The sequence below is a fragment of the Pseudohongiella sp. SYSU M77423 genome (genome assembly GCF_029911965.1).
GTDB lineage: Bacteria > Pseudomonadota > Gammaproteobacteria > Pseudomonadales > Pseudohongiellaceae > Pseudohongiella.
Genome location: NZ_JARYTH010000002.1, coordinates 115,344 through 173,014, shown reverse-complemented (window position 1 = coordinate 173,014; position 57,671 = coordinate 115,344). Strand labels below are relative to the sequence as shown.

Annotated in this window: 55 protein-coding genes and 1 tRNA gene (2 of these 56 cut by a window edge); 20 read left to right on the top strand and 36 right to left on the bottom strand. The window is 54.6% G+C overall.

From position 1 onward, the window contains the following. Positions 1-647, top strand: the 3' portion of a protein-coding gene (aat, locus tag QGM61_RS04635; protein WP_281132160.1) for a leucyl/phenylalanyl-tRNA--protein transferase. It extends 64 nt beyond the left edge of the window; the window shows 647 of its 711 coding nt (coding positions 65-711); its start codon lies off the left edge, out of view; it ends in the stop codon at positions 645-647. 94 nt (positions 648-741) lie between these two features. Continuing rightward, complete coding sequence (gene infA, locus QGM61_RS04630) at positions 742-960, top strand: translation initiation factor IF-1 (protein WP_058021674.1); 219 nt, start codon at positions 742-744, stop codon at positions 958-960. Positions 961-987: 27 nt separating this feature from the next. Here the strand turns inward: infA and clpA are convergent, their stop codons facing one another. Continuing rightward, a complete protein-coding gene (clpA, locus tag QGM61_RS04625; protein WP_281132159.1) occupies positions 988-3,279 on the bottom strand; it encodes an ATP-dependent Clp protease ATP-binding subunit ClpA in 2,292 nt (763 codons plus the stop codon). 14 nt (positions 3,280-3,293) lie between these two features. Further along, positions 3,294-3,644, bottom strand: coding sequence for an ATP-dependent Clp protease adapter ClpS (gene clpS / locus QGM61_RS04620; protein ID WP_281132158.1), 351 nt, complete (start codon positions 3,642-3,644; stop codon positions 3,294-3,296). Positions 3,645-3,924: 280 nt separating this feature from the next. Here clpS and cspD point away from each other — a divergent pair, with 280 nt between their 5' ends. Both cspD and QGM61_RS04610 read left to right on the top strand, forming a co-directional pair. Next, positions 3,925-4,143, top strand: a complete 219-nt coding sequence (cspD, locus tag QGM61_RS04615) for a cold shock domain-containing protein CspD (protein ID WP_237134163.1) — start codon at positions 3,925-3,927, stop codon at positions 4,141-4,143. 123 nt (positions 4,144-4,266) lie between these two features. After that, entirely contained in the window at positions 4,267-4,824 is a 558-nt protein-coding gene (locus tag QGM61_RS04610; RefSeq protein ID WP_281132157.1) for a pseudouridine synthase, read from the top strand. A gap of 24 nt (positions 4,825-4,848) precedes the next feature. Here QGM61_RS04610 and moaE read toward each other — a convergent pair whose 3' ends face one another. The 3 genes from moaE to moaC are packed head-to-tail and all read right to left on the bottom strand — an operon-like array spanning position 4,849 to position 6,151. Then, entirely contained in the window at positions 4,849-5,361 is a 513-nt protein-coding gene (moaE, locus tag QGM61_RS04605) for a molybdopterin synthase catalytic subunit MoaE (RefSeq protein ID WP_281132156.1), read from the bottom strand. A 1-nt stretch (position 5,362) separates the two neighbouring features. After that, positions 5,363-5,614, bottom strand: coding sequence for a molybdopterin converting factor subunit 1 (moaD, locus tag QGM61_RS04600; RefSeq protein WP_281132155.1), 252 nt, complete (start codon positions 5,612-5,614; stop codon positions 5,363-5,365). A gap of 36 nt (positions 5,615-5,650) precedes the next feature. After that, complete coding sequence (moaC, locus tag QGM61_RS04595) at positions 5,651-6,151, bottom strand: cyclic pyranopterin monophosphate synthase MoaC (RefSeq protein WP_237134167.1); 501 nt, start codon at positions 6,149-6,151, stop codon at positions 5,651-5,653. Positions 6,152-6,297: 146 nt separating this feature from the next. Between moaC and QGM61_RS04590 the strand changes: the two genes are divergently transcribed. The 7 genes from QGM61_RS04590 (at position 6,298) to pabB (ending at position 13,338) form a co-directional block, all read left to right on the top strand. Continuing rightward, positions 6,298-6,771 carry an NUDIX hydrolase gene (locus QGM61_RS04590; protein WP_281132154.1) on the top strand — a complete coding sequence of 158 codons (474 nt, stop codon included), beginning with the start codon at positions 6,298-6,300 and terminating at the stop codon, positions 6,769-6,771. A 9-nt stretch (positions 6,772-6,780) separates the two neighbouring features. Then, entirely contained in the window at positions 6,781-7,884 is a 1,104-nt protein-coding gene (mnmA, locus tag QGM61_RS04585; RefSeq protein WP_281132153.1) for a tRNA 2-thiouridine(34) synthase MnmA, read from the top strand. After that, positions 7,865-8,557, top strand: coding sequence for a high frequency lysogenization protein HflD (hflD, locus tag QGM61_RS04580; RefSeq protein WP_237134169.1), 693 nt, complete (start codon positions 7,865-7,867; stop codon positions 8,555-8,557). Before mnmA ends, hflD begins: the two co-directional genes overlap by 20 nt. Positions 8,558-8,581: 24 nt before the next feature. Next, positions 8,582-9,949 carry an adenylosuccinate lyase gene (gene purB / locus QGM61_RS04575; RefSeq protein ID WP_237134170.1) on the top strand — a complete coding sequence of 456 codons (1,368 nt, stop codon included), beginning with the start codon at positions 8,582-8,584 and terminating at the stop codon, positions 9,947-9,949. After that, positions 9,946-11,154 (top strand): cupin domain-containing protein, encoded by a 1,209-nt coding sequence (locus QGM61_RS04570; protein ID WP_281132152.1) that lies wholly within the window; start codon positions 9,946-9,948, stop codon positions 11,152-11,154. The genes purB and QGM61_RS04570 overlap by 4 nt, the downstream gene beginning before the upstream one ends. Positions 11,155-11,242: 88 nt before the next feature. Then, positions 11,243-11,902 carry a hypothetical protein gene (locus QGM61_RS04565; protein ID WP_281132151.1) on the top strand — a complete coding sequence of 220 codons (660 nt, stop codon included), beginning with the start codon at positions 11,243-11,245 and terminating at the stop codon, positions 11,900-11,902. Beyond that, complete coding sequence (pabB, locus tag QGM61_RS04560) at positions 11,902-13,338, top strand: aminodeoxychorismate synthase component I (RefSeq protein ID WP_281132150.1); 1,437 nt, start codon at positions 11,902-11,904, stop codon at positions 13,336-13,338. Before QGM61_RS04565 ends, pabB begins: the two co-directional genes overlap by 1 nt. Before the next feature lie 34 nt (positions 13,339-13,372). On the opposite strand, the gene thrH is transcribed toward pabB, so the two are convergent. After that, positions 13,373-13,990: a bifunctional phosphoserine phosphatase/homoserine phosphotransferase ThrH gene (gene thrH / locus QGM61_RS04555; RefSeq protein ID WP_281132149.1), complete on the bottom strand. Its 618-nt coding sequence runs from the start codon at positions 13,988-13,990 to the stop codon at positions 13,373-13,375. A gap of 121 nt (positions 13,991-14,111) precedes the next feature. Here thrH and QGM61_RS04550 point away from each other — a divergent pair, with 121 nt between their 5' ends. After that, positions 14,112-14,843, top strand: coding sequence for a phosphoadenylyl-sulfate reductase (locus tag QGM61_RS04550; protein WP_237134175.1), 732 nt, complete (start codon positions 14,112-14,114; stop codon positions 14,841-14,843). On the opposite strand, the gene cysB is transcribed toward QGM61_RS04550, so the two are convergent. Both cysB and QGM61_RS04540 read right to left on the bottom strand, forming a co-directional pair. After that, positions 14,818-15,837 (bottom strand): HTH-type transcriptional regulator CysB, encoded by a 1,020-nt coding sequence (cysB, locus tag QGM61_RS04545; protein WP_281132148.1) that lies wholly within the window; start codon positions 15,835-15,837, stop codon positions 14,818-14,820. The genes QGM61_RS04550 and cysB overlap by 26 nt on opposite strands. A 5-nt stretch (positions 15,838-15,842) precedes the next feature. After that, complete coding sequence (locus QGM61_RS04540) at positions 15,843-16,784, bottom strand: 5'-nucleotidase (protein WP_281132147.1); 942 nt, start codon at positions 16,782-16,784, stop codon at positions 15,843-15,845. A gap of 68 nt (positions 16,785-16,852) precedes the next feature. Between QGM61_RS04540 and QGM61_RS04535 the strand changes: the two genes are divergently transcribed. Then, entirely contained in the window at positions 16,853-17,998 is a 1,146-nt protein-coding gene (locus QGM61_RS04535) for a patatin-like phospholipase family protein (RefSeq protein WP_237134178.1), read from the top strand. A 168-nt stretch (positions 17,999-18,166) separates the two neighbouring features. Here the strand turns inward: QGM61_RS04535 and QGM61_RS04530 are convergent, their stop codons facing one another. Further along, the gene (locus QGM61_RS04530; protein ID WP_237134179.1) at positions 18,167-18,862 is read right to left on the bottom strand and encodes a tellurite resistance TerB family protein; all 696 of its coding nucleotides are present in this window, start codon (positions 18,860-18,862) and stop codon (positions 18,167-18,169) included. A gap of 144 nt (positions 18,863-19,006) precedes the next feature. Between QGM61_RS04530 and map the strand changes: the two genes are divergently transcribed. From map to dapE, 5 genes are all read left to right on the top strand, one after another. Then, positions 19,007-19,780 carry a type I methionyl aminopeptidase gene (map, locus tag QGM61_RS04525; protein WP_237134180.1) on the top strand — a complete coding sequence of 258 codons (774 nt, stop codon included), beginning with the start codon at positions 19,007-19,009 and terminating at the stop codon, positions 19,778-19,780. A 73-nt stretch (positions 19,781-19,853) separates the two neighbouring features. Continuing rightward, on the top strand, positions 19,854-22,526 hold the full coding sequence (locus tag QGM61_RS04520) for a [protein-PII] uridylyltransferase (protein ID WP_411268754.1): 2,673 nt from the start codon (positions 19,854-19,856) through the stop codon (positions 22,524-22,526). Further along, positions 22,523-22,873: an ArsC family reductase gene (locus QGM61_RS04515; RefSeq protein ID WP_281132145.1), complete on the top strand. Its 351-nt coding sequence runs from the start codon at positions 22,523-22,525 to the stop codon at positions 22,871-22,873. The genes QGM61_RS04520 and QGM61_RS04515 overlap by 4 nt, the downstream gene beginning before the upstream one ends. Before the next feature lie 60 nt (positions 22,874-22,933). After that, a complete protein-coding gene (gene dapD, locus QGM61_RS04510; protein ID WP_281132144.1) occupies positions 22,934-23,965 on the top strand; it encodes a 2,3,4,5-tetrahydropyridine-2,6-dicarboxylate N-succinyltransferase in 1,032 nt (343 codons plus the stop codon). A gap of 12 nt (positions 23,966-23,977) precedes the next feature. Next, positions 23,978-25,156: a succinyl-diaminopimelate desuccinylase gene (gene dapE / locus QGM61_RS04505; protein ID WP_281132143.1), complete on the top strand. Its 1,179-nt coding sequence runs from the start codon at positions 23,978-23,980 to the stop codon at positions 25,154-25,156. 18 nt (positions 25,157-25,174) lie between these two features. On the opposite strand, the gene QGM61_RS04500 is transcribed toward dapE, so the two are convergent. The 16 genes from QGM61_RS04500 to rpoE form a co-directional block, all read right to left on the bottom strand. After that, the gene (locus QGM61_RS04500) at positions 25,175-25,942 is read right to left on the bottom strand and encodes a class I SAM-dependent methyltransferase (RefSeq protein WP_281132142.1); all 768 of its coding nucleotides are present in this window, start codon (positions 25,940-25,942) and stop codon (positions 25,175-25,177) included. Next, complete coding sequence (tsaB, locus tag QGM61_RS04495; protein ID WP_281132141.1) at positions 25,942-26,652, bottom strand: tRNA (adenosine(37)-N6)-threonylcarbamoyltransferase complex dimerization subunit type 1 TsaB; 711 nt, start codon at positions 26,650-26,652, stop codon at positions 25,942-25,944. Before tsaB ends, QGM61_RS04500 begins: the two co-directional genes overlap by 1 nt. 85 nt (positions 26,653-26,737) lie before the next feature. Beyond that, positions 26,738-27,730 carry a hypothetical protein gene (locus QGM61_RS04490; protein WP_237134187.1) on the bottom strand — a complete coding sequence of 331 codons (993 nt, stop codon included), beginning with the start codon at positions 27,728-27,730 and terminating at the stop codon, positions 26,738-26,740. A gap of 168 nt (positions 27,731-27,898) precedes the next feature. Beyond that, positions 27,899-28,549 (bottom strand): adenylate kinase, encoded by a 651-nt coding sequence (adk, locus tag QGM61_RS04485; RefSeq protein WP_237134188.1) that lies wholly within the window; start codon positions 28,547-28,549, stop codon positions 27,899-27,901. 29 nt (positions 28,550-28,578) lie between these two features. Continuing rightward, positions 28,579-29,406: a nucleoside triphosphate pyrophosphohydrolase gene (gene mazG, locus QGM61_RS04480; RefSeq protein WP_281132140.1), complete on the bottom strand. Its 828-nt coding sequence runs from the start codon at positions 29,404-29,406 to the stop codon at positions 28,579-28,581. Further along, positions 29,403-31,439, bottom strand: coding sequence for a RelA/SpoT family protein (locus QGM61_RS04475; RefSeq protein WP_281132139.1), 2,037 nt, complete (start codon positions 31,437-31,439; stop codon positions 29,403-29,405). Before QGM61_RS04475 ends, mazG begins: the two co-directional genes overlap by 4 nt. 3 nt (positions 31,440-31,442) lie before the next feature. After that, a complete protein-coding gene (gene rlmD, locus QGM61_RS04470) occupies positions 31,443-32,837 on the bottom strand; it encodes a 23S rRNA (uracil(1939)-C(5))-methyltransferase RlmD (protein WP_281132138.1) in 1,395 nt (464 codons plus the stop codon). Positions 32,838-32,845: 8 nt separating this feature from the next. Next, positions 32,846-33,817 carry a cysteine synthase CysM gene (gene cysM / locus QGM61_RS04465; RefSeq protein ID WP_272907275.1) on the bottom strand — a complete coding sequence of 324 codons (972 nt, stop codon included), beginning with the start codon at positions 33,815-33,817 and terminating at the stop codon, positions 32,846-32,848. Positions 33,818-33,917: 100 nt separating this feature from the next. After that, positions 33,918-34,688, bottom strand: coding sequence for a DNA repair protein RecO (recO, locus tag QGM61_RS04460; protein WP_281132137.1), 771 nt, complete (start codon positions 34,686-34,688; stop codon positions 33,918-33,920). 24 nt (positions 34,689-34,712) lie between these two features. After that, a complete protein-coding gene (gene era / locus QGM61_RS04455) occupies positions 34,713-35,612 on the bottom strand; it encodes a GTPase Era (protein ID WP_237134193.1) in 900 nt (299 codons plus the stop codon). Beyond that, positions 35,609-36,313: a ribonuclease III gene (gene rnc, locus QGM61_RS04450; protein ID WP_237134194.1), complete on the bottom strand. Its 705-nt coding sequence runs from the start codon at positions 36,311-36,313 to the stop codon at positions 35,609-35,611. The genes era and rnc overlap by 4 nt, the downstream gene beginning before the upstream one ends. A 16-nt stretch (positions 36,314-36,329) precedes the next feature. Next, positions 36,330-37,103 carry a signal peptidase I gene (lepB, locus tag QGM61_RS04445; RefSeq protein ID WP_237134195.1) on the bottom strand — a complete coding sequence of 258 codons (774 nt, stop codon included), beginning with the start codon at positions 37,101-37,103 and terminating at the stop codon, positions 36,330-36,332. Then, entirely contained in the window at positions 37,103-38,902 is a 1,800-nt protein-coding gene (gene lepA / locus QGM61_RS04440) for a translation elongation factor 4 (RefSeq protein WP_281132136.1), read from the bottom strand. Before lepA ends, lepB begins: the two co-directional genes overlap by 1 nt. Positions 38,903-39,008: 106 nt before the next feature. Further along, positions 39,009-40,499 (bottom strand): Do family serine endopeptidase, encoded by a 1,491-nt coding sequence (locus QGM61_RS04435; RefSeq protein WP_237134197.1) that lies wholly within the window; start codon positions 40,497-40,499, stop codon positions 39,009-39,011. A 235-nt stretch (positions 40,500-40,734) separates the two neighbouring features. Then, on the bottom strand, positions 40,735-41,421 hold the full coding sequence (locus QGM61_RS04430; protein ID WP_237134198.1) for a sigma-E factor negative regulatory protein: 687 nt from the start codon (positions 41,419-41,421) through the stop codon (positions 40,735-40,737). Positions 41,422-41,568: 147 nt separating this feature from the next. After that, positions 41,569-42,147: an RNA polymerase sigma factor RpoE gene (rpoE, locus tag QGM61_RS04425; protein ID WP_237134199.1), complete on the bottom strand. Its 579-nt coding sequence runs from the start codon at positions 42,145-42,147 to the stop codon at positions 41,569-41,571. Positions 42,148-42,277: 130 nt separating this feature from the next. Here rpoE and nadB point away from each other — a divergent pair, with 130 nt between their 5' ends. Next, entirely contained in the window at positions 42,278-43,912 is a 1,635-nt protein-coding gene (gene nadB / locus QGM61_RS04420; RefSeq protein ID WP_237134200.1) for an L-aspartate oxidase, read from the top strand. Here nadB and QGM61_RS04415 read toward each other — a convergent pair. After that, positions 43,900-44,340, bottom strand: a complete 441-nt coding sequence (locus QGM61_RS04415) for a hypothetical protein (RefSeq protein WP_237134201.1) — start codon at positions 44,338-44,340, stop codon at positions 43,900-43,902. The two genes, nadB and QGM61_RS04415, sit on opposite strands and share 13 nt — an antisense overlap. Before the next feature lie 5 nt (positions 44,341-44,345). Then, positions 44,346-44,615, bottom strand: a complete 270-nt coding sequence (locus tag QGM61_RS04410; protein ID WP_237134202.1) for a succinate dehydrogenase assembly factor 2 — start codon at positions 44,613-44,615, stop codon at positions 44,346-44,348. Positions 44,616-44,691: 76 nt separating this feature from the next. Here QGM61_RS04410 and QGM61_RS04405 point away from each other — a divergent pair, with 76 nt between their 5' ends. Then, positions 44,692-45,636 (top strand): YgfZ/GcvT domain-containing protein, encoded by a 945-nt coding sequence (locus tag QGM61_RS04405; protein WP_281132135.1) that lies wholly within the window; start codon positions 44,692-44,694, stop codon positions 45,634-45,636. A gap of 137 nt (positions 45,637-45,773) precedes the next feature. Here the strand turns inward: QGM61_RS04405 and QGM61_RS04400 are convergent, their stop codons facing one another. The 9 genes from QGM61_RS04400 to QGM61_RS04360 form a co-directional block, all read right to left on the bottom strand. Further along, complete coding sequence (locus QGM61_RS04400) at positions 45,774-48,980, bottom strand: efflux RND transporter permease subunit (RefSeq protein ID WP_237134204.1); 3,207 nt, start codon at positions 48,978-48,980, stop codon at positions 45,774-45,776. A gap of 34 nt (positions 48,981-49,014) precedes the next feature. Next, positions 49,015-50,184 (bottom strand): efflux RND transporter periplasmic adaptor subunit, encoded by a 1,170-nt coding sequence (locus tag QGM61_RS04395; protein WP_281132134.1) that lies wholly within the window; start codon positions 50,182-50,184, stop codon positions 49,015-49,017. A gap of 219 nt (positions 50,185-50,403) precedes the next feature. Then, positions 50,404-51,993, bottom strand: a complete 1,590-nt coding sequence (locus QGM61_RS04390) for a protein adenylyltransferase SelO (protein WP_281132133.1) — start codon at positions 51,991-51,993, stop codon at positions 50,404-50,406. Positions 51,994-52,005: 12 nt separating this feature from the next. After that, positions 52,006-53,193 (bottom strand): acetyl-CoA C-acyltransferase, encoded by a 1,188-nt coding sequence (locus tag QGM61_RS04385; RefSeq protein WP_237134207.1) that lies wholly within the window; start codon positions 53,191-53,193, stop codon positions 52,006-52,008. Positions 53,194-53,203: 10 nt separating this feature from the next. After that, entirely contained in the window at positions 53,204-53,644 is a 441-nt protein-coding gene (locus QGM61_RS04380; RefSeq protein WP_237134208.1) for a hypothetical protein, read from the bottom strand. Positions 53,645-53,646: 2 nt separating this feature from the next. Further along, entirely contained in the window at positions 53,647-54,159 is a 513-nt protein-coding gene (locus tag QGM61_RS04375; protein WP_237134209.1) for a DUF6644 family protein, read from the bottom strand. Further along, a complete protein-coding gene (locus QGM61_RS04370) occupies positions 54,144-55,418 on the bottom strand; it encodes an EAL domain-containing protein (RefSeq protein WP_237134210.1) in 1,275 nt (424 codons plus the stop codon). Before QGM61_RS04370 ends, QGM61_RS04375 begins: the two co-directional genes overlap by 16 nt. Positions 55,419-55,608: 190 nt before the next feature. Continuing rightward, positions 55,609-55,685 (bottom strand) — tRNA-Pro (locus tag QGM61_RS04365). 133 nt (positions 55,686-55,818) lie between these two features. Continuing rightward, positions 55,819-57,671, bottom strand: partial view of a TonB-dependent receptor plug domain-containing protein gene (locus tag QGM61_RS04360; RefSeq protein WP_281132132.1) — the 3' portion only. 1,066 nt of this gene lie beyond the right edge of the window; the window shows 1,853 of its 2,919 coding nt (coding positions 1,067-2,919); its start codon lies beyond the right edge, outside the window — the gene reads right to left on this strand; it ends in the stop codon at positions 55,819-55,821.

Sequence of the window (57,671 nt, the reverse complement as noted above, 5' to 3'; positions counted from 1 at the left end):
AGGATCCGCCAGGCCTGTTGGCGGTAGGTGGAGATCTGCGACCAGAGCGGCTGCTGGCGGCCTATCGACAGGGCATATTCCCGTGGTTTGATGACAGCAGCCCCATCCTGTGGTGGTCGCCCGACCCCCGAATGGTGCTCAACCCAGCTGATGTCCATTGCTCTCGCAGCCTCGGCAAACTGATTCGACGCGGCCTATACCGTGTCACCATGGACTGTGCGTTTGATCAGGTCATTCAACAGTGCGCAGCGCACCGGGATGGTCAGCCCGGCACCTGGATCACCGAAGACATGCAACATGCGTATATCAAGCTGTTCCACCTGGGTTATGCCCATTCGGTTGAGATCTGGCAAGAACAAACCCTGGTTGGCGGGCTTTACGGCATCAGCCTGGGACGGATGTTTTTTGGAGAATCCATGTTCAGTCGGCAGCCCAATACCTCCAAGCTGGCGTTTGTGGCGCTGTGTCGGCAGCTGCAACAATGGTCATTCACACTGATTGACTGCCAGTTGCCCACCAATCACCTGGCCAGCCTGGGGGCCGCCCCCATGAGCAGGCAGCGGTTTCTTGCGCTGTTGGCCGAAAATCGCGTTGAAAATGGTCTGTATGAGCACTGGCAATTTGATGACAATTGCCTTGTCGCTTGACTTATCTTTCAGTCGAACCCGGACGAAGCTTTGCCAACGACAAAAAATTCAGGCAAAATGCGCGCTTACTTCAAGCAGTGAGAATTTCTTTTAGATGGCTAAAGAAGACCAGATTGAAATGGAAGGCGAAGTGGTAGACACCCTTCCGAACACCATGTTCCGCGTCAAACTCGAAAACGGCCACATCGTGACCGCCCATATTTCGGGCAAAATGCGCAAGAATTACATCCGCATCCTGACCGGCGATATGGTCAAGGTAGAGTTGACACCCTACGACCTGACCAAGGGTCGCATCACCTACCGCGCTCGTTAATTAACGAGCGCTCAGGCCTGCCTGCGACTAACTGTCTGCCGAGCTTAACGCCCGGCTCTCCGACTTCTTGCCGCGCCGATTGATATCCAGCTCCACCCCATCATTAACGATGGACACGGTGACTTCGCCACCGTCAGCGAGCTTGCCAAACAGGATTTCCTCAGCCAGCGCTTTCTTCAGTTTTTCCTGAATCAGTCGCGCCATCGGTCTGGCACCCATTTGCGGGTTATACCCATTGACCGCAAACCAGTCGCGGGCGCTGTCGTCAACACTCAACGTGACCTTCTTGCTGTCCAGCTGTACCTGCAGCTCCACCAGGAACTTGTCGACCACAGTGCGGATAGTCTCAGGCTGCAATGGGCCAAACTGAACAACGGCATCCAGACGGTTGCGGAACTCTGGTGTAAAGCTGCGTTTGATGACTTCCATGCCATCACTGCTGTGATCCTGCGCCGTGAACCCGATGGATGGTCGTGACATTTCCTGGGCTCCCGCGTTGGTGGTCATGATCAGAATGACGTTGCGGAAGTCAGCCTTGCGCCCGTTATTGTCAGTCAAGGTACCGTGATCCATGACCTGCAGCAGGATGTTGAAGACATCCGGATGCGCTTTCTCAATCTCGTCCAGCAGCAGCACACAGTGCGGATGCTTGGTCACTGCCTCGGTCAGCAGACCACCCTGATCAAAGCCGACATAGCCGGGGGGCGCACCGATCAGGCGCGACACGGTGTGTCGCTCCATGTATTCGGACATATCAAAACGCAGCAACTCAATACCCATGATCCGGGCCAGCTGACGGCTCACCTCAGTTTTACCGACACCGGTGGGGCCCGCGAACAGATAGGAACCGATAGGCTTGTCCGGTGTGTTGAGGCCGGCGCGAGAGAGTTTGATGGCCGTTGACAGTGATTCGATGGCTTCATCCTGACCGAATACCACCATCTTCAGGTTGGCTTCCAGGCCACGCAGGGCTTCAACATCAGAGGATGTCACGTGCTGCGGCGGAATCCGCGCAATTGACGCAACAACACGCTCCATGTCCGGTGCCTGTATCAGTTTCTTGCGTTTACTGTCGGGCTGCAGACGCTGCCAGGCGCCCGCCTCGTCGATGACGTCGATAGCCTTGTCGGGCATGTAGCGGTCATTGATGTAGCGACCTGCCAGCTCTGAGGCGGCCCTCAGCGCATTGTCGCTGTAGCGAAGGTCATGGTGTGCCTCGAAGCGCGACTTGAGGCCCTTGAGGATCTTGTAGGTGGTTTCCACATCCGGTTCTTCGATATCGATTTTCTGAAAGCGCCGTGACAGCGCCCTGTCTTTGTCAAAGATGCCACGGTATTCCTGATAGGTAGTCGAACCCACGCAGCGCAGGTCGCCCGACGTCAGGATGGGCTTCAGCAGATTGGAGGCGTCCATGACACCGCCCGACGCCGCGCCGGCACCGATGATGGTATGAATTTCATCAATAAAAAGAACGGATTCCGGCTGTTTCTTCAACTCGGCCAGCAGTGTCTTGAAGCGTTTTTCAAAATCACCACGGTACTTGGTGCCAGCCAGCAATGCACCCATATCGAGCGAATAGATCACATGCCCCTTCAGTACTTCCGGCACCTGGTCCTCGACCACCATACGGGCCAGACCTTCAACTACTGCCGTTTTACCGACACCGGATTCGCCGACCAGCAGTGGATTGTTCTTGCGTCGTCGACACAATATCTGAATCAGGCGCAGAACTTCTTTGTCGCGGCCAATCAGCGGATCAATGCGGCCCTGCCGGGCCAGCTCGTTGAGGTTGGTGGCATAGTTTTCCAGTGCACTGGCGGAACCACTGCCCTCCTCTTCAGTGCCTTCCTGCTCTGATTTTTCAGGATCTGGCGAGTCACCCTGCTGTTTGCTGATACCGTGACTGATGTAGTTGACCACATCAAGGCGGGCGATTTCCTGCTGACTCAGCAGGTACACCGCCTGGCTCTCCTGTTCGCTGAAGATGGCAACCAGCACATTGCCGCCGCTGACTTCCTGACGGCCGGAGGACTGCACGTGGAAGACGGCGCGCTGCAGCACACGCTGGAATCCGAGTGTAGGCTGGGTGTCACGCTCCTCGTCATGCTCGGCAAGAACCGGCGTGGTAGCTTCAATGTAGTCCACCAGGCCAGCACGCAGGCGGGAAATATCCGCTCCGCAATGCAGCAGCACATCGATCGCCACATCATTGTCCAGCAATGACAACAGCAGGTGTTCCACGGTCATGTATTCGTGACGTTTGCTGCGCGCATTCGCAAATGCGGCATTCAAGGTCGCTTCCAGATCACGGCTGAGCATGATGTCTTCCTCCCCTACTGATCAACTTCAACGTGGCAAAGCAATGGCTGCTGGTTCTCGCGCGAAAACTCGTTGACCTGCTGAGCCTTGGTTTCGGCGACATCGCGACTGTAAACGCCACAGACGGCCTTCCCCTCGGTGTGGACCTTCAACATGATCTGGGTCGCCTTTTCCACCGGCATCTGAAAGAACTCTACCAGCACCCCGACCACAAATTCCATGGGTGTGTAATCGTCGTTCATAAGTAAAACTTTGTATAACGGTGGCTTGGCGAGTTTGGGCTTGTCAGCCGCCGTCGCCAGCCCACGATCCGCGTGCTGATCGGGTTTCTGGCCGTCTGGCGACTGAGCGAAAATACTGCGCATGTTGTGCTGTTTCTCTCTATCTGATTTCTGGCTGATCGCCTGTGATTGCCAACAAAGATGCTATTTGCAAAGATCGACGCAGGCGTATATTTATTTCAGAGCCACATTATCACACGCCACTTCAGTCTACTTCCATATTACAGACTGTTGCAATTAGACAAAAATGATGAATAATAAAGCCTTGCAGGGACGACTTACATACGTTATGGATTAACACTCAGGTCATACCTGGCGTGTAACACAATTAAAATTAGAACTATACGTGCAATGGAGTATTACGATGGCAATGGGGCAAGTTAAATGGTTCAACAACGCTAAAGGTTTTGGTTTTATTCTTCCAGACGACGGTGGCGGTGATCTGTTCGCTCACTACTCAGCGATCGGTATGGATGGATATAAAACCCTGAAAGCAGGTCAAACCGTAACCTTTGAAACCCTGGAAGGTCCAAAAGGCCTTCACGCGACCAACATCAAACCTGTCGCACAATCACAAGCCTGACGAGTTCGGCGGGAGCCGAACAGGCTCCCGCCTCAGCTCACACGCACGCCCCTCCTCCATATTCTGACCTTCCAGCTGAGATAAAAAACTTTTTACACACCAGTTTTGGCTATACTTGCGCGCATGCCAAATCTCATACTGTTCAACAAACCCTTCAACGTTCTGTCCCAGTTCACCGGCGATGTGCCTGAGCAGACTCTTGCCCACTATATCGATATGCCTGGATTCTATCCGGCCGGACGACTCGATAAGGACTCGGAAGGTCTGCTGTTGCTGACCGACGATGGTCAGACCCAGCATCGAATTGCTGAACCGCGCTATAAACTTGCCAAAACTTACTGGGCACAAGTAGAGGGCATTCCTGACGACAAGGCACTCATCCAGCTGCGCAACGGCATTGTGCTGAAGGACGGCCCCACTCGACCGGCGCAGGCCGGACTGATCGAACCCACAGATTTATGGCCGCGTGTGCCGCCGATACGGGTCCGCAAGCAGATACCCGACAGCTGGGTGCAGCTCACGATAACCGAAGGTCGGAACAGGCAGGTAAGACGCATGACGGCAGCGGTGGGATATCCAACACTGCGGCTGATTCGATATCAGATTGGTGACTGGACACTGGGCAGTCTGAGTCCCGGCGAATGGCGAATTATAGAACTGCCTGAGCGCTGGTGGCGCTGAGAATTGCTGCTTCGTTCAGACTGGCTACTCATCTCCCGGCTTATTTTCCCAGCGCGCCGCCCGCTGGTAATCCGACTGGCGTGATGCCACCCATTCGCTCTGCTCACCAAAACGCTGCTTCTTCCAGAAAGGAGCGGACGTTTTAAGATAGTCCATGATGAATTCCGCAGCCGCAAATGCGGCCTCGCGGTGCGCACTGGCTGTCAGCACCAGCACAATCTGATCGTGCGGCAGCAGTTTACCGACACGATGTACCACACGCACAGCCTGCAGTGGCCAACGCGACCTGGCCCGCTCGACAATATCCCGCAACGCCTTCTCGGTCATGCCCGGGTAATGCTCAAGTGTCAGCGACTGACCCGCTGCGGCCGAAGCCTGGCCATCAGTTCCTGAACCCGGTGCGACATCCCTGACCAGCCCGCTGAACATGACGACCGCACCCGGATTACCTGCATCCGCGATAATGCCCTGATATTCGTGTGCCACGTCGAAATCAGCCGTCTGCACACGCACATCGAATATTTCCTGCGCAGACATCCTAACCTCCCGTCATCGGCGGAAAGAAGGCTACCTCTTCCTGTCCGGTCAAGGTTCGCTCACGATCCACAACTTCCTGATCAACGGCAACCAGAACCTGCTGCGCATCAGTCAGCAATGCCCATGGCGCACCGCGCTCTGCCAGCCAGGCCGCCAGATCCGCAACGGTAGTTACATCTGCTGGCAAATCCAGCTGCTCAGACTCGCGGCCGAGCTGCTCCCTGACACTGGCAAAGTACTGTAAGTTCAACATTAAAATTCAATCCTGTTCTTCATCTGCTGGTTCAGATCAATCTGCAATCCGCTTGAAGTCGCCTGATTTGCCGCCAGTCTTGGAAATCAGCCTTATATCGCCTATGACCATGTTTTTATCGACTGCCTTGCACATATCGTAAAGAGTCAGCGCGGCGACAGATACTGCTGTCAACGCCTCCATCTCGACCCCTGTTTTGGCATCCAGTCCGCAACGTGCTTCGATCAGCACACGATTATTGTCTGTGTCCAGATCAAAACTCACATCAACGGAATTCAACAGCAGAGGATGGCAGAGCGGGATCAGATCGGGACACTTTTTGGCAGCCATGATGCCTGCCACCCGAGCGACCGCCAGCACATCGCCCTTGGCATGTCCGCCACTGGCTATCAGCGATAGTGTCTGCGATTGCATACTGACCTCTCCGGCGGCGACCGCAACACGGTTAGTAATCGCTTTTTCACTCACATCCACCATCCGGGCGTTACCCCCGGCATCCAGATGCGTCAGTACACCTTCAGGTGCAGTCTTGCTCATGGCTCTGTCCTTGAATGTAAAACCTAACGGCCGACCATTATCCATGCTTTGCCGCTGCAATGGGAGTGTCGGGACGTCGAGCGAGCAATTTGTGGGGAAATCCGGTAAACTTGCGCCCCTTAAATTCAGTCATCCAACACTAAAACATGAGTTTCCAACCCCACAAAACGGTGGCCGTTGTTGTTGAGCAGCCCGACTGGCTGCGCGACACCAGCGATTCCGCACCGCGGTTTCTATTTGTCGAGGAAAGCGCCGACGGCCGCGTCGTGCTCAATCAGCCAGCAGGCCATCTGGAGGCTGATGAAACGCTGCAACAGGCCGCTGTTCGTGAGGCGCTTGAGGAAACCGCGTGGCGGGTAGAGCTGACCGCCTTTATCGGACTCTATCAATACGTCGCTCCGGCCAATGGCGAATGTTATATCCGCAGCTGTTTTGCGGCCCGTGCCGTGCACCACCACAGTGAACGCGCGCTTGATGCAGACATCATCCGCACCCACTGGCTGACATTGCCGGAACTGACAGAGCGCGAATCACAGTTGCGCAGTCCACTTGTCGCCAGGGTTGTTGAAGACTATCTGGGCGGCGCACGTTATCCACTCACTCTGGTCAGTTCCTGGTAGGAGCAATTAGTGACGGTTTTCAATCCTGGCAATACACGTGTCATCGTTGGTATGTCCGGTGGTGTCGACTCTTCTGTGGCGGCGCTGCTGCTCATGCAGCAGGGTTATCAGGTCGAAGGCCTGTTCATGAAGAACTGGGAAGAGGATGACGATACCGAGTACTGCACCGCCAAGGCCGACCTGGCTGATGCGCAGGCAGTCAGTGACCGGCTTGGCATCCATCTGCACACAGCCAATTTCTCAGCGGAATACTGGGACGGCGTGTTTGAACATTTCCTTGCCGAGTATCAGGCAGGCCGCACGCCCAACCCGGATATCCTGTGCAATCGCGAAATCAAGTTCAAGGCGTTTCTGGACTATGCAACGGAACTTGGTGCCGACTGCATCGCCACCGGGCACTATGCACGTCGCCATGACAGCAACGGCCAGACACAACTGCTCAAGGGGCTCGATACCAACAAGGATCAGAGCTACTTTTTGTGCGCGGTCAGCGAAGCCAGTCTGGCACGCAGCCTGTTCCCGGTCGGTGAACTGGAGAAACCCAGGGTGCGTGAAATAGCAGCAGAACACGGCCTTGCCACCAGTGAGAAAAAAGACAGCACCGGTATCTGTTTTATCGGCGAACGCAAATTCAAGGATTTTCTGCAGCGCTACCTGCCAGCGCAGCCTGGACTTATCGAAACCGTGGATGGTGATGTCATCGGGGAACATCAGGGCCTGATGTACCACACTTACGGGCAGCGCCAGGGTCTGGGCATCGGTGGTCTGGCACAATACAGCGAGGCTCCGTGGTATGTGGTCGCCAAAGACCTGGACCGGAATGTCCTGGTCGTTGCGCAGGGCAGCAAGCATCCAGCGCTTTATTCCAGGGCCCTGGATGCTGCGCAAATTAACTGGATCAATGGCTTACCGGCACTATTTCCCCTGACTTGCCATGCAAAAATCCGCTATCGCCAGGCAGATCAGGAATGTACCATTACAGCTCTGGATGGCGACCGGGTTCGAGTCACATTCGCGCAGCCACAACGTGCGGTCACGCCTGGGCAAACCATCGTGTTCTATCAGGGAGATATCTGTCTGGGAGGAGGCATCATTGAGCAGTACATCAAATGATTTTTCCGAGTGGGAGTACCGCAACATCGCTCTGGCCGTCGTGACAGAATGTGCATTGCGCGTCAATCAGCTCGCTGTCGATGGCACCATACCTACTGACAAATTGATCGCCTGTCTGAACCCTGTTTACAAGCTAGAAGCCGGAAGCGTCGCTGAGCTGTATCCGGACATCAGCCAGTTCAGCCAGGGCATCCAGGCGCTTCAGGAAAGTTTTGACAGCGCCGGCCTGCGCAAACACGCCAACACCGTCCGCTACATGCTCGGCATGCTTGTGATTCAGCAGCATCTCAACAAGCAACCAGAAATGCAGCAGCTCCTTGGCCAGCGTATCGGCCAGCTTGCCGCGGCTGAAGGCGACGACAGCCAGCCAGCTCACGAGCAGGCATTGCAGGCAGACTGTGCCGCCCTGGCACGTCTGTATCAGGACACCATCAGCAAGCTCAGCTATCGCATCCATGTTGCCGGCAACCCGGAACACCTTCGCAATCCGGAGGTGGCCGACAGAATCCGGGCGCTGTTGCTGGCGGGAATACGTTCGGCAGTCCTCTGGCATCAACTGGGCGGACGCCGCTGGCACCTGTTCGTCTATAAAAAGCGCATACACCAGTGCCTGGCAGGTGTGCGCAGACAGCTCTTCAGCATTTCCAGACCTGATTCTGACAACGTTCACTGACGCACAAGAAGGAAACATTTGAACATGAGCATCACTACATTGACCGCCATTTCACCGGTGGACGGGCGCTATCGTGGCAAAACTGAAGCCCTGAGCAACTGTTTCAGTGAATACGCCCTCATCAAGTATCGCGTTCAGGTCGAAATTCGCTGGCTTCAGCAGCTCGCAGCCCACCCCGACATTCCTGAAGCACCAGCTCTCAGTGATGCCGCAAATGATCTGCTGAACGAAATCGTCAGCAACTTTTCGCTCAAAGACGCTGAACGTGTGAAGACCATAGAAAGCACCACCAACCATGACGTCAAGGCGGTCGAGTATTTCATCAAAGAGAAAATCGCTGATCACCCTGACCTGAAACAACAGGTCGAGTTTGTTCATTTCGCCTGTACCTCAGAAGATATCAACAACCTGTCGTACGCTTTGATGCTACGTGACGGTCGCGATCTGGTCATGCTGCCGGCGATGCAGCAACTGATCGATCGTCTGCGCGAGCTGGCTCACGACACGGCAGCTCAGCCGATGCTGTCGCGCACCCACGGCCAGACAGCTTCCCCGACCACTGTTGGCAAAGAGCTGGCCAATGTGGTGTACCGGCTGGAGCGACAACTGCAGCAATTCGCGGACAGTCCTGTGCTCGGCAAAATCAACGGCGCCGTTGGTAACTACAATGCCCATCTGGCGGCCTACCCGAATATCGACTGGCAGGACAACGCCCAGAAATTTGTCCGTAAACTGGGTATTGAATGGAACCCTTACACAACCCAGATCGAACCACATGACTACATCGCGGAAATGTTTGCTGCCTGCTGTCGATTCAATACAATCCTGATCGATCTGGATCGCGACATCTGGGGATACATATCACTGGGTTACTTCAAACAGAAAACTGTAGCCGGTGAGATTGGTTCTTCGACCATGCCACACAAGGTCAATCCAATCGATTTTGAGAATTCAGAGGGCAACCTGGGTATCGCCAATGCCATCATGCAGCATCTGGCTGAAAAACTGCCAATCTCACGATGGCAGCGCGACCTGACAGATTCCACGGTGCTGCGCAGTGTCGGCACCGGATTCGCACACAGCCTCATTGCCTATCAGGCCACACTCAAAGGCCTGAACAAATTAAGTCTTAATCCGGGCGCGCTGGATCAGGACCTGGATCGTGCCTGGGAAGTGCTGGCTGAACCCATCCAGACCGTCATGCGTCGATATGGTGTCGAACAGGCTTACGAGAAGCTTAAGGAACTGACCCGGGGTCAGACCATTGATCAGACAGCCATTCGCAAGTTTATCGACACCCTTGATATCCCGGAGTCTGCCCGCACGACACTGCGCGAACTGACCCCTGGCAGCTACACAGGTAACGCCACTGAGCAGGCCAAATCAATTTGAACAACGAGCAGACAGACAGCGAATCCATACTGCCGGAGAGTTTTGATCGCCGGCAGTTCCTGGCCGAGTACTGGCAGAAAAAGCCCCTGCTGATCCGCGCTGGCGCTCTGTCATTCCTGGACCCGGTCACGCCAGAAGAGCTTGCCGGACTGGCCTGCGAGCCTGGCGTCGAGTCGCGCCTGATACAGGTAAATGAATCACAGACAAAGTGGAGTATGCGCCAGGGTCCTTTTGACGATGAGGATTTTCTGTCGCTGCCGCAGTCGAACTACAGCCTGTTGGTGCAGGCAGTGGATCAATGGGTTGACGGCGTCAGTGCCATGCTCGGTGACTTTGACTTTGTCCCCGGCTGGCGGGTCGACGACATTATGGTCAGTTATGCCACTGATCAGGGTAATGTCGGGCCACATTTCGACTATTACGACGTCTTCCTGATTCAGGGCATGGGGCAGAAACGCTGGCAACTGGGGCAGCGCTGCGATGCACTGACACCGATTGACCAGTCAAGCGGCCTGCGCCTGCTGAAGGACTTCAAGGCAGTTGACGAGTACACGGTGAGTCCCGGGGACATTCTCTACATTCCCCCTGGCCTTGCGCACTATGGTGTCGCTGTTGGTCCATCGATCACCTACTCAGTTGGTTTCCGCGCCCCCTCCTGGAGCGAAATTCTCAGCGGTGTCGTTGACCAGGCACTGGACGACCTGAATGAGGACCAACGCTACACTGACCCCCAACCCAGCCTCCCCCGACACTATGGTGAGATCCCGGTAGAGGTCATCTCTGACCTGCAACAGAAACTAACCACATTACTGACTCAACCCGAGCGCATCCGCCAGTGGTTTGGACAGACCATGACAGCACCGCGCTACCCGCTGGAACCGGATGGCGACGATGATTCTGCCGCCATCACCATTGATGCCCTTCGCCACCAGCTTGAGCAGGGAATGGAGATCTACAAAGTACCTGGAGCCCGGTTCGCATACTACGCTGGCAAAGATGCCGGGAATGCCAGATCGATTGAGTTTTTTGCTGATGGTGTGAGTTATTCCTGCAATGAGAACTGCCTGCTGCTGTTACAGACACTCAGCGCACCTGGCTATCTTATGCCATTGCCCGAATCCATCAAAAACCATGCATTTAGTGATGACAGCACCCTCCAGTTGCTCGCAGATCTGTATAATCAGGGCAGCCTGACCCTTGATTAATTCAACGATGAAAAGCGAGTGGAAAATGCCGATAAGAGTCGCTACTGGTCTTTTGCGCTGGACAGGATTACTGGCAAGGCCAATAAGCATGCTGAGCGCGAGTCTGATACTGCTCGCCAGCCCCTCATGGGCGCAGGAAGGCAATTTGGCCACCATCGAAATTATTGATATTGAACACCGCAGCCCCAGCGAGATTCGCAACCAGCTGACGCCGCTGTTGCATGAGCGCGGCTATATGGGGCAAATCGACAATAAATTGATTATTGCCACTACCGCAGCGAATCTCGACATTCTGCAACAACGCATTGCGACGCTTGATGTGCCACCTCGGCGCCTGATTGTCAGCGTCGACTTTGATTATCGCGAGCCGGGCACTGCCGCTGTGACGGACAGCATTGATGAAAATACCGAAACAGCGGTAACGCCGGACCCGGCACCCGAACGTGTCCAGGCAGTTGAAGGTGAGGTTTTGACCTTCCGCTCCGCCAGCCCTGTCGATGACGCAGTTGAGGTCCAGGAAACGGATCCGGACGCTGAGCCCGGCGATGTGGGATCGAATATACAGCCACAACTCCTGATGACTGCGCAGATTGTGGAACAGCAGGCCCACATCAGTGTGGCACTTGAAAACATCGACGGTTTTAGCGGCCAGCACACACTGCAGATACCACTGGGCCAGTGGTTTGTCATGAACCCGGATGCTGAGGGCCAGCCCATACTGGCCTTGCAGGTGGATGTCCTGCCCTGATGAGAGAGCAACTGACTCGCCGGCTTCCGTATCGGAAGGACAGTGAGTATCTGATTACTGCCATCGGCGCACTGCCCGGGGCATTCTGTCTGGATAGTGGCCTCACCCGTTACCCGCAGGGTCGTTTTGACATTCTGACAGCCCTTCCCAGCGCTACTGTCAATGTCAACCGCAACACCTCTGACGGCACTACCCGCCTCTACAAACGCCATTATGGCGAAAGCGACTGGCAAGCCCTGACAGGCACAGATTGGCGGCAGGTTGTCGAGGAGCTATTGGCTGCTCACCAACCGGCAGCAGCAGACATTGAGGCTCTTGCCGGACTGCCCTTTTGTGGCGGCCTGCTAGGCGCCCTGGCCTACTCCGCGGATCAGACAACAATAAGCGGCTGGCGGGCTGATCATGACGATCCACTCGCCCAGGCCTTACTGGAGCTTCCGGAGATTCACATAGGCCTCTATGAATGGGCGGTTATTGTCGATCATGAAAAACAACAGACCACACTGTTTTTCCTCAGTCGATGCCCGAACGCTATTCGTGACCGCATTGAGCAGTGCCTGTCTGACCTCAAGCAATCGACCAGCCGCCCGCAGTTCAGTCTGCTGCATGCCTTCACGGCAGCGAGCAGTCATCAGGACTATCAACAGGCCTTCACTCGCCTGAATCACTGGATTCAGGCCGGAGACTGTTATCAGGCCAATCTGGCCATGGGATTTCAGGCCGGTTTCCGCGGCGAGCCGCTTGGCGCCTATCTGCGGCTGAGGCAGACCAGCCAGAGTCCATTCAGCGGATTCGTGCGGACCGAAACCGCCTCGATTCTCAGCCTGTCGCCTGAACGTTTCCTTTCAGTAAATGACAGACAGGTCACAACACAGCCCATCAAGGGCACGCGCAGGCGCCATCCGAATGCCGCAGATGATGAATCGGCCCGGCTCGCGCTGCGCGACAGCGACAAGGACCAGGCAGAAAACCTGATGATTGTCGATCTGATGCGCAATGATCTGGGCAAAGTATGTGTGACTGGTTCTGTGAAAACACCTGAACTATTTGCGGTGCACAGTTTTACCCATGTCCATCACCTGATCAGCACAGTGACCGGCGAGCTGCCAGCGGGCATCAGCCCGCTGGCGCTGCTGCAACACTGTTTCCCGGGGGGATCGATAACTGGCGCTCCCAAGATCCGCGCCATGCAGATCATATCTGAGCTGGAACAGCGACCCCGAAGCTTTTACTGCGGCTCACTGTTCTATCTTGATCACAACGGAAATTTTGACAGCAGTATCTGCATCAGGACGCTGGTTTGCGCCAACGATATGGTTTACTGCTGGGGTGGCGGCGGTGTCGTCGCCGATTCAGACTGTGATACTGAATACCAGGAGTGTCATGACAAAGTCACAGCCCTGATGCACAGCCTGGAAGCAAGAGGCGCTGACTGACACACAGCAGCGCCCGCGATGTCTGGCTCAGGCGTCAGGGAGCCAGCTGACGGTTGCTGGCCTTTAGGAACTCAGCCTGCAGATCGGCGTATTCATGCACGGCCGGAAACTGTGGAAACTCACGAATCACATTCTCCGGCGCGCGGAACAGGATGCCGGCCTCAGCCTCGGAAAGCATCGTGGTATCGTTATAGGAATCACCAGCGGCGATGACACGATAGTTCAGTGAATGAAACGCTTTGACTGACTGGCGCTTCGGATCTTTCTGACGAATGTGATAGTTGACGATCATGCCCTGCTCGTCCGTTTCCAGGCGATGACAGAATAAGGTCGGAAAACCCAGTTGACGCATCAGCGGTTGTGCAAACTCGTAGTAAGTATCAGACAGGATGACAAGCTGGAAGCGTTCGCGTAGCCAATCGACAAACTCCTGCGCGCCGGGCATAGGTGACATGCCTGCGATGACCTCCTGAATATCCGGCAGACCGAGCTTGTGTTCACGCAGAATGCGCAGACGCTGCTGCATCAGCACATCATAATCCGGAATATCCCGCGTCGTTGCCCGCAGATCATCGATTCCAGTGCGCTCTGCAAAATCGATCCAGATTTCCGGAATCAATACTCCTTCCAGGTCAAGACAGGCTAGTTCCACGCGGCATTCCTCATTAGCTTATTAGAATAAATCACAAAACAGGCGGCGATTTTAGCGGTTTGCCCGCTGTCTTGCCAGTCGCCCTCATGTATCATGTGCGCAATTTTTGTCGAGGACCATCATGATCACTCCGGACAACATTGCAGAATACAATGCGCGTTTCCAGCAGATGGAACCCAGGGATATCCTGAAAGAGATACTGCCAGCCATTCCCAACATCACCCTGTCGTTCAGTGGTGCCGAAGACGTTGCCTTACTGGCCATGGCCTGCAAACTTAAACCCGACCTCGCCGTGTTCACACTGGACACGGGGCGCCTGCATCCTCAGACCTATCAGTTCATAGAGAAAGTCAGGGAGACTTTTGGCATCTCGATAGAGTTCATGTATCCGGACACCCGCGCGATCGAAAAACTGACCCGGGAGAAAGGTCTGTTCAGTTTCTACAAGGATGGTCATGAAGAGTGCTGCGCCATTCGCAAAACTGAACCTCTGCGCCGCAAACTGGCGACCGTGGATGCCTGGATCACAGGCCAGCGACGCGACCAGAGCCCGACCCGCGCCCAGGTGCCAGTCGCCCAGCTCGACACTACGTTCGCAGCCTCTGGCAAGACATTGCTCAAGTTCAATCCGTTTGCCAACTGGAGCTCAGCGGACGTGTGGAACTACATCCGCATGTTCGACATTCCCTACAACGCTCTGCATGATCAGGGCTTCATCAGTATCGGATGTGAACCCTGCACGCGCCCGGTAGGACCCAATCAGCACGAACGTGAAGGTCGCTGGTGGTGGGAAGAAGCAACTGCCAAAGAATGCGGCCTGCACAAGGTCAATCTGGCAACTGACTTGAGCTGACCGGCGCCGACTGACCAATACCCAGCGCCGGAATCGGCGTATTGGCGAACAGCAGGTCGACATCGGCCTGGCTCTGGCACTGCAGCACCTGCTCAACGACTGGCCGTTGAAGATGGTCCGCAAACATGGCGATAAACTCGTACATGTAGGCCCGCAGGACGGTGCCGCGCCGAAAACCGATCCGCGTCACACTGTAATCGAACAAATGGCTGGCATCGAGCGCTACCAGATCGGTGTCCTTGTCACTATCGTAAGCCATTCCAGCCACTATACCAATGCCCATCCCGAGCCGGACATAGGTCTTGATCACATCAGCATCCGCCGCCGTGAATACCACGCGCGGCTGAAGGCCCTGCGACGCAAAGGCATCATCAAGACGCGAGCGACCGGTAAAACCGAGCACGTAGGTGACCAGTGGAAAACGCGCCAGATCTGCCAGTGATATTTTTGAAACGCCAACCAGAGCATGATCTTTTGGGACCAGAACCACACGATTCCATCGATAACACGGCATCATCATCAGGTCGCTGAATTTTTCCATGGCTTCGGTGGCTATCGCAAAATCTGCCGTACCCTTGGCAGCCAGTTCGGCAATCTGTATGGGCGTCCCCTGATGCAGCTGAAGTGAGACACCTGGATACTTTTCAATAAACTGGGAAATGACCGGCGGCAGAACATAACGACTCTGCGTGTGGGTAGTGGCCAGCGACAGACTTCCGGATGTAGCGTCACTGAACTCCGCCGCAGTGCGCTTGATATTGCCGGCCTGATGCAGCAGCTCGCGGGCCTGCGCTACAATCACTTCGCCGGCAGCTGTCAATCCGGAAATGTGTTTGCCGTTGCGAACAAAAATCTGTACCCCCAGTTCGTCCTCCAGCGCCAGTATCTGTTTGCTGACACCCGATTGTGAGGTGTGCATGCGATCAGCAGCAGCTGATACATTCAGTCCACACGAAGCCACTTCGGTGATGTAACGCAACTGTTGCAGCTTCATCCTGATCAGTCCTTTTTGTCTGCTGTCGGCTGGGAAATTTTTTCGTTGGCAACACCATGCGGTACGTGTCCGGTCGCCACATGTTCACGGGCCGAGTCGCAATGCGCCTCCTGATCATCAAAAAACACATCGGCGTCAAAAGCTTTCAGGAACACACCCTTAGCCATTCCACCCAGGAACAATGACTCATCAATGCGTATATTCCAGGCTCTCAGTGTTTTCACGACCCGCTCATGTGCAGGCGCTGAACGTGCTGTGACCAGGCAGGTGCGAATCGGGGAAAGCCCTGGCGGGAACTGCATCTGCAATTGCTGCAAAGCCGCCAGAAAGGGTTTGAACGGACCGCCCGACAGCGGCTGATTGGCGGACTTCTTTTCGCTTTTGGCAAATGCCTCGAGACCCTGCGACTTGTAGATCCGTTCTGCCTCATCCGAAAAAAGCACGGCGTCCCCGTCAAACGCAAATTTGACCTGCGTATCACTGGCAGCCTGCGGGGCTGATGGCAGGATTGTCGCTGCTGCCACACCCTGCTCCAGCGCCTGACGCACATCGGCGCCATCCATGGAAAGAAACAGATGGCAATTAAAAGGAGAAATATACCGGTAAGGACTCATGCCACCAGAGAAAGCGGCCCGGATGATGGGCAGACCATAATGCTCGATGGAGTTAAAAACCCGCAAACCAGTGTCGGCACTGTTACGGGACAGCAGAATCACCTCAACCCGCTGGGTATCGAGCAGGGTATTTAAATGCAGCAGCTTTTTGACCAGATTGAACGCGCCACCAGGCTGTAACGGTTCATTCTCATGTTCGATCTGGTACTGCTGATAGGCTCCCAGGCCCTTTTCTTCATAGATCACATGACTGTCATTCAGATCAAACAGCGCTCGTGACGATATCGCGATAACCAGTTTGTCCACGGCCTGCTGTACTCGGGTCTGCGCCATAAAGTTCCCTGTCGTATGCAAATACCTACCGAGCCGGTAGAATTTGTTCTGGTTGCGAAGGGAATCATATGACAAGCGAACGTTCTGTTAAACAACAATCCCCACAAAAGTCCTCACCGGCCATAGCGCTGGTACTGTCGGGAGGTGGTGCCAGGGCAGCCTATCAGGTTGGAGCACTGCGCGGCATTGCTCGTCTGCTGGACAAAGATGTCCCCAATCCCTTCAGCATTATATCCGGCACCTCAGCTGGCGCATTAAATGCGACCGGTCTGGCCACCCATGCACACCGGCTGCGCACCGGCATCCGTGTGCTTGAATATATCTGGGGAAATATTCAAAGCGATCAGATTTACAGACTGGATTCGGCGGGCCTGATCAGCAGTGCCTCGAACTGGGTCTTTTCGTTTCTCACCAACCGTGGACGGCGCGTGCCCGCATCACTTTTGGACAATTCGCCGCTCGAAGAGCTGCTCAGACAAGTGCTCAGGCTTGAACGGATCAATGCCAACATGGAAGCCGGTTACCTGGACAGCCTGGTAGTCACCGCCTCTGGTTATACCAGTGGGAATTCAGTTTCATTTTTTCAATCGGTCAACAACATCGAAAACTGGTCTCGTGCTCATCGGGTAGGAATTCGAACAGAGCTGCGGCACATGCACCTGCTTGCCTCCACAGCAATACCTACGCTGTTCCCGGCAGTAAGAATTGAACAGCAATATTACGGCGATGGCGCGATCCGCCAGTTGGCACCCTTAAGTCCCGCCATACACATGGGAGCGGATCGCATACTGGCGATTGGCGTCAGCGGCGCAGCAACACGCCGGGATCCGCATCCGGAACAGCTTGTGCAGCCTTCGTTATCGCAGATAATCGGACACGTGCTCAACAGTGCATTTGTCGATACGCTTGAAAGTGATATGGCCGTGCTGGAGCGCTACAACCAATTGTTGCCGTACTGCACAGATCAGGAGTCGCTGGGCATACGTCCAGTCAAGTTGCTGGATATCACGCCGAGTCAGGATCTGAATCGACTGGCTGAGGATTACTTTACATCCCTGCCACGAACAATACGCATGTTCATCCGCGACACAAATTCCAGTTCAATTGCCAGTCTGTTGATGTTCGAGAAGGAGTACTGCAAACAGCTCATGGATCTTGGCGTCGCGGATGCCATGGCAAAACGCGAGCAGATCCATGAATTCTTCAAGGCTTAATTATTAGAAAAAATAACCATAACCAAGGATGATTTTGTCTTCATGGCTGATGCCCAGGCCAAGTTAGGGTTCCAGACCGCTTGTGGCGCACCATTTAAGTGCATTAAGAGGGGTGGTTGCGCTGATATGGCGCCAGTGTGCACAATGATGGCACACTGGCGTGGGCAATCATGCCAATTGGTGGTCCAGATGTGCGACCAGTTCAGCTGGCAGTTGCAGGCGATGGGCGAGCACTTCGAGATAGGCGCGTTCAGCAGGATGGTCGACATCAATCGCAGCGCGCGATACCAGATAGAGCTCTGAGGCCTGCTCTATACCCTGGGTAGCGGCAACCAGCGCATCAAGGTCGACCGGTTTGCGCAAGGCATCAAACACAAAACCTTTGCTTTCTGCATCCAGTGCCATTTTTTCAACCTGCTCGAATATGGCGCTCTGTTCCTGTGCATCGATATGACCATCAGCCTTGGCCGCTGCAATCATGGCTGTTATCAACGTAAGCGAAAAATTCTGACTGGCCGGAGAGTGGTCAGCATTGGGCAGAAACTTTGGATCCACATTGTTCATGTCGGCTGGCGAGGCCACTGGAGCGGTGGCCACCTGCTTGCCCTGCTGCCAGTTTTGATAGGCTTTGTAAGCAAGCGCACCCGCCGCCGCTGCGCCGCCATAGCCGATCATGCCACCAGCCATCTTACGCATTTTTTTATTGCCGACCAGCAGCCCCAGTATGCCACCAGCAGCAGCGCCCTTCACAAAGCTGCCCTTGCCGGCGCCGCCCTGCCCCATGCCGCCCATGCCAGCTTGCCCCTGAGATGTGTTTTGTCCACTGCCCAAAAACTGTTCAAACAAACGGTTCGTATCTATCACTAGTGACTCCTCTTATGGGTTTGGCATGCGTCGACGATCATGCAATTAGCCGTACTACGTTGTCAGGGACCGGCGGATGGCGGGTTTCCCTTCCCAGTGTAAAAACATACAATAGTGGCCTTCGAGTATACAGAGAGCAGTAGCATGGCGGTATCGATAAAGACGGCAGATGATATCCAGAAAATGCGGGTGGCCGGCAGGCTGGCTGCAGAGGTTCTGGAGATGATTGGGGAACATGTCAAACCGGGAATCAGTACCGGCGAGCTGGACCGCATCTGTCACGATTATATTGTCAACGTCCAGCAGGCGGTGCCCGCCCCACTGAACTACAATGGCTTTCCAAAATCCATCTGTACCTCACTGAATCACGTGGTCTGCCATGGCATTCCCAGTGACAGCAAGATTCTCAAAAACGGTGACATCCTGAACATCGACATTACTGTCATCAAAGACGGTTTTCACGGTGATACCAGCAAAATGTTCCTTGTCGGCGAGGTCGCTCCGCACGCCAAACGGCTGATCAACGTCACACAGGAATGCCTGTACAAGGCCATCGCACTGGTCCGCCCCGGTGTTCGACTTGGCGATATTGGTCATGTCATCCAGGTTCATGCCGAGAGCAACAACTATTCGGTGGTTCGCGAATATTGCGGTCACGGTATTGGGCGGATCTTTCACGAAGACCCGCAGGTTCTCCACTATGGCAAACCCGACACCGGGCTGGTGTTACAGGAAGGCATGACTTTCACCATCGAGCCGATGATAAACCTGGGCGCTCGCCATACCAAGTTATCGAAAGCTGACGGCTGGACAGTGACCACCAAGGACCGACGTTTGTCCGCACAGTGGGAACATACTCTGGCAGTGACGTCAGATGGTTGTGAAGTGCTGACCAGGCGCCACGAAGAATCTTTCTGAATTTTCTGACAGGAACCAATGCATGAGCACTACCCCCACGCCCGGCCTCTCGACGACGCCGGCCGACGCAACAATCGATGCCGCCGAACTTGAGCTGTGGGACCCGGCCAGCATTGAAGAGCGCCTTGCTAATGGTGAGCCGGCCATCACAGTTTTCAAAGACGCACTGAACAATGCCCAGCAGGAGCTGGATCGCCTGTATCGCGCCGGCGCCGAGATCAGCCCATTGATCACAGGCCGTGCCCGCTTCATGGATCAGCTGATCAAACGCGCCTGGCAACAGTTTGACTGGCAGCACCCTGAAGACATCGCCTTGCTGGCTGTCGGCGGATACGGCCGTGGGGAACTGCACCCGCATTCAGATATCGACCTGCTGCTATTGATGCGCAAGGACCATGGCAATGCCAATCGCCAGACACTAAGTGCCTTTTTCACATTCCTGTGGGACATCAATCTGGAAATAGGTCAGAGTCTGCGCACGATCAGCCAGTGCCGGGATGAAGCCATCAAGGACATCACTGTCACGACCAGTTTGATGGAGTCGCGGACTATTGTTGGTCCGGATTCACTACGTGATGAAATGATCACCGTGACCCAGGCCGACGATGTCTGGCCGGCACGAGAATTTTTTACTGCCAAACGCGACGAACAGATAGCCCGCCACAAAAAGTATTACGACATTGACTACGCTCTGGAGCCGAATGTCAAAACGTCTCCGGGCGGGCTGCGGGACATTCAGACCATTGGCTGGATTGCAAAACGTCATTATGACGCAGACACACTACAGGATCTGGTCGAGCTGGGGTTTTTGCAGCCTTACGAATATGAACAACTGCGTCGCGGCGAAGCCCTGCTCTGGAAACTTCGCTACGGCCTGCACCTGCTCGCCGGCCGCAAAGAAGATCGACTGCTGTTTGACAAGCAGCGGGATCTGGCCAGCATGTTCGGCTATGAAGACGATAAGAAAAGTCTGGCTGTCGAAAAGCTGATGCAGGAATACTATCGTGCTGTTGCGATGTTGCGTGTGCTGAATGATGTGTTGCTGCAGCACTTCGACGAAGTCATTCTGCGTGCCAGTGAAAAGGCAGAAATCACCAAAATCAACAGCCGCTTTCAGATCCGCAATAATTATATTGAGGTCTGTAATGACAATGTATTCCAGAAGTTTCCTTTTGCCCTGATGGAAATATTTGTGCTGATGGCACAGAACCCGGAGATCAAGGGTGTTCGAGCATCCACTATCCGTCTGATACGTGAATACCGAACGCTGATTGATGACAAATTCCGTAACGACATCAGAAACACCAGCCTGTTCATGGAGTTGATGCGCTCACCGCACGACCTGACAGCGCAGCTTAGGCGTATGGCGCGTTACGGCGTGCTGGGCAGGTATCTGCCAGAGTTTGGGGCCATCACCGGCAAAATGCAGCATGACCTGTTTCACATTTATACGGTGGATGCCCATACGCTGCAGGTAGTCGAAAACATGAAGCGCTTTCGCCAGCCTGAGGCGGAAGAAAATTTCCCGATCGCCGCCCATATTGCCCATCGACTGCCCAAAATCGAGCTACTTTATATTGCCGGCCTTTACCACGACATTGCCAAGGGGCGCGGTGGCGATCACTCCACGCTGGGCATGGTAGACGCCAACGAGTTCTGTCAGCGCCACCACCTTAGCGCCTGGGACGCCAAGCTGGTCAGCTGGCTGATCGGCAAGCATCTGTTGATGTCGATGACAGCACAACGTAAAGACATATCTGACCCGGAAGTGATCCACGACTTTGCACTGGAAGTCGGCGACAAACTGCACCTGGATTATCTTTATGCGCTGACTGTAGCCGATATCAATGCAACCAATCCAACACTATGGAACGCCTGGCGCGCATCGTTGTTGCGACAGCTGTACCTGAGTACTAAAAAGGCTCTTCGTCGCGGCCTGGAAAACCCTATCGACCGCGCGGACCGCATCAAGGACAAGCAGGAAAGTGCGCTGCTGAAACTTCGTGACAAAGGTATTGACGATAAGATGGTGCAATCCATCTGGCAGAATACTGACGACGAATATTTCGTGCGCGAATCTGCTGCCAACATTGTATGGCATACGGAGTCGATTGCCAGACACCTGAAGGAACATCCGGACCAGACGACGCTGGTACTGGTGCAGGATACTGCGGATACCCTGGCTGAAGGTGCCACGCATATTTTTATCTACACTGTTAACCGTAGCTACCTGTTCGCCAGCAGCGCTGCGGCCATGGAACAGCTGGGTCTGAATATTCAGGACGCGCGCATTTTTACATCGTCCAAAAACTACTGTATGAACACCTATTCCGTACTGGAGGGAGATGGCACTCCGATCGGTGACAATCCGCGACGCATCAAAGAAATCAAACAACTTTTGAGTGAGTATCTGGCCGAACCTTCCGCTCACCTGCGAGTCGCGAAGAAACGTCAGTCTCGAAAACTGCAGCATTTTGGTCAGCAGATTGAAACAGACCTGATCAACAGGGACGGTCAGAACTGGTCAACGCTCGAAGTTAACTGCATCGACAAACCCGGCATTCTGGCCGGCATTGGCAAAGTGTTCGCCGAGCAGTCCATTCAGTTGCTGAATGCCCGCATTGCGACACTGGGCGAACGCGTTGAAGACCTGTTTTTTATTGCGGACGCCAACGATCAGCCGATCACCGATGAAGCCCAGATCAACCGACTCAAGGAAGCCCTGCAGCAGGAGCTCAGCCTGTGATCACAATCTACGGTATCAGTAACTGTGATACGGTCAAAAAGTCTCGCCGCCACCTCGAACAGAACAATATCGACTATCACTTCCATGATTTTCGTAAAGATGGGCTTAATGACGCACTGCTAAAACAACTGCTGGCCAGCTTCAGTCCAGAATTCCTGATAAACAGGCGTGGAACAACCTGGCGGCAATTAACGCCCGAGCAACAGCAGACAATCATGGATCCGCGGGTCGCGGCCGGGCTGCTGGCACAGTATCCGGCCATAATTCGTCGTCCAGTCATTCGCGACGCAAATAATGAATGGAGAATCGGATTCGACAGCCTGACGGCACTGACCACTCCTTCCTGAGCCCAACAATAATGGGCAGTTAGAGAATTGACAAAAAAGAGCACCACAAAGGAAATGAATATGACAACAAACGCCTTGCATAGCTTTGCACTGGGATTGGCCACTACTGACTCAGCCGAAAACATCATCGAGGTGTATTACCCGAAGCCCATGTTGAACCCTGCACCAGAGCTGGTCGCCGGGATCGCCGCGGCGGTAGGTTACAAAGGCGGCAATCAGTGCGTCAAATTGACAGAAAAGCAGCTGGAACAGATTGAGGCAGATGCCGCCAACCCCTTCGATCAGTCTGTCACAGCCGCCATTCGCAGCAGCGGGCGTCGCGTCGTGGCAACATTTCTGGCAACAGACAGCGTGCCAAGCTCGGTCGGTGAGGTCTATCTGAAGCTTCACCTGCTTTCGCATCGACTGTGCCGTCCACATGCGGTAAACCTGCAGGGCGCTTTTGGTGTGTTGCGCAATATCGCCTGGACCAATGAGGGTGCAATCGTAATAGAAGAGCTGGCTGCACGGCAGTTACAGGCACGCGCCGAAGGCCGCACGCTTGATGTAATGTCCGTCGACAAATTCCCCAAGATGTGTAACTACGTTGTACCGAATGGCATCAGAATCGCCGATACAGCCCGGGTTCGCCTGGGCGCCTATGTCGGCGAAGGCACAACCGTGATGCATGAAGGCTTCATCAACTTTAATGCCGGCACAGAAGGCACTGCGATGATTGAAGGCAGGATTTCGGCTGGCGTCGTGATTGGCACAGGCAGCGACCTGGGCGGTGGCTGTTCGACCATGGGCACTCTGTCTGGCGGCGGCACGGCAATCATTTCCGTCGGCAAAGACTGTCTGATCGGCGCCAACGCAGGTATTGGTATCGCACTGGGCGACCGGTGCATCGTTGAAGCAGGCCTGTACGTCACTGGCGGAACAAAAGTCAGTCTGCTGGACAATGAAGGCGAGCTGGTCGAACTGATCAAGGCCCGCGAGCTCTCAGGCAAAAGTGATCTGCTGTTCCGACGCAATTCGCAGACGGGTGCTGTCGAATGCAAAAGCAACAAAACCCGTATCGCACTGAACGAAGACCTGCACAGCCACAATTGAGCAACTGACACTATGAGCCATTCCCCGGACACGAATGCCCCGCGAGACTCTGCGCCTGGCGACACACTGAAACTGGCAACGGAGCTGATCCGGATTCCATCTGTGACACCTGAAGACAAAGGATGTAATCAGCTGATGATGGACAGGCTTCAGGCCATTGGTTTTAAAGTGGAGCCGATGCGTTTCGGTGAGGTGAACAATTTCTGGGCGCGCTATGGCACTACCGACCCGGTTTTGTGCTTTGCCGGTCATACAGACGTCGTACCAACGGGCCCCGAAGGTAAATGGCGTCATCCGCCCTATTCTGCCACGGTGCAGGACGGCATGTTGTATGGACGTGGCGCCGCAGACATGAAAGGCAGCCTGGCCGCCATGATTACGGCCTGTGAGCGCTTTCTGGCCGAACGCAGCGCCTCGGAACAACCGGTTGCCGGCTCAATCGCGTTTCTGATCACGGCAGACGAAGAAGGTGAAGCGGTTAACGGCACACGGAAGGTCATTGATGCACTTGAAGCCCGTGGCGAGAAATTCAAATGGTGTGTTGTTGGCGAACCCAGCAGCACTGACCGACTTGGAGATATCATCAAGGTCGGCCGACGTGGGTCTCTGCATGGCAGGCTACAGATTCATGGTGTCCAGGGCCATGTGGCCTATCCCCACCTTGCAGACAATCCGGTTCACAAAGCGATGCTGCCACTGCACGAACTGTGCAGCACTGTGTGGGACCAGGGTAACGAATCGTTTCCGGCCACCAGCTTTCAGATTTCGAATATCTCGGCAGGCACCGGAGCCAACAATGTGATTCCCGGTAATCTTGACGTCGTGTTCAACTTCAGGTTTTCAACCGAGCTGACGGAACAGCAGATTAAAGATCGTACCGAAGCGATACTTGATGCCCACGATATCGACTACACACTGGACTGGGCGCTTTCGGGCCACCCTTTTCTGACCCAACCCGGCGATCTGATCGAAGCGGTACAGGCAAGTGTCCGCTCAATCACAGGCGGTGACTGCCAGCCGTCTACCAGTGGCGGCACATCCGATGGCCGTTTTATCGCACCTACCGGCGCTCAGGTTGTCGAGCTGGGACCGCGTAATGCCACTATTCACAAAGTTGACGAGCACGTCAGTGTCAGCGATCTCGAACAGCTATCACTGGTTTATGAAGATATACTGAACCGATTGCTGTAGGCAGCACATGCCGATGGACTACAGTTTACCCGCATAGATATCAAACCGACTGTGCTTGCCGGAGATACTTGCCGAAGGTCGCATCACAGTCTGGTCATCAGCATCCAGCGGCGGCGCACTCAAGGGGCGCTTGACGACTATCTTGCGGGCCCGTTGACAGGCCAGCGACAGAAGTCCCTCCCCCTGGGCTTCTGGGCCATGCAGCGCCTGGAGCAAATACCGGTTCTTTTTGACACGCGCCGATTTCTGACGAGCCGGAAACATCGGATCGAGATAAATGACGTCCAGATGATGTTGCGCGCCATCACCCATTAACCAGTCGCGCGCATCCTGACATTCCTGCAGCTTCATGCGTCCGAGAATTTTCTCCAGCGTTGCGTCGCCGGACTCCAGTGCCTGTTTGTGAGCCCGCTGAAGGCCATCAGTCAACAGTGCATGAATAATCGGCGACTGCTCAAGCATCAATACTGTCCAGCCGGCGCAGGCTAGTATGAAGGCATCGACACCGAGGCCGGCCGTTGCATCCAGCAGGACAGGCGCTGTCTCATCCGGAGTGTCAGTCTGACACGAGACGCCCAGCACCCTGTGATTGGCTGCAACAGCGCCTGCCGCGCGCACAACAGATTCTTTACGAAGAGATTGTCGACGACGAAAGGTCAGCGCAGGGTCACAAAAGTCAACGCGTACAAAGCCTGCCTGGGGTTCTTCAGTGGACACCAGCGTCAAGCCATTTGCATGTTGCTCCAGTGCCAGGCCAGATGGCAGCAACCGCGTCAGTTCCACCATTATTGCTCGGCCACTGTGCGGTAAACGAGTTCTTCTTTCAGATAAACAGGAGTCGCCATGTCGGCTGCAACAGTATGGCCTGCCCGGTAAGCCGCAATTGCCAGTTCGAGTAATTCCCCGGCGTCAGCTGACTCAGAAACAACTGAGGATTCATCAAACGTGGTGACGATATCAGCCAATAATTCGTGCCCCCAGGCCTCACCTGCCAGCACCAGACCTGGATGTCGACTCTGCCACTGCGGGATCACTTCCAACAACTCTTTGGCAGACACAATGGAGTCCGCTTCCAGTACTTCCGGAACCCCGTCGCCATTATCACGGAACACCCCAAAATAGAATTCATCTTCACGCGCGTGCATCAGGCAGGCAACAGTGACAGCCATCGACTGCCGGCGTTGAGCGCGCCTACCCAGCATGACCAGGGAAGAAATGGGTACCGCAGGTATGTCGACACCAAACGCCAGCCCCTGAGTGACTGCCGCGCCGATTCTCAATCCGGTAAAGGAACCTGGACCGCAAACGAACCCAATTGCATTGATTGCTGACAGTTCCCAAGCAGACTCGGTCAGCAGCGTGCTGATCATGCTCAACACCTCGTCGGCGTGGCGACGGGACTGAGTACTGGACTGAGAATAGTCAACGGAACCATCACCGATGGCGACAGAGCATATTTGAGAACAGGTATCGAGGACTAGGAGGCGAGAATTCATGGAGGTTAACAACGACTCAAAGGCTGCATTCTGATTTTACTCAAAATGCAGCCTTTGACAATCGTCTTACGCTGCGCGCGCGTCTTTATGCGCTGGCAGCAGTTGCCGCTGGTGCTTTCTTGGCGCGTGGTTTACGAGCTGCGGCTTTTTTTACTGGAGCTTTTTTTGCGGTTGCTTTTTTAGCAGCTGGCTTCTTGGCGGCCGTTTTCTTGGCAGCAGGCTTTTTGGCTGCTGCTTTTTTGGCCGCTGGCTTTTTGGCTGCTGCCTTCTTGGCCGGAGCTTTCTTGGCTGCTTTCTTGGCAGTTCCTGCGGCTGAAGCTGCAACGGCGGCTGTCTTGCGACCCGCTTTGGCTTTGGTAGTTTTCGCCTTTGATTTGGCTTTTGCTGCAGCTTTCTTGGCTGCTGCTTTCTCTCGAGCTGCTTTGGCTTTGGCTGCCGCTTTGGCTTTGGCTGCCGCTTTTCGGGCCGCTGCTCGCTCACGCGTCGCTTTGGCTTTTGCAGCAGCACGTGCTTTAGCTGCAGCTTTCTTGGCAGCGGCTCTATCCTTCTCAGCCTGCTTTTTGGCTGCCGCTTTTTCTTTGGCCTTCAGCTTTTTGATGCGAGCCGCTTCTTTCGCTGCATCGGCTTTCTTACGCTTCTTCATCCACTGAGTAGAGAATGCTTTAACGGCTTTCTCAAGATCAGCTTCAGCTTTAGCAGCAAGTTTCTCTTTGCGAGCTTTTTCTGCCTGGGCTTTGGCTTCTGCTGCAGCTTTGGCTTTTGCTGCATCATTCATTGCCTTGACCTGAGCCTTGGCAGTGCGCAGTTTTTCGTTGATGGATGCGAGGTTTGCAGATGCCTTTTTGGCAGCGGCTTCCGCACTAGCCAATGCCTTCTTGCCTGCGGCAGTGGCACTCTTAGAGACTTTGCTGGCAGCTGCTTTTGCTTTCGCTTCGGCAGTATCAGCCTTTTTCTTACCAGCGACCAGTTCCTTTTCTACTTTTGCCAGTGAAGCTTCCGCTTTAGCCAGTGCAGCGTCTTTCATGTTCTTGACCGCTGATTTGGCAGACGTCTTCTTTTTCGCTCTAACTTTGGCCATACTTTTATCTCTCCAAAACTGTGGAAGAAAACCACCATCATGAATCAACGCGAAACTGAGCCACGTTTCAGCGGCACGATAACACAAAAAATTATTGCCATACAGTTATGTGCAACATTTTTTGTGTTTTTTACTCGCATTCTGTCGTCAAACTGATTGTTTTCTGAATCAACCAGCCAGAACTTCTGACAATTTTGCGCGAATCTTCTGAACATCATCCTGACCATTGATGCTGACGAACCGAAGCTGGTCACTCTCTTTTTCAAGAGTTTTATAAAAATCCACCAGCGGTTTTGTTTGTTCGTGATACACAGCAAGACGTTTTCGGACGGTGTCTTCCTTGTCATCGTCGCGTTGCACCAATGCTTCACCGCTCACATCATCAATGCCTTCTTTGGCTGGCGGATTGTGTTTGATGTGATAAACGCGTCCAGATTCCGGATGTACACGACGACCAGAAAGTCGTGAGACAATCTCTTCATCATCGACACGAATTTCGATCACTCGATCGATCTCGATACCCGCGTCAACCATTGCCTGCGCCTGTGGTATCGTGCGCGGAAAACCGTCAAACAGAAACCCGTTCACACAATCAGGCTTGGCGATTCGCTCTTTAACCAGTGCAATGATGATCTCATCGGTCACCAGCCCACCACTGTTCATGACACCCTCAACCTGTTTACCCAGTGGCGTGCCTTCCTTGACGGCGGCGCGCAGCATGTCACCAGTCGAAATCTGGGGGATATTCAGCTCATTCGTGATGAACTGAGCCTGCGTCCCTTTCCCCGCGCCTGGTGCGCCCAATAAAATGATTCTCATACCCTCTCCTGTTAACAAGTTACCCAATATTAATTGTTTTGACTCTTGGCTTCATTCCACCACAGATCCAATTGTTCCGGATCATAAGTACTCAGCCCACCGCCATGACTGGCAGCAGTTTTTTCAACGTACCTGAAGCGAGTCTCGAAACGTTGATTAGCCTGACGTAAAGCCCCTTCCGGATCGATCTTCAGGTGGCGCGCCAGGTTGACGCAGGTGAATAACAGATCACCCAGTTCATGTGTTTGCTGGTTTTGATCACCATTGGCAATCGCAGCCTGTAATTCAGCAGATTCTTCAGCAAGTTTTGCAGTCACACCTGACACATCAGGCCAATCAAAACCTACCGACGCCGCACGTTTTTGCAATTTGCCGGCGCGCTCAATTGCAGGCAGCGCGCGCGGCACATCATCGACGACACTGACAGTCCCTGAGCGCTGCAATGCTTCACGCTCGGCATTCTTGATCAATTCCCAGTTGTGTTCCACCTGCTCTGCTGTCAGCGGTGATGGCTGACCAAAACTTACCAGTGTTCCATCCGGAAAAATATGCGGGTGTCGATGCAGGAGCTTGGATTTGATGGCATTGGCAACATCACCAAGATCAAACAGTGATTGCTCTTCTGCGATACGGGCATAAAAAACGACCTGAAACAGCAAATCGCCCAATTCATCACAGACTTTTGCAGCTTCGCCCTGCTCCACTGCATCCACAACCTCATACACTTCTTCCAGCGTGTGGCGCGTCAATGATTCGAAAGTCTGTTTACGATCCCAGGCGCAGCCATGCTGGGGATCCCGCAGGTTCGCCATCAGCGTGACGAGCTCCATCATCGCGGCACTCTTTTTTTCAGTCATCGGCTAACTCCCAGCCGTCTGGCTTCAATAATGCTGTCCAGGTCATTCAAATGATCAAGTGCGCGGGCCAGGCTGTTGAATGATGTCAGTTCCACCTCCAGCCGCATGGATGCCGTACTATCGCGTTTGTCACTGCGAGTTGCAATCGACAGTACATAAAGCGACTCATTAGCAAGAATCGTGGTCACGTCCCGCAACAAACCAGCGCGGTCGTGCGCAATAATTTCAATCTCGGCATTGACCGGTGTCGCCTGAGCCTCACCAGTTTCCTGCACTGAACCAAACAGATCACTGGACACCAGCACGGGCTGGATCTGATGCGCCACGTCAATAACTTCATTAACGGTAATCGCACCGGTACCAACCGAAACGAACAGACCTTCCAGATTACGGCAACCCAGCCGGCGAGCTATATCTTCATACGGCGCGTCTTCAATCGCCAGTCGACGGAATTCACGTTCCAGCCAGTGTCGACCGAACTCCTCGTTTTCCTCTCGTGGACGCGCCTTGAACCACTGCACCAGTTTGGCGCGCGCACGAGGTGTATTAGCGTAACCGAGATGGGGCTTGAGCCAGTCGCGACTTGGCACGTTCAACTCGCTGCTCAGTACTTCAACACGATCGCCTGTCTGCAATCGATAATTGAGCGGCACCAGACGTTCATTAACGCGAGCACCGGAACAGTGATGCCCTACTTCTGTGTGCACATAATAAGCGAAGTCCAATGGCGTGGCACCTGCCATGAGATCCACAACATGACCTTCGGGAGTGAACACATAGATGCGATCATCTGTGCCCGCATCATTGCGCAGCTGTTCTGCCAGACCACCAACCATGCCCATTTCGTCATGCCATGCCAACACCTGGCGTAACCATTCAATCTTGCCGTCAAAACCATCGCGATAGTCAGGGTCAATAATGCCTTCCTTATACCGCCAGTGAGCGCAGACACCCAGTTCCGCATCGTCATCCATGGCGAAGGTGCGGATCTGGATTTCAAATACTTTCTGTTCAGGACCGATAACAGCCGTGTGCAGAGACTGATAGCCATTTTCCTTGGGGTTGGCGATGTAATCGTCAAACTCATTCGGGATGACGCGCCAGAGATTGTGCACAATACCCAGCGCCGCGTAGCAGTCGCGAATTTCCGGCACCAGTACACGCACTGCGCGGATATCATAGATCTGATTGAAATCCAGTTGCTTGCGCTGCATTTTGCGCCAGATACTGTAGATACTTTTTGCTCTGCCGTTGATCTCTGCATCAATACCCGCACGATTAAAATGCCGTCGCAGGGCATCGGTCACTTCAGTGATATAACGCTCGCGATCCACGCGGCGCTCATCGATCAGACTGGCAATGCCCTTGTAATTTTCTGGCTGCAGATAACGAAACGACAGGTCTTCCAGCTCCCATTTCAGCTGACCTATACCCAGCCGATGTGCCAGTGGTGCGTAAATGTCAAAAACTTCACGCGCAACGCGGCGACGTTTCTCATCTCCCGCGTTTTTTACGGCACGGATGGCACAGGTACGCTCGGCAAGTTTGATTAAGGCAACACGAACGTCGTCGACCATGGCCAGCAGCATCTTGCGAACATTTTCTACCTGATCCTGATTCTGTCCGAGAACCCGGGTCTTACTGGTATCCGTTTCGTTGATGGCCGCCATTCGCAACACACCTTCCAGCAGCGTTGCAATGGCATCCCCGAACTCTTCCCGGACCGCGTCCAGTTCCAGACGTGACTCCCGGACTGGTCGATAAAGTACCGATACGATTATCGCCTCGCTGTCGAGATGCAGCTGCGCCAGAATCTCTGCCATTTCCAGACCAGTGCGGTAGCTGCTTACGCCAGGAGACCAGGTATTCCTGGCAGCTATCGCCTGCTGCTCAACATGCCAGCTCAATTCGCAGGCCTGCCTGATTACGTCGTGCCGATCCAGACTGACATAACTCTCCAGGCGGTTTAGCCATTGCTCAAAATTGACGCTGCCGTCAGTATTGAACGAGTACTCTTCCCTCACCTGGACCATGACTTAACCTCTACCACTCGCGACTTTTTCGAATCGCGCCATGGACTCAACATGCGCTGTATGCGGAAACATATCCATGACGCCGGCATGAGTCATTCGATAACCATGTCTCAGCAGTTCAGCAGCGTCACGTGCCAGCGTCGCTGGATTACAGGACACATAAACAATCACGTCAGGGGCAAGCTCATCAATACGTGATATCACTTCAATGGCCCCGGAACGTGGCGGATCCAGAAGGAGCTTATTGCATGAACCGTCGGCCCAGCTGCCTGTCTCAAACTGTGTAAACAGGTCTGCAACGTGATACTCGACATTGTGGATATCATTGCGACGGGCATTCTCGCCGGCTCGCGTCAACATCTCTGCGCTGCCTTCCACACCCACAACGTGTGCTGCACGGCGCGCCAGCGGGAGCGTAAAATTACCAAGACCACAGAACAGTTCCAGCACCCGGTCTGAGTCTTGCAGATCAAGCAGATCAAGCGCCTGCCTGATCATGCGACGATTTATCTGCGCATTGACCTGGGTGAAGTCGCCGGGTTGAAAATGCATCGTAATATCGCCCAGTGGGTCTGGCAGGAAATATCTCAGAGGGGACGGTTCCTCCTCAGTCCAGAACCGGTGCACAGTGTCCGGACCACCCGATTGCAGATACCATTCTATATCGTGCTGCTCGCCAAATTGTCGCAAGCGGTCAAGATCGGACTCACTGAGCGGCTCCAGATGTCTTAATACCAGCGCCACCTTGAGCACCTCCGACATGTCGTCATCGGCGACGCACTGCGTCTCACCAACGGCCACTTCGATCTGGGGAATATCCCGACGTCCATCCATGCTCATCAGCAGGTCACGCAATGGCCGGATGAGATTGCCGACCGGGGCCACCAGTACCTGGCATGACTCCATATCGGCGATAAAGGAACTGGATTTTTCTCGAAAACCAACCAGCACATCGCCTTTTTTGTGGACATAGCGAACAGCCAGTCGCGCCTTGCGACGATAGGCCAGTGTGTCGGCAGACATGGCTGGCAAGTGTTGGTATTCGCTAATTCCACCACTGTGTTTCAAATGGTCAGCGAGAATCTGCTGCTTGAGTGACAGTTGGGATTCAGGTACCAGGTGCTGAAGTACACAACCACCACAGATACTGGCGAATTCACAGGGAGGCTCAGCCCGATCAGGCGCCGGCGTCAGCAGTGACTCCAAACGCAGTTCGTCATACTTGCTGCGACGATTGGTATAAACAGCCGTAACCTGTTCGCCCGGCAGCGCACCCTCTACGAAAGCAATTTTGCCTTCATTGCTGGCGACGCCGCGGCCCTCATGGCTCAGGCGGTCAATAGACAGGTTAACGGGCTCGGACGGCAGCCGCTGCCGGCCACGACGCGATCGACTCATAAAAGATCTCAGGAAAATACACCAGTAGAAAGATAGCGATCACCGCGATCGCAGATGATCGCGACGATGACAGCATTGTTGACGCGCTCGCTGACCTGCAGGGCACCGTAAACCGAACCACCTGAAGAAACGCCGCAAAAGATACCCTCTTCTTTCGCCAATGATCGCATGGTGCGCTCTGCATCCTTCTGATCAATGTCAATGATCTGATCAACACGGGCTGGCTCGAAAATGCGCGGCAGGTATTCCTGCGGCCAACGTCGAATGCCGGGAATTTTGGAACCATCTTCGGGCTGCAGGCCGACGATCCTTATATCGGGGTTTTGTTCTTTCAGGTAACGTGACACGCCCATGATGGTTCCGGTCGTTCCCATCGAGGCAACAAAATGTGTAACGCGCCCGCCGGTATCCCGCCATATCTCAGGGCCAGTTGTAAGATAATGAGCGTTGGGATTATCAGCATTGGCAAACTGGTCGAGGATCTTGCCGCGTCCTTCACGGCTCATTTTTTCAGCCAGATCGCGTGCGCCTTCCATGCCCTGCTCATCGCTGACCAGGACAAGTTCCGCACCATAGGCGGACATGGACGCCTTGCGCTCTTCTGACATGGTTTCCGGCATGACCAGAACCATTTTGTAGCCCTTGATCGCTGCCACCATTGCCAGCGCAATACCCGTGTTTCCGCTGGTTGCTTCAATCAAGGTGTCACCGGGTTTGATATCACCCCGAAGTTCGGCCTGCAGGATCATGTTGTAGGCAGGTCGGTCCTTGACTGAACCTGCTGGATTATTGCCTTCCAGTTTCAACAGAACGGTATTGGAATCATTCTTGTTCATTCGCTGCAGGCGAACCAGGGGTGTATTGCCAACCTGGGAGTCAACAGTCTGAAACTCCCGCAGCGACCCGACTTGATCAGCCGATGCGCCGGATTCGGGCCTTTTCCTGGGGTTCTGCGCTTGCGAGTCTTGTGCTTGCGACATATGTGGACCTGATTGCAACTTTGACAAACCAAAGGGGCGAATTTTACCCTTTATTGGCGCCCGACGGTAGGCGTTAAGAGACGGAGAGCCAGGGCTCGATTCAGTCAGTCTGACCGGCGAACAGACGACGACTCATCAGCGGTCGTGAACCCAACAGTGGGCCCAGCGCCTGGCGCATCAATCGTTTTGCCATGGTTCGCATCAGAGGGGTCCATGCCGGCGCCACATCCGCCTCAGGATGCTCAAGCAGATCCTGGAGTTGTAACAGTGCCTCGCCTGAAAAAGTATCGCCTTTTTTACCAAAAACAACCTCGAATCCAGCATCGGCCGTCAGACAATAGACGTTGTTTTCATCGACTGATCCCAGATCTGGCTGATAGCCCAGCTCACCCAGCACAGACCACTCAAAGCGCCTCAGGAGTGGCTCCAGCGCATCTGGCAAATCCGGCCCAGTGGTACTCCCCGGCTCTGCCACAGTGCGTGCGTTCGCGGGCTGGCTACCCACTCTCTGCAAACCCAGCAGACCAGCCTGGTAAGCGCGGTAAAGCTCTTCATGGGGCTCGTAGACCTGCAGCAGGCGCACCAGCAACTCGTTCATGTAAAGAGCACTGTAAAGATACTTTCCACTGAGGAAAAATCCGGGTGCTGCAGCTTCGACGTGATTAAGCGTCAACAACTCACCCCTGCCCCCCAGAGATACCAGCAGAGGCTGGTGCTGCTGCAGTGCAACACGCCGCCGACGTCCCCGGACACCTCTGGCCACAGCACGGACGAGACCATAGTCAAGCGTCAGCAAATCGACCAGCGCACTGGTATCGCGATAGGGCCGGGAATGAAGCAGATAGGCCGGCTGCAGATCAATACGTATCATCTGATGCTCCGGCTATCAGTGAGCTCAGTTCAGGCTCTGCAGGGCACGTTCATCGTCGGCCCAGCCAGACTTTACCTTGACCCACAGGTGCAGCATGACCTTGTGCTCAAAAGAGCGTTCCATATCGAGTCGCGCCGCCTTGCCAATGCTGCGCAGACGCTCTCCGCCCTGACCGATGATGATCTGTTTCTGACCGGGTTTGTCTACCAGAATCAAGCCATGAATATGCAGAACAGCGCCCTGTTGTTCGAAACGCTCTATTTCGACCGTCACCTCATAAGGCAACTCATCGCCCAGTTGACGGGTAATTTTCTCGCGGATCAGTTCTGATGCCAGAAAGCGTGAGCTGCGATCTGTCACCTGATCCTCCGGGAACAGAAACTCACTGTGCGGCAAATATTTCTGCGCACACTCCAGAACGGTATCCAGGTTGTGACCGTTGAGCACAGCGATAGGAATGATCTCTGCAAAATCACGCAAGGATGCGAGATGCTGGATATGCGGCAGCAGTCGCTCTCGCTGAGCAAGCTGGTCACACTTATTGATGAGCAGCAACACCGGCACTTTGACGTTCTGCAGGGCTTCCAGAACCATCGCATCTTCATCATTGAACACCAGTCGTTCCACTACAAAAAAGACAAGATCAACGTCTTTGAGCACTTCATGTACCGTGGCGTTCATCGCGCGATTAAGCGCCTTCTTGTCGGCCTTGTGCAAACCAGGCGTATCCACAAAGATGTATTGCGTGTCAGCGTCAGTTCTGACTCCGGTTATGCGATGGCGCGTAGTCTGCGGCTTACGCGAAGTAATACTGATCTTTTGTTCAAGAAGGTGATTCAACAAGGTCGATTTGCCGACATTGGGACGACCCACAATCGCCACAAATCCGCAGCGACGCGTTTCACTCGATACGGTGTCTGTCATGAGCCCTCCGACTTGTTTGACGTTTTGCCCTGTAATTGTTTCAAGGCAGCGCTCGCTGCCTGCTGTTCTGCAAGTTTGCGTGTTCGCCCGGAGCCATTGGTCGGCGAGCTCAACAAATCAATCTGGCAAGTTACATGAAAGATCTGATCATGCTCCTCACCCTCAATGTTGACAACCGAATATTGTGGCAGGGAAACTGCACGCGCCTGTGCTATCTCCTGCAATCGTGTTTTGGCATCTTTAGCATTCAGTGGGGCAAGCTTCGACAGACGACTCTGCAATAGGCCTGCCACGACATCATGACACGCAGAAAACCCGCCATCGAGAAATATTGCCCCGATCACGGCTTCTATCGCATCACACAGGATGGAGTCGCGTTGCCGGCCACCGCTCTTGCGCTCGCCCAGGCCAAGCAGCAGCGCCTCACCCAGTGACAGTTCCCTGGCCATGGCGGCGAGTGTCTGCTGATTGACCAGTCGCGAACGGAACTGACTCAGCTCACCTTCCGTTGCCTGTGGCCAGGCCAGATAAAGCAGCTGCGCGGAAACCAGCCCCAGCGCCGCGTCACCGAGAAATTCAAGTCTTTGGTTATGAGGAGTAGCTGCACTGCGATGGGTCAGCGCAAGAACCAGCAGGTCTTCGTCGGCAAAGGTATAACGCAGACTCGCCTGGAGCCTGCGCAGCACAGCGTCATCAATCATCGGCGTGTAATCTGGCTCAGTTGATGAATTGGTTACGACTGAATGTTGGCAGATTTAAACCGGGCTCTTTGTGCATCCAGACGGCAAACGCTTTGCCAACAATATTTTCCTCAGGCACCGGCCCCCAGACACGGCTGTCGGCGCTGTTATCGCGATTGTCACCCATCATGAAGTAATGGCCTGCCGGGACAACCCAGCTGGTGCGCGAACTGCTTCTGAAATCGTTGGCAATAATCTGTGCCTGATGACTGGACTCGCCAAGGCGTTCGTTAAACAGCAAACCTTCCTGCATACTGGCCCCGGTATCGATCTCAATATTGCCAACCAGATCGATGTCCACCGCTTCACCATTGATTCGGAGCACCTTGTTCTCGTATTCAATGGTATCGCCCGGAAGACCTATCACGCGCTTGATGAAATAACGGCGTTGATGCGGCGGAAAAAATACCATGACCTCACCACGCTGCGGTTCATTATTGGACATGATTTTGGTGCCGACCACAGGCAGACGCAAGCCATAATGATATTTGTTCACCAGAATGAAGTCGCCAACTTCCAGTGTCGGAATCATCGAGCCGGATGGAATCTGAAAAGGCTCAACCACGAATGAACGCAACAGCAAAACGATTACCAGTACCGGAAAGAAAGATTTTGCGTACTCGACAACAACGGGCTCTTCTTCCTTGCCTGCCTGTTTGCGCCCTTTAGCCAGCAGCAACCTGTCCAGCAACCAGATAAAACCACAAATCGCAACCAGTACAACCAGGACCAGGGAAAAATCAATATCCATCAACTATCCACCTTGAGCACTGCCAGGAACGCTTCTTGGGGGACTTCCACGTTCCCCACCTGTTTCATTCGTTTTTTACCAGCTTTCTGCTTTTCAAGCAGCTTCTTTTTGCGCGTCACGTCACCACCATAACATTTGGCTGTGACATTCTTGCGCAGCGCCTTGACGGTTGAACGGGCCACAATCTGGCCACCGATCGCTGCCTGAATAGCCACATCAAACATCTGGCGCGGAATCAGCTCTTTCATTTTTTCCACCAGGATGCGACCTTTGAAGTGCGCCTGATCACGGTGCACAATCAGGGCCAGCGCATCGACGCGATCACCGTTGATCAATACATCAAGTCGGACCAGGCTTGCCGTCTGAAAGCGAATGAAATGGTAGTCCAGCGACGCGTAACCGCGACTGGCGGACTTCAGTTTGTCAAAAAAGTCCATTACTACTTCCGCCATTGGCAACTCATAGCTTAAGGAAACCTGCTGGCCGATGAACTGCATATCGCGTTGCACACCACGCCGGGCAACACAAAGGTTTATGATGTTGCCGACGTGTTCCTGCGGTACCAGGATACTTGCCAGTACGATGGGCTCTCGCGTCTCGATTATCGAGGCGGTTGGTGGCAATGAGGACGGGCTCTCGACGCGCACAACCTCATTGTTGCGCATCACCACTTCATAAACCACGGTTGGCGCCGTCGTAATCAGATTGATATCGTACTCACGCTCCAGACGCTCCTGCACAATTTCCATGTGCAGCATGCCCAGAAAACCACACCGGAAACCAAAACCCAGCGCATCAGAACTTTCCGGCTCGTAGAACAGCGACGCATCGTTCAGCGTCAACTTTTCCAGCGCGTCCCGAAAATCCTCAAAATCATCCGCAGACACCGGATAAAGCCCGGCGTATACCTGTGGTTGAATACGACGAAAACCAGACAGCGGTTTCACATCGGCGGTTGAGGCCAGCGTAATCGTGTCACCGACTGGCGCGCCCTTGATGTCCTTGATACCGGCAATGATGTAACCCACTTCACCCGCCTGCAGCAGATCAAGATCGTGTCGTTTGGGATCAAAATAACCTACGTGGTCGACCAGATGGGCCTTGCCAATACTCTTGGCGATAATCTTGTCGCCCTTTTTCAGTGTGCCCTGCTTGACGCGCACCAGCGAGACGACACCCAGATAATTGTCGAACCAGGAGTCGATGATCAGTGCCTGCAGTGGCGCATCACGGTCGCCTCGCGGTGGCGGCACCAGACGCACCAGTTCTTCCAGAACATCCTGGATACCCATGCCAGTTTTGGCACTGCAGGGCACAGCCTGGGACGCGTCAATACCGATAATTTCCTCAATCTCCATGCGAACCTTGTCGGGCTCAGCCTGGGGAAGATCCATCTTGTTGAGGACGGGAATAACTTCCAGACCCTGCTCGATAGCGGTATAGCAGGTGGCAACAGACTGCGCTTCTACCCCCTGCCCGGCATCAACCACCAGCAAAGCACCTTCACAGGCCGCCAGTGATCGTGAAACCTCGTAAGAGAAGTCGACATGTCCAGGGGTATCGATGAAGTTAAGCTGATAGCGTTCGCCATCCCGAGCCTGATAGAACAGCGTGACACTCTGAGCCTTGATGGTGATACCCCGTTCGCGCTCGATATCCAGCGAATCCAGCACCTGCTCGGCCATTTCCCTGTCGGTCAGTCCGCCACAGAACTGTATGAAGCGATCAGCCAGCGTTGATTTGCCGTGATCAATATGGGCGATAATGGAAAAATTGCGAATGCGGTTTAAATCTGTCACTTAGGAGGTACACCAATAAATCGGAAGGCGCCAAGTCTACATGATCCGGCGCCTACTGTCAGGGAATTTCGGGGAAATGCAAGGGATTCCGGGCTGCGCCGGACGCTCAGCGCAGCTCCAGCACCAGGGTAGTGCCACGGCCATTACGTACCACGCGAATCGGCACATAGCCAGTTGCAGGCAGCGACTCGACGACCGCGTCAAAGTCTGCAACCGACTCGATACGCTGGTGATTCAGTGCCACGATTACGTCGCCGCTGGCCAGGCCTGCCGCCCGGGCCGGACCATCGCGCAGCTGATCAATGACAACGCCACCTCTCGACAATTCAGGTACATCCTGCGCGAGCTCCGGATCCAGGGACTCCACAGTCAGCGCCAGAGAGTTACCCTGGGCTGCCGGCCGTGGTACGCCAGCTGTCATGGTATCGCCGCCTGGCAGCGCTCCGACAACCACGTCCAACGTCTGTCGCTGTCCGTCCCGCATGATCGTCAATGTGGCTTCTGTTCCCGGCCGCACCTGACCTACATAAAACGGCAATTGTGAAGACTCTTCAATAGCAATACCGTTAAATGCCAGTACGATGTCATTGGTCTGCACACCCGCCTGCTCTGCGGGACTGCCAGGCTGAACTTCATCAACAAAAGCGCCGCTTGGTCTATCCATATTGAAGGCCTGCGCGAGGGCATGGTCAACGTCCTTAATCATGACGCCCAGCAAACCACGGGACACGCTGCCACTCTCCCGCAGCTGCTCAACGACGTTGAGAGCCATATTGCTGGGAATGGCAAATGAAATTCCGTTTGAACCGCCCGTGCTGCTGAGGATCTGCGAGTTGATACCTATCACCTCTCCAGCCAGGTTAAACAGAGGACCGCCGGAGTTGCCCTGGTTGATGGCCACATCGGTCTGTATGAAAGATACATAGTTTGCAGGGCCGCGAGAGGGCACGTTACGGGACTTGGCGCTGACAATGCCCGCTGCTGCTGAAAATTCCAGCCCGAAGGGTGAACCAATGGCCAATACCCACTCACCTACCCTGACCTGTTCAGAGTCGCCAAACACCACAGAGTGCAGATCAGTGGCGTCAACCTTGATCAAGGCGACATCTGACAATTCATCGCTTCCGATCACATCAGCAATATACTCGCGTCTGTCGGTCATCGTCACAGTGATGCGATCTGCATTGGCGACAACATGGTGATTGGTAATGATGTAGCCATCTTCACTGATAATGAAACCGGAACCCACGCCACCGCGCGGGCGCATATCCGGCAGATCCGGTATATCAGGAATCTCTCCCTCGGGCTGCAACTGCCGCAGCAGTTCTTCCAGGTCATTCTGCCGCGAGCCATCGCGCACAGGCACCTGCTGACGGGTGGTGATATTGACGATGGCGGGCGAGTTCTGCTCAACCAGACTGGCGAAATCCGGCAGACCATTCTGGGCCTGGGCTGAGCCGGTGAGCAGCATGACAAACAGTACTGTCAGCCATGTATTGCTGAACCGTCTGACTGTAACCCGGGCAAACTCCGGTAAACCCATCGCTCTGGCTGCCAACATGCTCTCTCCCAACTGCTTGATTCGATGCTCTAACATACCCTGATGCGGCTCTGTCTTCAATCCCGTGACAGAGCTGTGCTGTGCAGCACATGGAGTCACATGACATAAAAAAAGCCCGGCACCCTCACGGGTCCGGGCTGTGCAGTACACTCTTGCTCTCTACTTGCTACGCTTCCTTACGGTCCAAACGGTCTAAACGGTTCAACTTTCAATTCTCAATCAATCCCGTCGTCCATTATCGGCATGCCTGCTACATGCCTGTCGCATTCCCTTACGGCTGCTGAATCTGCTGTGAAGAATCCACTGGTACCAGCTCACGGTCAGACACCGGGCGCAGCATCGGGGACTCCCGCAAAATGCTGAACGGTGCCGACTCCGAATCCACACGGGCCGGGATGTTCACGCTTTGAATGTACTCATTGAGACGCTGCTGCGCTTCCGCATCAACAGCGATCTGTCGTATCTCTACTGCGTTACTGCCAGACTCGGTCTGCTCGCTGGCGAGCGGCACGGCACCCGATGTTGATATGGAATCGCCTGGCTGCAACATTGATTGCATACCCACAAAAGCTGCCACGGCTACAGAGGCAGCGACGGCCAGCCGCGCCATACCCCGGCGCCAATGATTATTTCTGCCTTCTGCGCCAACCGCTGAGGTGGCCTCAGGCAATGACGGCTGCTGTTCCTCCGTGACAGCCTGCATCACGCGCGCATGCAGCGACAGGCTGTTGTCTGAGGGCAGCAAGGGATGCTGGACTGGCTCACCGGAGAGCACGGCTCGGGTCAGATTGAATCGTTCCCAGCGGGCCAACAGCTCAGGTTCGGCATCGAGCCTCGCCAACAGGCGGCGTAGTTCAAAATCGCTCAACTCGTCGTCCATGAGAGCCGACAGCGCTTCATTATCCAGCTCGTCTTGTGTTTTCTGCGAATCCGGGTGACTCTGGCTGTCCTGCTTCATGCAATACATACCTCTGCTTTACTTGTCTTACCGGTTTATCCGGTTTCAGTGCTTTGACTATGCTGTTCGGGCTAAGTTCCCATACCTGGCTCAATTCTGACAAAAAAATGGCAGTTGCCAAGTTCAGAAAAGCTAAAGGGCCAGCGGTCAGGGTTTCATCAGCTCCTGAATTCGTTTATCTATCGCCTCGCGAGCCCTGAATATGCGCGATCGGACTGTGCCAACCGGGCAATCCATCACTTCCGTTATATCCTCGTAACTCAAACCGGAAAATTCGCGCAGGCTGAACGCAGTTTTGAGTTCTTCAGGCAGTTCCTCGATTGCCTGGTAGATGACGCGCCGCAAGTCTTCCCGCTCCAGGTTGGCCTCAGGACTCTCCAGCTCTCTCAGTGTGCTGGTATCGTCTACCTGCTGCGCGTCTTCCATATCCACATCAGTACTGGGAGGTCTTCGACCACGGGAAACCAGATGATTTTTTGCCGTGTTGACAGCTATACGGTAAAGCCAGGTGTAAAACGCACTATCACCCCGGAAACTGGGCAAAGCCCGGTAGGCCTTCAGGAAAGCTTCCTGAGCGACATCCTCTGCCTCATGCGGATCTTTGACAAACCTGCCTATCAGGCCAAGCACCTTGTGCTGATAGCGGGTAACCAGCAATGAGAAAGCCCGGTCGTCATTTTGCAGAACCCGCTCAACCAGCTGGTTGTCAGTCACTTGATTCGTCATACTTCCCTTATGTGCCTCAACTTTTGCTTCCATCATCAAGCAAAAAGACAATGACCACCACTATTTGCAAAAGTTCTGAGAGTCTATAGAATTCTTCGACCTTGCACCACAGCAGAAGGCTGACACGACTTTGCACGATTACGACGTTCTTATCATTGGCAGTGGTGCTGCAGGGCTCAGCCTGGCGCTCAAGACCGCGAATTTTGCACGCATCGCCGTGCTCAGCAAAGGCTCGTTGAACCAGGGTGCCACATTCTGGGCTCAGGGTGGCATTGCTGCGGTACTGGACGAAAATGACAGTATCGATGCACATATTGCCGACACACTGGATGCTGGCGGCGGACTGTGTAACGAAGCAATGGTCAGACACATTGTCGAGCACAGCCAGGAAGCCATCCAATGGCTGGTTGAGCAGGGTGTCCCATTTACAGTTCTGCCGCGAGAAGAAGCTGGCACCGGTGCCGCCTCACAGCCGCTGAATCGTGACAACCTCAAACCTCTTCACCTCACTCAGGAAGGTGGGCACAGTCATCGCCGCATCATTCACGCCACAGACGCCACTGGTCGGGCCGTCTTTGAAACTCTGCGTCAGCAGGCTTTGCAGACACCGGCGATTGAGCTGTTTGAGAACCGGGTAGCAGTCGATCTTATCACCCGTCAGAAGCTTGGCCTGCCAGGCAAAGGCTGCGTCGGGGCCTACGTTCATAACAATGAAACGGGCCAGGTGGAAGTGTTTCGCGCCCGTTTTGTAATTCTGGCAAGTGGCGGTGCCAGTAAAGCCTATCTTTACACAACCAATCCGGAAAGCGCGACCGGTGACGGCATCGCCATGGCATGGCGGGCAGGTTGTCGCGTCGCAAACATGGAGTTCAATCAGTTCCATCCGACCTGCCTGTATCACCCTCATGCCCGCTCCTTCCTCATCACTGAGGCGTTACGGGGCGAAGGTGCCACGTTGGAGCTTCCCGACGGCTCGCGTTTCATGCCCGGATTTGATGCCCGCGCTGAACTCGCACCACGCGATATTGTCGCCCGTGCTATCGACCATGAAATGAAGCGTCTGGGCTGCGATTGCGTTTATCTGAATATCTCCCACAAACCTGCCGCATTCATCAAGGAACACTTCCCGACGATCTATGCACGTTGCATGGAATACGGCATCGATATCACCAGGGATCGCATCCCGGTGGTTCCCGCTGCGCACTACACCTGCGGTGGCGTGGTGGTGGACAAACTCGGGCGGACCGATATCGACAATCTGTATGCCATCGGTGAGACCAGCTGCACAGGCCTGCACGGCGCCAATCGCATGGCCAGCAATTCCCTGCTGGAGTGTTTTGTGCTGGCTTTTGGTGCGGCCGAGCATATCCGCAGCCACTTCGACACGATTGAGCCGCTGCCCGAAAGAATCCCGGCGTGGGATGAAAGCCGCGTGACCCAGTCGCAGGAAGAAGTTGTCGTGGCACACAACTGGGACGAGCTGCGCAGGGTCATGTGGGATTATGTCGGTATCGTGCGCAGCGATCAGCGCCTGTTGCGTGCCCAGCGACGAATACAGATACTTGAACACGAAATTTCCTATCACTACCGACACTACGTGGTCAGTCGCGACCTGCTGGAGCTGCGCAATCTGGTTCTGGTGTCACGCCTGATTGTGGAGTCGGCGCTGCTGCGGAAAGAGAGCCGTGGCCTGCATTACACTCTGGATTACCCCGAGCTACTGCCAGAGGCCATCGACACCATCCTCGCGCCTCAGGAATCCTGACGTTTTGTCTGCACCGACGCCATGATCAGTAGCCGCAGGCGTCGTTGTGCGGACGCGCACCCTGGCCATGGCCACATTCGCAGGGTATACGTGCGGCCGTCCACCCCCCGCAACACCAATGCCTGGATACCAGCAGAGAGATAGGCAGAGACCGGCGAGGCGTGGAGCCGGCGCCCATCACGAAGTGACAGTTCCCACAGCCCGTTGTGCAGGCTGCAGGACATCACCTGAATGACCCGATGCCAGCGATACCAGTTCAGCGATATCAACATGATACCCACCAGAATCAGCATTTTTGCCCAGACACTGGCCCCACTGAATAAAATTGCCGCTGCTGACAGGCAAACCAGTGAAACGCCAAGCACTCGATCAATAATCAGCTGGTCAGCGACCTGCTCCCATTCATGATGCAGGAGTGAGCGTTGCATCCCGGTCAGTGCGGCCTGGCAACACCGGAAGCTGCAAATTCGCGAATTCGCACTACCAGTGCCTGCAAATGCGGGTCGGGATGCACTGCCCGCTCTACCAGACAGGCAAACAGGTCCTGGTCCTCCTCGGCCAGAAGCCGCTCGTAGAGTAAATGATCCTGCTCCCCCAGCGTGGGCAGACATTTTTCTGCGAACGGAAGTAAAAGAATGTCCAGCTCCCACATACCGCGACGGCTATGCCAGAGCAACTTCTTGTATGCAATATCTGATACCATGTGGCCACCTGAAAAATTGGTACCTCAATTTTAACCGAATTCGGCAGACTTTGCCGTTAAGCTGCTCCAGATCACCATGAAGAATCTATCAAGCTGTCACGCCAGCCGAAGTGAAGACTTTGACCTTATCCGCGTCAGCGGACCTGATGCTGAACGATTTCTGCAGGGACAACTAAGCTGCGATCTGCGCCGCACCACAGCAGACCAAAGTGTCCGCGGCACACTCTGCAATCTTAAAGGTCGGGTAATCAGTGACCTGCGAGTGATCCGGCAGGAAGACGCTGACAACGTCGTTGAACTTTATCTGCTGACCCGGGCAGGCATGGCTGAGATCATCCTGAATACGCTGTCGAAGTATCAGGTATTTTTTAAGGTTCAACTGACAAGAGTCACTGAAACGCATGAACTGGTTCAGCTGATTGCTGACGACCTTGATCAGCTTCAATCACTCATCGAATCCGAACTTCCCTCAGCCCCGGATCAGATCACCACCGGACCTGGTCATGTCATCATCCGATTGCCTGACCTGGATCCAGCTCCGACCCGCTTCGAAATCCTGCTGAAACGAGAAACCGACCAGGATAGCGCCGACAAGGCGCCATTTATCATCGACCTCTTAGAGTCGGCATGCCAGCCTTTAGATCAAAACACATGGCTGTGTCACGACATCAGGAATGGCATCGTGCATATTCGCCCCGGACAGCAGGAACTGTTCACACCGCAGCTGCTGAACTACGACCTCAATGGTGCCGTCGATTTCAAAAAAGGCTGCTACACGGGTCAGGAAGTTGTGGCACGGATGCACTACAGGGCCGAAGCAAAAAAACGACTTGGAAAAGTTACCCTGCCAGCAGAAACGCCATTCTCTGATTTGGGGCTGGACGAAGATAAAGACCTGCTAGTCAGTGCCAGCCGTCCGGATGGACGGCGTGACTATCTGTTGATAGCCAGCACTGACCCTGGTAGGCGTGACAGCAGAATTAACCTTTTTACCGAAACTGAGGCTTCTCTGAGCAGCTAAGCTGGGCAGTTCATCAGGCCAGACTTCCATTTGACGGTGCCATACCCTTCCAGACAAAGTGCCGACCCGAATCAACAACGCCAGCCAATTCGGGCTGGCATTGTCAGTGTCAGATTGCCCAGCCGTCCTGGCGAACCTTAGACATCTTCCCGGCGCTGATTGACGGCCTGAGGCTCTCCACCACCGGAAGCCCCGTGGGCATTGTCGTCACGGTCAAGTCCGGAGCTGTTCACATCGGTCTTTCCAGCATACTTGCGCTGCAGGCTGCCGAGCATTTGCGCAACTGCCTGCGGCGAACTGGTATTTTTAGCCAGAAGGTCATAAACCACAGGCACGATGAACAGCGTCATCAACGTGGTCATCAGTACACCCGAGAATATTACCGTGCCCAGCAGAACACGGCTTTCAGAACCGGCACCAGTCGACAGAATCAGCGGCAAAGCGCCCATCAGTGTTGAAATGGCAGTCATCAGCACCGGCCGCAGACGCATGTCGCAGGCAGTAACCAGCGCCTCACGGAAAGGCTTGCCTTCATCACGCAGCTGGTTCGCAAACTCAACAATCAGAATGCCATTCTTACTGGCAATACCAACCAGAATGATCAGTCCGATATTGGTGTAAATATTGAGCGTGCCATCTGTCAGCAGCAATCCAATCAAGGCGCCAAATATTGCCAGCGGAACTGTGGTCATGATCACAAGCGGATGCACAAAACTCTCAAACTGCGCCGCCAGAACCAGAAACACAACCAGCAATGACATGGCGAAGATCAGAGCGAGACCACCACTGGCTTCTTTAAGTTCCAGTGATTCCCCTTTGTAGTCAATCTGGGCATAGTCAGGCAATTCGGTGAGTACCAGGTTCTCGAGGAAAGCCAGCGCTTCATCCAGACTCACACCCGGCTGCAGCCCCGCCGACAAAGTAATTGCCCTGACCCTGTTGTAACGATTCAGAGAGTTCGCTGCAGAGGTATTCTCTACACTGATCAGGTTGGACATGGGTATCAGCTGTCCTGTACCTTCAGAGCGAACGTAAATATTCGTCAGGTCGTCCGGGGATGCCCGCTGCGTTTCTTCCGCCTGGAGTATAACGTCATACTCCTCACCGGCATCAATGAATGTGGTGACGCGGCTTTCGTTCATCATGGCCTGCAGCGTGCGCCCGATCGCCTGAATCGACACACCAAGATCAGCAGCGCGAACTTTATCCACGGTGATGGTCAGGCTTGGACGAGTCTCTTCGTAATCCGACGTCATACGGGTAAACATACCGCTGGCTTCGCCACGCTGAATCAGCATGTCACGCCACTGCGCCAGTTCTTCATAGCTGCGTCCACCAATGACAAACTGGACTGGCTGGCCACCACCACCGCGCACCAGCCCCGAACGCATGAACATCATGGTTTCCAGGCCAGGAATGGATCGCCATTCGGTCATGAGCTCGCTCATGATGTCGGTCGTCGGTTTGGGACGCTCAGCCCAATCGGGCAAAGCGATGATACTCATGCCGCTGTTAACGCCACCGCCACCGCCCCATCCCGGCAGCATTGTGACAACACTACTGACTTCGCCACGTTCCAGATACGGTAACAGAGTGTCCTGAATGGCGTTGGTCTTGTCCTGCATATAGGACATGCTGGCACCTTCAGGCCCGGCCATGCGCACCATCATCACGCCCTGGTCTTCCTGCGGTGCAAACTCACTGGGCACCTGCTGCCACAGGAAATAGACCGCAATCCCTATGAGCACCAGACTGGCGGCGACTGCGTAACGAAGCCGCAGACACACTTCCAGCGCATTGTGATAACCGCGTTGCAGCCAACGGAAGAAGCGATCCACCTGACGGGTCAGGAAGCTTTCGTGAGCGTGCGTGTTCAATAGCTTGGAGGCCATCATCGGCGTCAAAGACAGTGCCAGCACAGTGGAGAAAATAACCGCGCCGCCCACTGTTATTGCCAGTTCATAAAACAGAATGCCCATGTTGCCGTCCATGAAAACAACCGGGACGAACACAGCAATCAGCACGGCTGTGGTGGCAATCACTGCAAACGCCACCTGCCTGGAACCATTAAAGGCCGCCAGCAATGGTGGCTCTCCTGCTTCGACCCGACGCTGGATATTCTCAAGCACCACAATCGAATCATCGACAATCAAGCCAACACAGAGCACCATGGCGAGCAATGTGATCAGATTGATAGTCAGGCCGAACGCCAGCAGTACCATGAACGCCGCCAGCAGGCAGACCGGAATGGTCACCGCAGGAATCAGCATGCTGCGCACAGAGCCCAGAAACATATAGATAACCAGGCTGACCAGCACCACAGTCATGAAGATAGTGGAGTACACCGAACTAATCGCGTTCTCGATAAATTCGGCGTCGCTGTTCGACAGCACCAGCGACATATGATCTGGCAAGGTCGCGTTGATGCGCTCGATCAGCGCCGTGGCCTCACGCAGCACCGTCAGGCTGTTGGCATTTGACTGTTTGACCAGGCCAAGACCCACTGCGTCAGTGCCATTGCCCTGAAAGATTGACCGCGTGCTGGCAGCGCCCAATTCAACTCGGGCTACTTCACCAAGCGTTACCTGATGGCCGTCTGCACCCCTGGCGATGACGAGCCGGGCAAAGTCTTCCGGCGTCTGGTAAACGCGATCCACTCGAACGGTGAACTCACGATCAATGGAATCAACCCGCCCTGCCGGCAGTTCCAGATTCTGTCTGCGCAGCGCCGATTCAACATCGGTTACCGTCAGACCACGCGCGGCGAGTTTTACCCGGTCGAGCCACACACGCATGGCATAACCGCCGGTACCCCGCACACTGACGTTGGCAACACCATCGATTACAGCAAACTGATCAACGATGAAGCGTTCAGCATAATCATTGAGCTCCAGAAAGCTCATCTGCGTGCTGGTCAGATTGAAAAAGGCAATCGGTCGACCGTCTGCGTCGGCCTTGGCAATCTGTGGAGGCTCTACATCCTCAGGCAAAGCCCGGGTAATGCGGGAAATCTTGTCGCGAATATCATTGGCAGCCTGATCGATGTCGCGTCCGACTTCAAACTCCACTGAGACGCGGGAACTGCCGTCACTGCTTGAGGAGTTGATAGACGTGACCCCTTCCACACCATTGATCTGATCTTCGATTAATTGGGTGATCTGCTGCTCGACTATCTCTGCCGATGCGCCGGGGTAACTGGTGCTGACTGACACTACCGGTGGACTGGTGTCGGGATACTCCCGCAGCGGCAGTTCCATAAATGAAATAATGCCGAACGCAACCAGCAGCAGGCTGATTACAGTGGCGAATACGGGGCGTTTGACTGATACATCAGACAATACCATGGCCTGTCCCTCAAAACGTAATGATCAGCCCGAATCAGGATTGTTCGCTGGAAGCGGCCGCTGTGCTGTTGTCTGGCGCAGCGGCACTGCTGGTATTACTGGTAGTGGCCGGCAGAATGTTCAGGATTCTTACCCGCTGATTGGGACGTACCTGCGCAACCCCCTCGGCAACTACACGTTGCCCCGGCACGAGGCCTGACAACACTTCAACCACACCCGGACGACGCGCGCCCAGTTGCACTTCGACGCGGCGAGCCAGTTCTTCCTCATCCACAACATAGACATACTGTCGCCCCTGCGCTGGAACCACCGACTGCTCCGGAATCACGATTGTTTCGCGCTCGTTGAGCATGAGCCCCACTGTCAGCAGCATACCCGGTCGCAAGGCGCCATCAGGATTGTCTATGACTGCTCGCACGGGAACGGATCGGGTCACCACATCAATACGTGAGCCAATCACCTCCACATCACCAACAAAGGTTCTGTTTGGATAAACGATGCTGTTGGCGGTAACTTCTAGCCCTGATTCCAGTTGCGCGAGGAAAGACTCTGATACATTGAAGTCCAGTTTGATCGTGGAAATGTCGTCCAGTGTCGTGATCTCAGTGTTTGGCGTCACCATGGCGCCTTCACTGATATTGCGAAAGCCCAGAACACCACTGAAGGGAGCAACGATGACGCGATCACGCATATTGGCGACGACCCCTTCCAGACGCGCCTGAGCTGTTTCCACCTGACTCAGCGCATTATCCAGATCCAGTCGTGACACCAGATTGTCGCTGCTCAGCTGCTCCATGCGGTCGCGCTGACGTCGTGCATCGTCAAGTGCAGTCTGCGCCTCGGACAGTCGCGCTGTCTCCGCTGAATTAGTCAGCTCTACCAGAACATCTCCGCGTTCAACAAAATCGCCGTCTTCAAAATAAATGCCGGTCACAATGTCAGAGACTTTGGGAGTAATGCTCAATGATTCATTGGCCTGAGCTGTACCGACAGATTCTACCTGGTCAACAAATACGCCAGTCTCGACGATTGCAACCGTTACCGATGGCGCAGCCATGCCACCTGGGCCGCCGGGACCACGCCCCATACCGGGCGGACCACCAGCAGCGGGATCAGACTGTAGCTTTACGTATACGCCATAACTCAGCGCAGACACCGCCAGCAGGAAAAAAATCAGCAGGGGATGACGGGTTACAAATTGCAAGTGAGTACTCCTCGACCCGAATCGGTCACACATGACAGCGGACAACATCATTACGGCAAGTACAGACTGATGGATCAGCCACTCTTCAAAACCTGCGTAGAATGTTGTAAAGCCATAAACCACGCAAGAGTCAATAGTGACAAAGTGTTACCAACTGGCAGTCTTGCGGCTAATAGCAAGTATCGTACGATAAAGCGGGTAAGAAAATTGTGAAAAAACCTAGGAGCTGCAGGACAGCATCGAGCAGCCCGCCCGGGTTCGCGCCCAGTCAGGGCGCTTGCGAGCATAGAGTTCGTCCACATCTTGCTGGTAGGTATAGGGTTGCTGCAGCGCATTCAGCAATGAGTCAAACTCCTGCCAGCTGCCCTCTTCCGCAGCATCTATGGCCTGCTGCGCCAAAAAATTTCTGAGCACATAGCGCGGGTTGTGCTGTCGCATCAGTTCAAGCCGATCAGGATCATCCAACTTGCCGGCAACAGCCTGATACTCAGTCTCGAACTGCTGATAAAGGGGAATATTGTCTGGCTCCACAGTACCGCTGTAGCAGGCCGTTGCGACATATTCATGCAGTGGCTGCGTGCCGGCACCCTTTCTATAGGCTGCCAGTGACTGATAGAACAGCGTCATGTCCGTTTCCTGAGCCAGCAGCAGATTTTCCAGCAGCGTCAAGACAGGCGATTCTGTCAGCAGGTCGGGATCTACCCCGAGCTTGTTGGCCATCATTTGCTGGTAGGCAAGATCGCAGTTTGTTGCCAGTGCGTTGACTCGCTGCTGTAAGGCCTCTGCGTCTTCGATCAGTGGAAAAATGGCATTGGCCAGTTGATACAGATTCCAGCGTGCGATGGTCAATTGATTGCCAAAGCGATAGCGACGTTGACCTTCGTCAGTTGTGTTAGGTGTCCAGGTCGGATCGTAATTGTCCTGCCAGCCATACGGTCCATAATCGATAGTCAGTCCTGAAATGGACATATTGTCGGTATTCAGCACACCATGAACAAATCCCACTCGCATCCAGTGCACTACCGTATTGATGGTCCGTTGGCATACCCTGTCATACCAGTCCAGGTAAGCATTGATGCGCAACTCAGGTGAGGAGTCTGTGGACAGATTCTGAGCCAGGTCAGGATGCTGTGTATCAATCACAAAGTGAACCAGCTTCTTTAGCAGCGCATGATCGCCACGCGCCGATGGCAGCTCAAAATGCCCGAAACGGATAAAATCAGCGGCCACCCGACAAACAATGGCACCTGGCTCTTGCCTGGGGTTACCATCGTAAAACATGTCCCTGACAACGCTCTCTCCGGTCGTGACCAGGCTCAATGCCCGCGTGGTCGGCACACCCAGGGCATGCATCGCTTCACTGCACAAATACTCACGTATCGACGAACGCAGCACTGCCCGCCCGTCAGCATGACGTGAATATGGCGTGCGCCCGGCACCCTTTAATTGCAGGGTCCAGGCCTGCCGGTCTGGCGCGAGAATTTCTCCCAGATTGATCACGCGTCCATCACCGAGCTGTCCTGCCCAGTTGCCAAACTGATGGCCGCCATAACAGGCAGCGTAAGGCTGCATGCCTTTCAAAAGTCGATTGCCGGAGAACACTTCGGCACGATCTGCCACCTCAAGCGATAGCCCCATCTGGTCCGCCAGTGAGTGATTCCAGGCGCGCATGACTGGCGCAGCTACAGGCTCTGCTTTAGCTGGCGACCAGGCAGCCTGAAACACCTGGCGCGGTCTGTGACTGTCCTCGGCCGATGCACCCGATTCGCCAGGCAGCATGGTGGTATAACGATTGATAAACTGACTCACAGGCGACTCACATTACCAGTCGATTGATTCCACGCGCTCTATCAGCATGGCGTTGGCGGTGCCACCACCCTCGCAGATCACAACCAGTCCAAAGCGTGCCTCGCGGCGCTCCAGCTCATGCAGAAGCGTGGTGGTCAATTTGGCACCCGTGGCACCCAGCGGGTGGCCCAGCGCCTGGGCACCACCGTTCACATTGAGACGCCGCAGGTCAGCCCCTACAGCCTTGGCCCAGGCCAGCGGCACCGAGCCAAATGCCTCATTGACTTCATAAAGATCAATATCATCAATCGTCAGATCTGCGCGCTCCAGCAGTTTTTCGGTCGCGGGTATTGGCCCTTCCAGCATGATTTCGGGGTCAGAACCCACTGTCGCGAGTGTATGTATACGCGCACGGACAGGCAGATTGTAGCGCTCGACCGCGCGTCGACTGGCCACCAGCACAGCCGCAGCCCCGTCGCTTATCTGGCTGGCCGTCCCTGCTGTAATCAGGCCACCCGGACGCAGGGGTTGCAGCCCGGACATCGCATCCAGGCTGGCATCGTAGCGAATCCCTTCATCCACAGTATGAGTTTCTATATCGCCGGCTTCCGTCGTCACTTCAACAGGCACAATTTCGCGATGGAAGTAACCGTTGCGCGTGGCGTGAGCGGCGCGCTGGTGACTCAGCACACCAAACTTGTCCAGCTCCAGCCGGCTCAGGTGATATTTATTGCCCAGCAGCTCAGCACCGGTAAACTGGCTGAACTCGATACCGGGGTATAGTTCGTCAATCCGCTCGCCGCGGGGAACGCCGCGACCATTCGCGATTCCGTCGCTGATATTACTGCCGATAGGAATCAGACTCATGCACTCTACACCGCCGCAGATCACCAGATCCTGTGTTTGCGACATGACAGCCTGAGCGCCAAACTGGATAGCCTGCAGCGATGAGCCACACTGTCGGTCCACTGTCACGCCTGGAACAGAGATATCCAGCCTTGACGCCAGGACAACGTTGCGCGCAAGGTTGCCAGCCTGGGCACCGATCTGGCTGACACAACCAAAAATAACATCATCAATCACATCCGCTGAGACAGCGCTGCGGTCCAGCAGCTCATCAACGACGGCCGCGCCAAGATCTACCGGATGAATATTCCGCAGGCGACCATTGCGCCGACCACACGCAGTCCTGACCGCGCCTACAATATAGGCTTCACTCATGACATTCCCCTTATATGATATGTCCCATCCAGCGACCCGCCAGCACCACTCCCGCCCATAGCAGAAGTGAAAGTGCGCCACTCCAGCGCGGGGGCAATCGACCTACCAGTACCATATTGATTCCGGCACACAGCATCAAGCCCACCTTCCACTGGAATGCAGGGTTTAGCACGTGCGCACTGGCACGCGTGATAAACAGGCCCAGGCCGGTGATAACAGCCACAATGAATGCTGACCAGACCCAGGGCAGGAAATCCTGTCCCAGAGTCCTGACCGTGTAGTCACGGGCAGTAAGGCCCAGCAAACGCAGGTCCAGCATCAGCAGCCCGCCAAGCATCAATGCCATACTCAGCACGTGTAGTGAGTTCAGCAGCGGAAACCACCAGGTCGCGCCGATATGCTGTGACAGCGGCCAGTACTCGATCTGAAGCCAGAATTCACTATGCAGCATCTTCAGTACCCCGACCAGAACAGATAATCTGCGTAAGCAATCCAACGACCACCCAACGCTGTCAAAAGCCAGGCCAACAGGCACAATAGCGCCATGATCCGATTGACCAGCATCGCAGAATCCACTGCCAGCAGTCCCTTTCGCCACTGGCGCCATAGAATCAGGGAAAGTGTCAGCGCGACAAACAGCGCGGCCATCTTGATAGTGAATACCGGGTTGTAGAAATAGCGTTGCGGGCGGGCCAGAAGAAACGGCAAAGCACTAAACAGCATCAGCGGCAAGGCCCAGAAAAACCAGGGGAACAATCGACCGGCCAGCTCCACGGTATCCTGGCGCCTGGCAGCAATATTCAATACACGCAGACAGATCATGACAATGGAAGCCATCAGCACGATCAGCCCCAGCAGATGCAGGGATTGCATGATGGGCGGCATACCGGGCACAGCTCTGAGGAAATCACCGCTTAGCTGAGGCAGACCACTGTCGCCCAGCCACTGTATTACAGCTTCGCGCACGACCCGCCATCCTTGGGCGTTACCAGCTCAAGCGCTCTGTCCAGACCCAGCGGCCTGGCATACAAAAAGCCCTGCGCGACCTGACAGCGCAGAGTGCGCAACATGCTGACCTGTTCCTCGGTTTCCACCCCTTCGGCTATCACCGACAAGCCCAGATTGTCGCTCAATGACAAAATGGTACGGACCAGGCCCAGGGCGCTATCGTCGCGAGTCATGTTGCTGATAAAACTTTTGTCGATTTTCAGGGTGCTGACAGGATATTGATGAAGGTAGCTCAACGATGAGTAACCGGTACCAAAGTCATCAATAGAGATATCCATGCCTGCCTCACGACACTGCAGGAGCGCCGCTCGCACATGCTGAGCCTGGCGCAACAGCAGGCGTTCGGTTATTTCAATATGAATCTGGTCAGGACGAACACCCGCGTGGTCAACAATCTGCAGAAGATGATCAAGAAAATCCGGTTCGTCGAAGTCATGCGCCGAAAAGTTGATGCTCATGAACAACTGGTCGTTGCCACTGGCATCAACCATGTTTTTCAAAGCATGGCAGGCTTCGTGAAACGCCCACCGGGTCGCCTCAACAATCTGACCTGTATCTTCGGCCAGCGGGATGAAAAGGTCGGGACGCATTCTGCCATGGACAGGATGATGCCAGCGCATCAGTGCTTCAAACCCTACAACGCGGCCACTGGAAATCTCAATAAGTGGCTGATACTCGAGGAACAGCTGATTACCAGCAATGGCCACGCGAAACTCATTGGTCATGCGCACTGCATCCAGCACGCGGGACTGTTGCGCGTGCTCGTGCTCCTGACGCTCCAGGACAGAAGAGTCACCATCAAAATCGCGCAGGGTAGCAGAACGGTGCAGCAAGTCCCGGTAACGCATCAGAATCAGTCGCGCAACAAGGCCAACAATCGGGTTGGCATTGCTGACAGCCTTGCTGAAGTCGGCCTGGGTAATCTCCAGCAACTGGCAGTCTTCAATGGCAGTGATTGTGGCACTGCGTGGGCCTCCGTCGACAATCGCCATCTCACCGATAACGCTGCCGGCCCCGCGCTGAGCCACATTCGAGAGCGAGCCATCTGCCAGCTTTACGCTGATCTGCACGCGCCCTTCCTGGATGAAGTAGGCACAATCTCCCGGGTCGCCCTGGCGCATGATGACCTGCCCGGACCGAAAGATTTTTTCGACCTGAAGAGAGTCTCCCGAAGGCAGTGCCTGAACGTCATTGGAAGGAGGAGAAGCCTGTGTCATATGACCGTTGTTTTCCGTTGTTTTCCGGCAATAAATGCGTTTTATCAACAGCCTGCTGCAAACGTCTCAGCAAAGGACTGTTGCTGCAGCAGTGTACGCTGTAATTGAGTTTCGCTCCAATAAAAAAGGCACCCTAAGGTGCCTTTTAATGACAGGACAGACGCGCCACATATTGCCGCCTGCGAAAATCTGGTCGGAACGGCAGGATTTGAACCTGCGACCCCCACACCCCCAGTGTGGTGCGCTACCAGACTGCGCTACGCCCCGAATAATCCGAGCGGGCATTATACTTGCCCTGCTCCGGCTTGCAAGCCTGAGTGCCAAAATAATAAAAGGCGGCTCGAGGGGGGAACTCCGAGCCGCCTTTTACGTCCGACCACAGGATCAGACCTGCCGTGTTTTACATCTCAAACGTAACACGGCCGTACAGCATACGACCTGTCGGGTCGTACAGGATTGACTCCATGCCGCCCAGCATAGGCACTTTCTGCGGCAGTCGGTCAAACAGGTTACGTGCACCTACCGTGAAAGAGAACTCACCACCCAGAGCATCAAGTCCGGAATAGTTGTAGCTCGCATCCGTGATAGTGGAGGCACGCAGCACCTCAACATTTCGGTAGTTGCTGAAAGGCAGCAAACGCTGGAACGAGAACTTCTCTGCGTCGAAGGTGATCTCGTCAATGTAACGGACAATCACATTGGCACTGTGGTTACCCATATTCCAGCCGATGCTGGCATTGGCTTTCCATTCCGGCATTGGCGGTACGGCGCCGGTCAATGCGTTCTGATTGCCTTTCGCTTCAACCACAGGGCGGTCGGCCGACAGCTGGTAGGTGTAGCTGTCAACATAGGTGGCATCCAGCCCAAAGTTCATGGTACCCCAGTCGCCGATACTGAACAGATAGTCGAATTTCAGGTCCAGCGCAGTGACATCCATTTTGGACGCATTGGTGGAGCTGCTGATGATGCGATCAATCTGCGCGACGTTGTTTGGGTCACGCTGGATCCGCTTGTCAGACAATGGGTTGTTTACCCAGGCTCTGACCTGATCAACTGGCGGCAGACCTGAACCTGAATAACCGGTCGCCTGCCGGAAGTTGAAAAAGTCCGCAGCCAGAATATCAGCGGTAGTAGAGCTGATGATCCGGTCTTCGAAGTTTGTTTCACTCCAGTCGATATCCAGCGTCATGCCATCAAGCAGGTTCAGTGTTACACCAAATGCAGTGGTATCTGCTGACTCAGGCACCAGGTTCGGATTGCCCTGCGAGCAGTTCGCCGTGAAGGCCGCGAAAGTTGTGAATGGATCCGACACGTTGGTCAGACCACAAGATTCCGGCGCATTCAACTGGTTCAGAGTTGGCGCAATAAACGAAGTACCAGTAGTGGCACGCACTGTCAGCCAGTCAGTCGGTATGTATACCAGACCAAATTTCGGATCTGTTGAACTTTGACCCGTGCTGTAGTCTTCGTTACGCACGGCAACCTGTGCTTCCAGCGTATTGAACAAAGGCAGCGACAACTCGACAAAGTAGGCATCAACAGTTCGACCATCGCTGACCGGGAACAGTTGCGTGCCAATGAATACGTCGCCAGTCAGGCTGTGCAGGCTGGGCGTATTGTCGAAACGGTCTTCACGTCTCTGATATCCAACGGCTGCACCCACTTCACCACCGGGCAGCGTAAAACCACCGGGGCTGATTACGCCGTTAAGTACTACATCCAGTGTCTGCAGTGACTCAACATCAAAAACACGGTTCTGTACGTAGGTAGAATCTGCCACGGCCTGAGTATTGAGCGTAGACGGATCAGTCGACACGAACGGTGTAAAACACGCGTCACGGTCGTTGGCGACATCGCAGTTCAGCCCCTGAGTCAGAGCACTCAGGCTGAAGTTATTGGCGCGGCTGTTGTCAGTCTGCTCCGAATACATGTAGCTGGCGGAACCTTCCCAGCCCTCAATCCAGGGTACAGTGAAGTCCGCGCGCAGCGCTGAACGCCAGCCGTGGATCAGGCCAGCACCAACAGTGGAACCGTCTGGACCGAGTTGCGTAGGCAAAGTGCCATGTTTACCCCATGGACGCCATGCAGCAAAGTTAACGTCTTCGTTAAATGGGATACCGGTTGCAGCGCTCGGAGCACGGATGACCATACCGTTGGCGTTGCGATCCGGAACACCATCACCGTTGGCGTCTACCGCATAAAGCTGATTGCCATTGGCATCGACGGCCGGGAATGGGTTACCGGGAATCTCGC

Excerpts from the sequence above, each read along its gene's own strand:
- pabB (WP_281132150.1), top strand. The coding sequence starts at position 11,902 with ATGAGAGAGCAACTGACTCGCCGGCTTCCGTATCGGAAGGACAGTGAG.
- QGM61_RS04475 (WP_281132139.1), bottom strand. The coding sequence starts at position 31,439 with ATGGTCCAGGTGAGGGAAGAGTACTCGTTCAATACTGACGGCAGCGTC.
- rlmD (WP_281132138.1), bottom strand. The coding sequence starts at position 32,837 with ATGAGTCGATCGCGTCGTGGCCGGCAGCGGCTGCCGTCCGAGCCCGTT.
- QGM61_RS04500 (WP_281132142.1), bottom strand. The coding sequence starts at position 25,942 with ATGGTGGAACTGACGCGGTTGCTGCCATCTGGCCTGGCACTGGAGCAA.
- purB (WP_237134170.1), top strand. The coding sequence starts at position 8,582 with ATGAGCATCACTACATTGACCGCCATTTCACCGGTGGACGGGCGCTAT.
- recO (WP_281132137.1), bottom strand. The coding sequence starts at position 34,688 with ATGATACGTATTGATCTGCAGCCGGCCTATCTGCTTCATTCCCGGCCC.
- moaC (WP_237134167.1), bottom strand. The coding sequence starts at position 6,151 with ATGAGCAAGACTGCACCTGAAGGTGTACTGACGCATCTGGATGCCGGG.
- cysM (WP_272907275.1), bottom strand. The coding sequence starts at position 33,817 with ATGTCGCAAGCACAAGACTCGCAAGCGCAGAACCCCAGGAAAAGGCCC.
- moaE (WP_281132156.1), bottom strand. The coding sequence starts at position 5,361 with ATGTCTGCGCAGGAAATATTCGATGTGCGTGTGCAGACGGCTGATTTC.
- QGM61_RS04385 (WP_237134207.1), bottom strand. The coding sequence starts at position 53,193 with ATGAGTGAAGCCTATATTGTAGGCGCGGTCAGGACTGCGTGTGGTCGG.
- tsaB (WP_281132141.1), bottom strand. The coding sequence starts at position 26,652 with ATGAATTCTCGCCTCCTAGTCCTCGATACCTGTTCTCAAATATGCTCT.
- rnc (WP_237134194.1), bottom strand. The coding sequence starts at position 36,313 with ATGATTGATGACGCTGTGCTGCGCAGGCTCCAGGCGAGTCTGCGTTAT.
- QGM61_RS04380 (WP_237134208.1), bottom strand. The coding sequence starts at position 53,644 with ATGCTGCATAGTGAATTCTGGCTTCAGATCGAGTACTGGCCGCTGTCA.
- QGM61_RS04535 (WP_237134178.1), top strand. The coding sequence starts at position 16,853 with ATGACAAGCGAACGTTCTGTTAAACAACAATCCCCACAAAAGTCCTCA.
- QGM61_RS04405 (WP_281132135.1), top strand. The coding sequence starts at position 44,692 with ATGAAGAATCTATCAAGCTGTCACGCCAGCCGAAGTGAAGACTTTGAC.
- QGM61_RS04370 (WP_237134210.1), bottom strand. The coding sequence starts at position 55,418 with ATGACACAGGCTTCTCCTCCTTCCAATGACGTTCAGGCACTGCCTTCG.
- moaD (WP_281132155.1), bottom strand. The coding sequence starts at position 5,614 with ATGTTGAACTTACAGTACTTTGCCAGTGTCAGGGAGCAGCTCGGCCGC.
- rpoE (WP_237134199.1), bottom strand. The coding sequence starts at position 42,147 with ATGACGAATCAAGTGACTGACAACCAGCTGGTTGAGCGGGTTCTGCAA.
- map (WP_237134180.1), top strand. The coding sequence starts at position 19,007 with ATGGCGGTATCGATAAAGACGGCAGATGATATCCAGAAAATGCGGGTG.
- cspD (WP_237134163.1), top strand. The coding sequence starts at position 3,925 with ATGGCAATGGGGCAAGTTAAATGGTTCAACAACGCTAAAGGTTTTGGT.
- QGM61_RS04565 (WP_281132151.1), top strand. The coding sequence starts at position 11,243 with ATGCTGAGCGCGAGTCTGATACTGCTCGCCAGCCCCTCATGGGCGCAG.
- dapD (WP_281132144.1), top strand. The coding sequence starts at position 22,934 with ATGACAACAAACGCCTTGCATAGCTTTGCACTGGGATTGGCCACTACT.
- QGM61_RS04430 (WP_237134198.1), bottom strand. The coding sequence starts at position 41,421 with ATGAAGCAGGACAGCCAGAGTCACCCGGATTCGCAGAAAACACAAGAC.
- lepB (WP_237134195.1), bottom strand. The coding sequence starts at position 37,103 with ATGGATATTGATTTTTCCCTGGTCCTGGTTGTACTGGTTGCGATTTGT.
- era (WP_237134193.1), bottom strand. The coding sequence starts at position 35,612 with ATGACAGACACCGTATCGAGTGAAACGCGTCGCTGCGGATTTGTGGCG.
- QGM61_RS04610 (WP_281132157.1), top strand. The coding sequence starts at position 4,267 with ATGCCAAATCTCATACTGTTCAACAAACCCTTCAACGTTCTGTCCCAG.
- QGM61_RS04400 (WP_237134204.1), bottom strand. The coding sequence starts at position 48,980 with ATGGTATTGTCTGATGTATCAGTCAAACGCCCCGTATTCGCCACTGTA.
- QGM61_RS04490 (WP_237134187.1), bottom strand. The coding sequence starts at position 27,730 with ATGGCCAAAGTTAGAGCGAAAAAGAAGACGTCTGCCAAATCAGCGGTC.
- QGM61_RS04415 (WP_237134201.1), bottom strand. The coding sequence starts at position 44,340 with ATGCAACGCTCACTCCTGCATCATGAATGGGAGCAGGTCGCTGACCAG.
- mazG (WP_281132140.1), bottom strand. The coding sequence starts at position 29,406 with ATGACTGAAAAAAAGAGTGCCGCGATGATGGAGCTCGTCACGCTGATG.
- QGM61_RS04435 (WP_237134197.1), bottom strand. The coding sequence starts at position 40,499 with ATGTTAGAGCATCGAATCAAGCAGTTGGGAGAGAGCATGTTGGCAGCC.
- QGM61_RS04410 (WP_237134202.1), bottom strand. The coding sequence starts at position 44,615 with ATGGTATCAGATATTGCATACAAGAAGTTGCTCTGGCATAGCCGTCGC.
- adk (WP_237134188.1), bottom strand. The coding sequence starts at position 28,549 with ATGAGAATCATTTTATTGGGCGCACCAGGCGCGGGGAAAGGGACGCAG.
- dapE (WP_281132143.1), top strand. The coding sequence starts at position 23,978 with ATGAGCCATTCCCCGGACACGAATGCCCCGCGAGACTCTGCGCCTGGC.
- infA (WP_058021674.1), top strand. The coding sequence starts at position 742 with ATGGCTAAAGAAGACCAGATTGAAATGGAAGGCGAAGTGGTAGACACC.
- QGM61_RS04550 (WP_237134175.1), top strand. The coding sequence starts at position 14,112 with ATGATCACTCCGGACAACATTGCAGAATACAATGCGCGTTTCCAGCAG.
- QGM61_RS04540 (WP_281132147.1), bottom strand. The coding sequence starts at position 16,784 with ATGGCGCAGACCCGAGTACAGCAGGCCGTGGACAAACTGGTTATCGCG.
- clpS (WP_281132158.1), bottom strand. The coding sequence starts at position 3,644 with ATGCGCAGTATTTTCGCTCAGTCGCCAGACGGCCAGAAACCCGATCAG.
- clpA (WP_281132159.1), bottom strand. The coding sequence starts at position 3,279 with ATGCTCAGCCGTGATCTGGAAGCGACCTTGAATGCCGCATTTGCGAAT.
- QGM61_RS04590 (WP_281132154.1), top strand. The coding sequence starts at position 6,298 with ATGAGTTTCCAACCCCACAAAACGGTGGCCGTTGTTGTTGAGCAGCCC.
- cysB (WP_281132148.1), bottom strand. The coding sequence starts at position 15,837 with ATGAAGCTGCAACAGTTGCGTTACATCACCGAAGTGGCTTCGTGTGGA.